The sequence below is a fragment of the Mycobacterium parmense genome (genome assembly GCF_010730575.1).
GTDB classification, from domain to species: Bacteria; Actinomycetota; Actinomycetes; order Mycobacteriales; family Mycobacteriaceae; genus Mycobacterium; species Mycobacterium parmense.
Map to the genome: position 1 here is coordinate 4165510 of NZ_AP022614.1, position 57671 is coordinate 4223180.

The window sequence follows — 57671 nt, forward strand, 5'->3', positions numbered from 1 at the left end:
ACGGGAGCGCTCGGCGGGACCGTCAACCTGCCTTTCACCGGCTGGCCGTTGGGCACGCCCGGTGCGGTCACGCGCTTCTCCCCCGGCTTGTCCTTGGCGCCGCCGTCAGCGCCGGCGCCCATCGCGCCCGGGGGCATCATCGGCATGCCGGTCATTCCCGTGGGTCCCGACATTGTCGGCGTGCCACCAGTCGGCGCCCCAAGCAGCCCCTTCGTCGGCGCTCCCGACGGAGTGGTCGGTGGCGACGAGGACGGCACGGGCGGCGGACCGAGCGAGCTGGCCGGTGTCGTGCCACCCAACCCGCCGCCGCCGAGACCACCGGCGCCCCCGCCGCCGGCCTCAGGGTCAGGGCCGAAGCCGTCGACCAGCGCCGGGCTACCCGCTTCGAGGGCGCCCGCCCCGTGAGACGCCCCCTGGACCGCGCTCATCAGCGGCTGAATAGCGCTCTGACCGGCCTGCATGGCCTGTTGCGGCAGCTGCGTCAGCGGCCCCATGATGCCGCCGACGGCGCCGCCGAGCGCGCCGGTGATGGTCGAGATCATCTGCTGCATCGTCTGGGCGGATTGCTGGGCGCCGGCTTGCGCGCCCACGCCTTGCATCTGCTGCGCCGAGTCGGCTTCATTGGAAGTGAACTTGGCCAGTGCGTCCGCCGCGTGCGCCTTGCGGTCCAGATCCCCCTGGGTGCTGGATGCCACATCTCCCGGCACGCCAGAATTGCTTGCAAGAACAGCCGCGCCCGCAGCAATACCCGCCGGTGCCTGAGAAGGGGGAGGCGGCGGCGTCGGCGTAATCGGCGGTGGTGGCGTGGCGCCTATCAGAATCGGCAAGGTGTCCGGCGTTACTTTGACCGTTGTGCCGGGTGGAAGGTTCGCGAGCCCGGGCGGAATCGGCGTTGCCGGCAGAAGCGACGGGATCGGGTTAGGCACTAGAGGTCCGGACGGTGTCGGACCATCTCCGCTCATAAGTTCACCTCATCCCCCGCTGTGCTCGCTTGCCGGCCCGGAGCGCCATTGCGTGCTGCACCGTCATTTTGTCACAGCTGTCATCGCGCGGTATTCATGTTGGATCCCGACCTCTTCAGCCCCGAACGCGGCCGGCACAAATCGCGAACAGCGGCCGAATCGTAGTCGGGCAGGCATTCAGCACACCGTCTTTACGTATCGACGATGCGTCGCCGCAAATGTCTACTTCGTTGTCCCGACGGCACGGGTTTCGAGGTTCGCGGTAGTCGCCGAAAGTTGTCGGACCTGGTTGCGATGATGGGGTTATGTCGTTGACCACTTCGTCTGCTGTGGCGCCGAGTCCTGTTGAGCGGGTTGATGGGTTGTTTGCGGAGTTGGCGGAGTTGGCCGGTCAGCGCAATGCCATCGATGGGCGCATCGTGGAAATTGTGGCCGAGTTGGATCGCGACGAGCTGTGCGGGGCCACCGGCGCGCGCTCGATCGCGGCGTTGGTGGCCTGGAAGCTGGGCGCGTCCTCGGCCCATGCCCACACGATCACCACCGTCGCGCGCCGGCTCGAGCAGTTCCCGCGCTGCGCCCAGGGCCTGCGGGAGGGCCGGCTGTCACTGGATCAGGTCGGGGTGATCGCCGCGCGCGCCGCCCACGGCTCTGATGAGCACTACGCCCAGCTGGCGTCGGTGGCCACGGTCACCCAGCTGCGCACCGCGGTCAACCTCGAACCACGCCCCGACCCCCCGGCGCGGCCCGAACCCGGCCCCTCGATCACCACGACCTCGAACCAGGAGTTCACCTGCTGGCGGATCAGGCTCGCGCACCCCGACTCCGCGAAACTCGACGCGGCGCTGGGCGCGCATCGCGAGGCGCTGATCGCCGAGTGGAAACACGACCGCGGCGACGCCACCCGTGTTTCGGAGAGCGCGCCGCCGTTCCCGGGCAACGTCGAGGCGTTGATGCGCCTGATCGAGACCGGCTGGGATGCCGAGGCCACCCGCCGCCCGCACAGCCAGCACACCACCGTGGTGGTGCACCTCGACGTCGAGCAGCCCGCCGCCGCCCTGCACCTGGGGCCGGCACTCACCGACGCCGAACGCCAGTACCTGACCTGCGATGCCACCTACGAGGTCTGGTTTCACCGCGACGGCCAGCCCCTGGGCGCCGCACGCAGCACCCGCACCATCAACCGGCGACTGCGCCGCGCCCTGCAACACCGCCACCCCCACTGCGCAGTCCCCGGCTGTGGCGCCACCCGCGGCCTACACGCCCACCACCTCCAACACTGGGAAAACGGCGGCCCCACCGAGCTGACCAACCTGGTCCTGATCTGCCCCCACCACCACCGCGCCCACCACCGCGGCGACATCACCCTCACCGGACCCGCCCACCAACTGCTCGTCACCGACAACACCGGCCGACCCCTGCAGCCCGGACCACTGGCACGCCCACCCACGACACCACCACCCGCCGTCCCCCCATACCCCGGGCCCACCGGCGAACGCGCCCAATGGTGGTGGTACCAACCGTTTGAACCACAACCACCGCCAACAAACAATTAATGGATTCCGTCTGGTATCACCGCGCGATCGGATTTTGAAGTCAGGGCCGGCTACCAGGCCCCGCCAAGCGGCCCACCCGGCCAAGTCGGGTCATAGCTGCCGCCGCGGTATCTATAGCGGAGCACGCCCGCTTAGACAGCACCGAGGCGGCTGATCGCAGCGAACCACGCTAGGTGGTAATTCGCCAGATATTCGTGATCATCAATCAAAGCCTCGATCGCGGCCAAAAGCATCCAGTCGCCTACAGCGGCCAAATCGTGGTCGGGGTACGCATTCAGAACGGCGTTTTGCGTATCGAGGATCCGGCCGCGCAACACTTCTGCTTCGTTATCGAGAACACCCGTTTTTCGCACTGCCGGCGCTGCGAGAGCTTGTGCTATCCGTGGGAGACCGTCGCGGCGGCGCACCGCATGCACGAGTGCTGGTCCGAGTTCATCGACTTGTGGTACGGCGGAGCGAGCCGGCCGGTCGCCGGTCATCGAAGGCTCGTCCGGGGCGGCTTCGGCGACACGGGAGTTGCTTTGGTGGGCAGCCGCGATGACGACGGCGCCCAATAGGTCGACCGCAGTCGCATTGCGTCGGCGCAGCGTTGGTTCCAGCAGCGTCACGTGGGCGGGAAGGCGGACATGGGGCGGGATCCACCCGCAGGCAAGATCAGTAACCACCAGAGTGGTAGTGCCGTCGTCACGCAGCCCAGCCGCCCAGGAGAGCCGGGGTTCCTGACGTGCTACCGCGTTTACCAGCCGCTGTAATCGCTGCTGCTCGGCCGACCTGGCAGACGCTGCGCCTGCTGTGGCGCCAGCGGTCGCGGACAGAGCCGACGCGCCGGCCGTTGTCGCAGAACCGGCGCCCGCCTGCCCCGGGCCCGCTCCGGGAGTTGCCCGCTCCACCGGGGAGACCACCGGACCGCCAGCCGACGGGGATGATCCGGGGGAGGGCGCGACAGGCGACCCAGAGACCGGCGCCGTCGGGATAGACGGCGTTGCCGGGGCCGCCACAATGGGTGGGCGTAGGTCGGACCCGTAAGCGGGCAGCGGTCCGGTAGGCACGCTCGCGCCGCTCACCACCGGCGCCGAGGGCGCCGACCAAGAGCCGCCAGTCATTACCGCAGGCGCCACCGCCGCCACGCCCCCTGTGGGGGTCGAAACGACGGGGTTGCTTGGAGTAGCCGGACCGATCTCAGAACCCGTCGCCGCGGCCTCCGCACCCCCGGACATTGGTGCCGAAATGACGGGCGCGGCTGCCATCGGGGCGGCCACTTGCGGTGGAGGAGCGGCCCCTTGCCCCACCGCATTCATCGCTCCCCCGGACAATGCTTGGGCACCCGCACCCGCCGGCTGCCCGTTCATCATTCCTGTGGCGAACGTCTGCCCAAGGGGGCCAGGTGACAGGCCTTGGCCAAGTGCTGCTGGGGACATGGCACCAGTTGGCGCTCCTGGCATGCTCGGGGCAGCAGTGGCGATCGGCGCGCCAGACAAGGGTGAATTACTGCCAGCCGACGGGAGGCCGCGCACTCCGCTGTTGCCTGTGGCTGGTAAGGCCCACGACCCCGGAGACGCCCCACCTGGCGGCGGCACACCCGCATCGCTACGCACGCCACTACCGCCAGATGCTGCTTGCGGTGACCCATAGGGCAGGCCGCCGCGACCATCAACACGGATCCCCTGGCCGTGCCCGGCCGCTTGCGGCGCGCTCAAATCGTCGTCGCTCATCACAGCAGGCGCCGAAGCATCGCCGACATCAAAGCCGTGATCTCGAGCCCACGTGCGTGCGTCACTTCCCGATTGTTCGCCGTCAAGGATTTTCTGTATGCCAATTATTATCTTGTCGACCGTCGTGCGGCTCGCGTTGGCAGCGTCTGCATTGCAACGCAATTGAACAGCTTGGATTTCTGCTAATTGCTGGGGCGACGGCTTATTCGAACGAAGTATTTGGTTTATCTCCTCGTTGCCTCGGTCTGCTATGTCTGTCAGCCGGCTTCTCAGAAAGTCGATCGCGTCGGCGCAGGAATCGAGGGCTCTCGCTTTTGCTTGGTACTTTTCGGCCAAATCGAGATGATGCTTTTGTCCCTGCTGGTATCGAGACACGAGGTCATCCGCTGTGCGTCCCTTATTGCCGTCCGTATATGCGGTCCACTGCTTCTGGAGGTTTTGCGCGTATTCTTGCTGCTCGGTGCATGCATGATTCCAGTGCGCGGCGCAGTTGCGGAGATCCGCCGACGGTTCCGGCCACCACGGTCCCACGAGCGGGACTGAATACAGCCCGGCTGGGATATCAGCTCCCATTGCACATGTTCTTCAGTACGGCGTCCTTCACATTTATGTCGTCCAGTGCGGCATGAAATTCAGCATCGGTAGCCACGCTTTTGCTGCCCATCGCTGTGGCGGTGCGGTATGCCGTCGCCAGCGCATGTGCAGCGTCGCGGTGGGCGGGGTCGAGGGCTGGATCGGCGGCCGCGCTATCGAGCATGGCCGCAGCGTTCGTAAGCGCAACACGGCCTAAACCCACGTCGGTGCCGTTCGTGTCCGTCTGTACCGCTCGTGCTGCCAACCTGTACGTATTACACAGCTGTTGCTGCGCAGCTGAGCTCTCGGCAACGGTATAGGTGGTCGTCGGAGTTGTAGGTGTAGCTGGCGCCCGCGTGGGGTGATCCAAGGTCAGAATCAGCGACAAAACGGCCACCACGGCGGCGCCCGCCGCGACTGTTAAAGCGAGCAATGCGATAGCGCGGGATGTGCGTTCGTGAGTCGCGGGATGAGCCTTCAACCTCTGCACGCGCGGGAGCCGAACACTCGACCCTTCCCCACTCTTCGAAGGCTGGTGCCCCGGCATCGTTCCTCCCCTTGCTTCGCTGGAACCCTTTCGAAACATGCACCGATTGGGCCCAGTCCTTGGCACATCGTCAACCATGGAAGCAATACCTTCTCAACTCATGGTGGAACACACAGGGGGATGGCGGCAAATCATTTCATCATCGGAGGCTGCCATCAACGCGGCGGCTGCTATTGGCTCCATAGCTCAACTCTTTGGGTATCTGCCACCACACCCGATACTGCGCGGCATAGCGTGCCTCACAACTTCGTGTCTGTATGAGTAGTTGATCGACCTAAACCGCCCCGCACAGCGGTCGATTCAGTCGCAATCCGCTGATCCAAGGTGGTAAACGTCTTGGCGGCGTGGTCGCCTTCTTGCTGACCGACGTCGGAGCCTTCCTCGTACGCCTGCAGGTTCTTCACATGCTGGGCATGCGCGGAGCTAAGGACCTCTTGGAAGCCCTCCGCGGCGACGAACTCACCGAACATGCCCGACCAGCTGCCCCGAGATCGGTGACCAGCCCGAGTTTCGCGTGCTAGCCAGCCCGGCGAGAGTCGTTGGCCCCCGAGCGCAGCATGTCCGGATCAACGAACATGGCGCCCCTCCCCGACTTCGATGCGAAAAACGGCGGATGAATCACCGTTTGGAGCAGGCACCGGCGGTCGCGCCCACTGATCAGCCGTTGGAAACCTTCGTCTCGGCGATCTGGTCGAAGCAGGCGTTGCGATCGACTTGTGTCGATACCTCGAAGGGAATTCTGGCTCGCCGCAACGGCAAACCAGTGCATGTCGGTCAACTGCGCGGCGTGGAATTACCCGACTCGCCTCGCACGGAACGCAATTCGGCCGCATTCCGCTGATCCATAGTGGTAAAGGTCGTGGCGGCGTAGTGCGCCTTCTTGCTGACCGACGTCAGCGCCTCCCGGTGGGCCTGCAGGTTCTTCACATGCTGGGCATGCGCGGAGCTGAGCGCATCGTGGAACTCCTCGGCGGCGGCGAACTCACCGAACATGCCCGATGCCAACGGTCCTCGGGAAAGATGACCGGCCCCCTCTTCGGCATGCCCGCCGGCCCGGCGAGAGTCGTCGGCCCCCGAGTGCAGCATGTCCGGATCAACGAACACCGCCACCCCTCCCCGGCTCCGACGCGACATTCAGCGCTGCCGGCCAGGCTAAGCACAGACCCGCGGGCGGTCAATTCACCCCACCGGCGTCGCGGTCCACGCCGCGCGCCGCGTGCGGCTAGAAGCCGTGCCGATTGGTCACCGAACCCGCCGGCCTGTCCCATTCCGGGTCGACGGTGATGGGTGCTCGAATCTCCAGGTGCGGCAGCGGAAGCGTCCCGAACGGCGTGTGCACCTGGCCTGGGGTGGTCACGCGCGCGTCGCCTCGGTAGGGCGCCGTCATGCCCTCGCGGGCCAGATCGTCGCCATGCCCCACGGCGATCTCGGTCATGTTGTGCAGCGCCTCACTACCGACGTCGAAGTAGTTCAGGTGGTCATCGAACCAGGGCACCACGTTGCGCGAACCGGCGACCTCTGCGCGGAAACGAACCGCCCCGAACCCCTCGTGTGCGGGGTCAGGTCCCAGCCCGACCCGCGGACCCAGCGGGCGCCCGAGAAGGTCGTTGACCGCATTCGGCGCACCGCTGCCGGTTTCACCGATCCAGCTGATCGCATCGGTGGAGGCCGCACCCACATACAGCTTCCCGCCACCAAGATGGAAGTCGGAGGCACCGCTTGCCAAATCCGTTCCCGGACAACCGATTAAAACCGCATCGTCAGCACGCATCCGACCACCGGCGAATGCATCCGCCACGGTCGTGGCTCCGTAGGAGTAGCCCACGACTGCGGTGTGCGAAGCAACGGCGGCATCGTGGGTGACCGTAAGGCCGTTGACATCACCGGCGAGCAGCGCGGCCCCTTCGCGGGCGATCCAGGGAGTGCCGACCTGCTGGAGCCTGGCGGGATCGGCTATAGCCAATTCCCAACGCCGGCCGTCGAACTCGGGAGCGTCGTAACCGATCCACGCCAGCACCGCCGCAGGGCGAACGGGGTCCGCCTTCGACGACTGGTCGTAGAGGTTGACCGCGTCGTTCTGTTCGTCGGCCAGCCAACCCCACTTCACGCCGCCGTTGGTGCCCGGCACGATCACCGTGGTGTTGCGCGCCTTGTCCGGATCGCCGATCGAGATCGCCGCCCTGCCCTTGCCTTTGAAAGCCAGCGGGTCGTATGCCCACAGCATCACAGGCCGCGGTGGAACCGCGCCGATCCCCTCGTCGTGTCGGAGGCCGTCGTTGGTCTTCACCGCATTCCGATACCTCGTGACGTCGTCGCCCGTAAGGCCGTACCGCTGCGGATTGGCGAACACGTCGTTGCCGATGTCGTTGGAGGCGTTGTCTCGCAACACTTCCGGCCGCAGACCGCGCCCTCGGGCCGCGTCCTCGACCCGGTTCAAGTCGTCGTTGAGCACCGACGCGTTGACTTGTCCCCGCACCTCGGCCGGAATTCCGTCGAGGTTGCCCAACTCGGTCGGGTGCTGGTCGACCAGCAGGCGCTTCTGCCCGTCGCTCAGGGCGTCCCACCAGTCCTTGACCTGCTGCGCAGACGTGTCCGCGGACGGGACCAGCAACGTATCCGCAACCTCGACGTCCGCCGGGGGCACCCCGTCGTCCCGCAGCCGCGACAGCGCGTCGTGCAGCGCCGTCGAATAGTCGGCGCGGATTTGCCGCACGCAGAGCAGGACGGCCCTGGTTTCCGCGACGGCATCGTCACACAGGTCGTCGACGTCGCCGCAGCCCGTCCCGATCTCTGCGTCGATGTCGGTCAGGTCATGCTCGAGCGCCGTGACATACCACGCCGCCTGGCGCTGCGATTCGGCGAGCATGGCGGCGATGCGCTCTAAATCGACTGAAACGCAACTCAATTGGGCAGCCTGCAGCCCCAGCGACACAGTTACGCGCCGGACTTCGGCCGAGTCGTTGACCGGGTTCGCGCCGCGGTCCCGATTCCACGACGCCTCGAAGCGCCGGCGCGCCTCGTCGAACGCGGCCTCGGATGCGGCCGTGGATTGCCCCGCGTCCCGAAACGCCCGCGCCAGGTGATCGATAAGCGCGGGACGGCCGGTTTGCAGACCCTCGTTGAGCTGCCACGGGTCGCCGCCGGCCTCGACGACCAGCATGGCGACGCTCAGGTACCGCAGCTGCATCGGGCGCGCGGATCGTTATAGGGCGCTGGCACCATCGGCCAGGCCGTCGCCGTCGGTGTCGGTCAGCCTGACGTTCCACTTCCCGTCCCCGTCGGTGTCGACGTACCCGGTCACGCCGGTCTCGTCGCGGCGCAGCACCCGGTCGGCCAGGCCATCGCCGTCGGTGTCGATCAGCCGGTCGTCGGCGCGGCCGGGACCATCGAAATCGACCAGCGGACCGCCGGTGTGCTCGACACCGTCAAGCCCGAACCACCGCAGTTGCCCACCCCGGTCGACCGCCACCCCCCAGGTCCCCGATCCGTCGTCGGTGAAGTACGCCTCCGGGGTGCCGTCGTTGTCCACATCGAGCACGGCGTGATCGGCGACGCCGTCGCCGTCCAAATCGACGAGGGCGTCGTCACGCAGGCCGTCACCGTCGAGGTCCAGCCCGACCGCGTCCAGACGCCCATCGCCGTCGAGGTCGAGGTCGGGTTGGGCGTGCGAGAGAGCCGCGCCGTCGTCGCCGGCAAGGCAGTAGTCCATGGATAGTCGGACGGCACAACACCATTACGGGTTCCCGCGACCATTACGGGTTCCCGCGACCATTACGGGTTCCCGCGCGATCGCCACCACGCCAGCAACTCGGCCGTCGCGTCCTCGTTGCTCAGCGGCCCGCGCTCCAGCCGCAGCTCCTTCAAGAAGCGCCACGCCTCACCGACCTGGGGGCCCGCCGGGATGTCCAGCAGCTGCATGATCTGGTTGCCGTCCAAGTCCGGACGCACCCGCGCCAGGTCCTCCTGCGCGGCCAGCTCGGCGATACGTTCCTCGAGCCGGTCGTAGCTGGCCTGCAGCCGCGCGGCACGACGCTTGTTGCGGGTCGTGCAGTCGGCGCGCACCAGCTTGTGCAGCCGGGGCAGCAACGGCCCGGCGTCGGTGACGTAGCGGCGCACCGCCGAATCGGTCCACTTGCCGTTGCCGTAACCGTGGAATCGCAGGTGCAGGTACACCAGTTGCGACACGTCCTCGACCAGCTGCTTGGAATGCTTCAGCGCACGCAGCCGCTTTCGCGCCATCTTCGCGCCGACCACCTCGTGGTGGTGAAAGCTCACGCCGCCGTCGGGCTCGAGCCGCCGGGTGGCCGGCTTGCCGATGTCGTGCAGCAGGGCCGCCCAGCGCAACACCAGGTCGGGACCACCCGCGGGAGGGGGGTCCTCCAGGGCGATCGCCTGCCGCAGCACCGTCAGCGAGTGTTGGTAGACATCTTTGTGTTGATGGTGTTCGTCAATGGCCATCTGCATGCCGCCGACCTCGGGCAACACCACCTCGCCCATCCCCGACTGCACCAGCAGGTCGATGCCGGCCACCGGATCCTGGCTCAGCAGCATCTTGTCCAGCTCGGCGGCCACCCGTTCGGCGCTGATCCGGGCCAGCTGCGGCGCCATCTCCTCGATCGCCGCCCGCACCCGCGGCGCGACGGTGAAACCGAGCTGCGAGACGAACCGCGCCGCGCGCAGCATCCGCAGCGGGTCGTCGCCGAAGGACACCGACGGCGCCGCCGGTGTGTCGAGAAGGCGGCCGCCCAGCGCCGCCAGGCCGCCCAACGGATCCAGAAACTCCCCCGGGCCCTCGGGCGTGATCCGCACGGCCATCGCGTTGACCGTGAAGTCTCGGCGCACCAGGTCGTCCTCGAGGCGGTCGCCGAACCGCACCTCGGGGTTGCGCGACACCTGGTCGTAGGTGTCCGCGCGGAACGTGGTGATCTCCAGGCGGTGCCCGTCCTTGCCGACCCCGACGGTGCCGAACTCGATACCGGTGTCCCACAACGCGTCAGCCCACCGCCGCAGGATGGTCTGGACCTGCTCGGGCCGGGCGTCGGTGGTGAAGTCCAGATCGGCGCTCAGCCTGCCCAGCAGGGCATCGCGCACCGAACCGCCGACCAGGTACAACTGATGTCCCGCAGCGTCGAACGCCGAGCCCAGCTCGCTCAGCAGGGGGGCGCGCCTGTTCAGGGCGACCGCGGCGGCGGTCAGCAGGTCGGCATCGGCGTCAGGCACGTTCGATCAGCCTAGTCGGACGGCGGCGTCCGGCTGGGATCGTGCCCGGCCTTCACGCGCGTCGATAGCGGCGAGTATGTCCAGGAGAGCGGGCCGTGCCAGCTACTATCGCTTGGGTGTCGGAGGGCGAACAAGCTAAACCACGTCGGCGCCGGGGACGGCGCCGTGGTCGTGGTGCCGCGGCTTCCTCCGAGGAGCAGGCCGCCGGCGACCCGACGGCGACCGCACCACGCCGATCCCGGACCGCGCGCCGCGGCGCGGAACGGCTACGCACCGTGCACGAGACCTCCGCCGGAGGATTGGTGATCGACGGGCTCGACGGTCCGCGCGAGTCGCAGGTGGCGGCATTGATCGGACGTGTCGACCGGCGCGGGCGGATGCTGTGGTCACTGCCCAAGGGCCACATCGAACTCGGTGAGACCGCCGAGCAGACGGCCATCCGAGAGGTCGCCGAGGAGACCGGAATTCGCGGCAGCGTGCTGGCCGCCCTGGGGCGGATCGACTACTGGTTCGTCACCGACGGCCGTCGCGTGCACAAGACGGTGCACCACTATTTGATGCGCTTCTCCGGTGGCGAGCTGTCCGACGAGGATCTCGAGGTCGCCGAGGTGGCGTGGGTGCCGATGCGGGACCTGCCGGCGCGGCTCGCCTACGCCGACGAGCGCCGACTGGCCCAGGTGGCCGACGAGCTGATCGACAAGCTCCAAAGTGACGGACCGGCCGCCCTGCCGCCGCTGCCGCCCACCTCGCCGCGCCGCCGCCCACAAACTCACTCGCGCACCCGGCATTCCGAGAAGCCGGCGGCCGGCCAGAAGAACGGCCGCGGGCCGGGCCCGTGACGGCGCCGCCTGTCCGCCGGAGCGGCTTGCTGCGCCTTGCCGCCGTGGTCGGCATGGTGGCCGGTATCGCTGTCCTTTACTGGCCGGCCCCGCGCGCCGCCGCGGGCGAGCCCGGGGTGACTCCGTTCGTCCGGGTCCGCATCGATCAGGTCACCCCGGACATGGTCACCACCACCAGTCAACCCACGCTCAGTGTCACCGGCACGGTGACCAACATCGGCGACCGACCGGTCCGCGACGTCATGGTCCGGCTCGAGCACGCCGCGGCGGTCACCGCCTCGGCGGGCCTGCGGACCTCGCTGGACGGCGACACCGACCAGTACCAGGCCGCCGCGGACTTCCTGACGGTGGCACCCGAGTTGCAGCGCGGGCAGGAGGCCGGCTTCACCTTGTCGGCCCCGCTGCGCTCGTCGGGCAAGCCGTCGCTGGGCATCGAGAAGCCCGGGATCTACCCCCTGCTGGTCAACGTCAACGGAACCCCCGACTACGGCGCCCCCGCCCGCCTCGACAACGCCCGGTTCCTGCTGCCGGTGGTGGGGGTGCCTCCCGACGACGCCGACGACCAGGACGCCGCCGTCGCACCCGATACCTCCAAACCCGTGTCCATCACCATGCTGTGGCCGCTGGCCGACCGGCCCCGGCTGTCACCCGGGGTGCCGGGCGGCACGATCCCGGTACGGCTCGTCGACGACGATCTCGCCACCTCGCTGGCCCCCGGCGGTCGACTCGACATCCTGCTGTCCGCGGCCGAATTCGCCACCAGCCGCGACGTCGACCCCGACGGCGCGGTCAACCGCGCGCTCTGTCTGGCCGTCGACCCCGACCTGCTGGTCACGGTCAACGCGATGACCGCCGGCTACGTGGTGTCCAACTCCCCCGACGGACCCGCCCAGCAGCCGGGGACCCCCACGCACCCCGGGACGGGTCAAACCGCCGCGTTGGATTGGCTGAACCGGCTGCGGACGCTGGCCCACCGGACCTGCGTGGCGCCGCTGCCCTACGCCCAGGCCGATCTGGACGCGTTGCAACGCGTCAACGATCCCGGCCTCACCACCACCGCCACCACCGGTGCCGGCAGCATCGTCGACCGGATCCTGGACGTGCCGTCGGTCCGCGGCGCCACCCTGCTGCCCGACGGCCCGCTGACGGGCCGTGCCGTCACCCTGCTCGACAGCACCGGAACCACCGTGGCCGTCGCGGCGGCCGACTTGTCCGACGAAGCGGGCGAGTCCGCCGGGTCCGAGTCCACAACCGTCGACACCGCACCCCGGCGGTTGTCGCCGCAGGTGGTGGTCGCGCCATTCGACCCGGCCGTCGGTGCCGGACTGGCCGCCGCGGGCGCCAGCCCGGCCATGCCGAGCTATCTGGACCCGAAGCTGACCATCCGGCTCGCTCACGACTCGGTGACCGCGCGGCGCCAGGACGCGCTGGGCTCGATCCTCTGGCAGGCCCTGCAGCGCGACGACGCGCCGCGCACCCAGGTCCTGGTTCCGCCGGCCACCTGGAACCTGCAGGCCGACGACGCGCACGTCATCCTGACGGCCCTGAGCACCGCCATCCGGTCGGGCCTCGCGGTGCCGCGGCCCCTGCCGGCCGTCATCGCCGACGCCGCGGCGAGCACCCAACCGCCCGACCCTCCCGGCGCCTACCCGGCCGCGCGCGGCCGGTTCAAAGACGAGGTCACCGCCGACATCGCCGGCGACGTCGGCCGCCTGTGGGCTCTGACGGCCGCCCTGAGCACCGACGAGCGCACCGGCCTGACCGGCGTCCAGTACACCGCTCCGCTGCGCGAGGACATGCTGCGCGCGCTCAGTCAGTCCGAGCCGCCCGACAGCCGCAACGGGATGGCCCAGCAACGCCTGGCGGTCGTCGGCAACACGGTCAACGACCTGTTCGGCGCGGTCACCATCGTCAACCCCGGCGGCTCCTACACCTTGGCCACCGAGCACAGCCCGCTGCCGCTGGCGCTGCACAACGCCCTCGCGGTGCCCATCCGGGTGCGGTTGCAGGTCGACGCCCCGCCCGGGATGACCGTCACCGACCTGGGCCAGATCGAGTTGCCGCCCGGCTACCTGCCGTTGCGGGTGCCGATCGAGGTGACCTTCACCCAGCGGGTCGCCATCGACGTGACGCTGCGGACGCCGGACGGGATGCGGCTCGGCGAGCCGGTGCGGTTGTCGGTCCACTGCAACGCCTACGGCAAGGTGCTCTTCGCCATCACGCTGACCGCCGCCGCCGTGTTGGTGGCGCTGGCCGGCCGGCGGCTGTGGCACCGGTTCCGCGGCCAACCCGACCCCGCCGACCTGGACCGCCCCGATCCGCCGCACCCCAGATCCGTCGACGTGCACGGCGACGTCGACCGCCAGGTCGAACACGAGCACCGGGTATGAATCCCGCGTACCGGCAGGCTCCCCCGCAACGGACGCGTCTGCCGCACAGGACACCGCCGCGCCCACGCGATCCGCAATCGCCGCCGACCGGGCCGCTGCCCCCCGTCCCTTCCGGGCTGGACCGCCGTCGGCCCGAGCTGTCCGACGCCGCGCTGGTCTCGCGGTCCTGGGCGATGGCCTTCGCGACGCTGGTCAGCCGCATCACCGGCTTCGCCCGGATCGTCCTGCTGGCCGCCATCCTGGGCGCCGCGCTGTCCAGCGCGTTCTCGGTGGCCAACCAGCTGCCGAACCTGGTCGCGGCGCTGGTGCTGGAGGCGACCTTCACGGCGATATTCGTGCCGGTGCTGGCCCGCGCCGAACAGAGCGACCCCGACGGCGGCGCCGCGTTCGTACGGCGGTTGGTCACGCTCACCACGGCGGTGCTGCTGGTGGCCACCGCGCTGTCGGTGCTGGCCGCGCCGCTTCTGGTGCGGCTCATGCTGGGACGTGTCCCCCAGGTCAACGAGCCCCTGACCACCGCGTTCGCCTACCTGCTGCTCCCCCAGGTGCTGGCGTACGGCCTGACGTCGGTGTTCATGGCGATCCTGAACACCCGCAACGTCTTCGGCCCGACGGCGTGGGCGCCGGTCGTCAACAATGTCGTCGCCCTGGCGACGCTGGTGGTGTACCTGGTCGTGCCCGGTCAGCTCTCGGTCGATCCCGTCCGGATGGGCAACGCGAAGCTCCTGGTGCTGGGCATCGGCACCACCGCCGGCGTGTTCGCCCAGACGGCGGTGCTGCTGGTGGCGCTGCGGCGCCGGCGCGTCGATCTGCGTCCGCTGTGGGGGATCGACCAGCGCGTCAAGCGATTCGGCACGATGGCCGGCGCGATGCTGCTCTACGTGCTGATCAGTCAGCTCGGCCTCGTGGTGGGCAACCAGATCGCCAGTACCGCAGCGGCTTCGGGCCCCGCGATCTACGCCTACACCTGGCTGGTCCTGATGCTGCCGTACGGCATGATCGGGGTCACGGTGCTGACCGTGGTGATGCCGCGGCTGAGCCGCAACGCCGCGGTCGCCGACACCAGGGCCGTCCTGGCGGACCTTTCGCTGGCCACCCGGCTGACCCTGATCACGCTGATCCCGATCGTGGCGTTCATGACGGTCGCCGGGCCGGCGATCGGCAGCGCGCTGTTCGCCTACGGTCACTTCGGCGGCGTCGACGCCGGTTATCTGGGCGCGGCGATCGCGCTGTCGGCCTTCACGCTGATCCCCTACGGCCTGGTCCTGTTGCAGCTGCGCGTGTTCTACGCGCGCGAGCAGCCCTGGACGCCGATCGTCATCATCCTCGTCATAACCGCCGTCAAGATCGTCTGTTCGGTGCTGGCGCCGCACGTCACCGGGGATCCGAAGCTGGTGGCCGCCTACCTGGGCTTGGCCAACGGGCTCGGGTTTCTGGCCGGCGCGGTCATCGGCTACCAGCTGCTACGGCGCACCCTGCTCCCCACCGGCGGCCACCTGGTCGGGGTCGGCGAAGTGCGGACCATCCTGGTCACGACCACCGCGTCGCTGCTGGCCGCGCTCGTGGCGCACGTCGCCGACCGGCTGCTGGGCATGTCCGAGCTGACCGCGCACTGGGGCGCGGGCGGCTCTTTGCTGCGGCTGGCGGTGCTGGGGGCCATCATGCTGCCGATCACGGCCGCGGTCATGCTGCGCGCGCAGGTCCCCGAGGCGCGCGCGGCGCTGGACATGGTCCGGCGCCGAGTCGGTGGGCGCGTCGCGACTTCGCCACGACGGAGCAAACCCCCCGCACGGAAGGGATCGTCGCACCGGCGCCCCGTCACGTACCCTGAGCAGAGGAATTCTTACCCGCCTGGGGCAAAAGCGGTCCAGGAGCCCGCCCGGCATCGATCCCTGGAAAGGCCTCCGGAGCGGCCGGCCCCGGCCCGGACAGCGAAAGGACCGGAGGTGACCGACCGCCCAGTGGATGGCGCCGCGTCCGGCGCCGGATTTGCCTCGGGGGCAGGCTCCGACCTGTCGCGGCCGCTCGCCGATGACTTCCAGCCCGACATCCCGGCCGAACGGGCGCCGCAACCGTCGGTGTCCCGCGCGTCCGACTCGCTGAACGGAGACGCCGCCGAGGACGTCCATCTGGTGCCCGGCGCCCGGATCGCCGGCGGCAGGTATCGGCTGCTGGTCTTCCACGGCGGCGCGCCGCCGTTGCAGTTCTGGCAGGCGCTGGATACCGCGCTCGACCGGCAGGTGGCGCTGACGTTCGTGGACCCGGACGGCGCGCTGCCCGACGACGTGCTGCAGGAGATCCTTTCCCGCACCCTGCGGCTGAGCCGGATCGACAAACCCGGCGTCGCCCGGGTTCTCGATGTGGTCCACACCGGGTCGGGCGGTCTGGTGGTGTCGGAGTGGGTCCGCGGCGGCTCACTGCAGGAAGTCGCCGACACCTCGCCGTCGCCGGTCGGCGCGGTCCGGGCCATGCAGTCGCTGGCCGCGGCGGCCGACGCGGCGCACCGGGCCGGCGTCGCCCTCTCTGTCGACCACCCCAACCGGGTGCGGGTCAGCATCGACGGCGATGTGGTGCTGGCCTACCCGGCCACCATGCCCGACGCTAACCCGCAGGACGACATCCGGGGAATCGGCGCCGCGCTGTACGCGCTGCTCGTCAATCGCTGGCCGCTCGCGGAGTCCGGCGTGCGCAGCGGCCTGGCGCCGGCCGAGCGGGACGCCGGCGGTAACCCCGTCGAGCCCATGGCGATCGACCGCGACATCCCCTTCCAGATCTCGGCGGTCGCGGTGCGCGCGGTTCAGGAGGACGGCGGTATACGCAGCGCCTCGACGCTGTTGAACCTGCTTCAGCAGGCGACGGCGGTGGCCGACCGCACGGAGATCCTCGGGCCGGTCGATGACGCACTGTCGCCGCCGACGTCGCGGATTTCCGCCGGCGGCGAGCACGACGTGTTCGCGCGGCGGCGCCGCAACGTCCTGATCGGCGTCGGCGCCGGTTTCGTGGTGATCGTCGCGGCCCTGCTGGTGCTGGCCTCCGTGGTCAGCAAGATCTTCGGCAATGTCGGCGGCCTGAACAAAGACCAGCTCGGACTCAACGGCCCGTCGTCGTCGACGTCCTCGTCGGCGTCCGCGTCGGCGCCCGCCGGCAGCATCGTCAGGCCGACGAAGGCCAGCGTCTACTCCCCCGACGGCGAGCCCGACAACGCCGGGCAGGCCGGGCTGGCCATCGACGGCGACCCCGCCACCTCTTGGGAGACCGACACCTACACCGACGCCGTCCCCTTCCCCAGCTTCAAGGCCGGCGAGGGGCTGATGCTGCAACTGCCCAGCCCCACCACGGTCGGCGCGGTCTCCATCGACATCTCCAGCACCGGAACCAAGGTGGAGCTGCGCGCGTCGTCCTCACCCGCGCCGGCGAAGCTGGACGACACCACCCTGTTGGCGCCGGCCGCCACCCTCAAGCCGGGGCACAACACCATCCCCGTCAAGAGCGCCGCGCCGACCTCGAACCTGCTGGTCTGGATCTCCACGCTGGGCAGCACCGACGGCAAGAGCAAGGCGGCCATCTCGGAGATCACGGTCCAGGCCGCGTCCTGATCGCTCACTCACACCACCTCGTCCGGGTGAAGTGCCGCGCGATACCCGACCGATTACTGTCCGGCCGTGGGCTTTCGGGGAAACATCGAGCGCGACCGCAGCGACGCCGAGCTGCTGGCAGCCCATGTCGCCGGGGACCGTCACGCCTTCGGCGAGTTGTTTCACCGCCACCGTCGCCAGCTGCACCGGCTTGCACGCCTGACGACCCGCAGCGCCGAGGACGCGGAGGACGCCCTGCAGGAGGCGATGCTGTCGGCGCACCGCGGCGCCGGGTCCTTCCGCCATGACGCGGCCGTCGGGAGTTGGTTGCACCGCATCGTCGTCAACGCCTGCCTGGACCGCCTGCGGCGCGCCAAATCGCACCCGACCGCGCCGCTGGAAGACATTTACCCCGTCGCCGACCGGACGGCGCAGGTCGAGACCGCGCTCGTGGTGCAGCGCGCCCTGATGCGGTTGCCGGTGGAGCAGCGGGCCGCGGTGGTCGCGGTCGACATGCAGGGGTATTCGGTGGCCGACACCGCGCGGCTGCTGGGCGTCCCCGAGGGCACGGTCAAGAGCCGTTGCTCCCGGGCCCGCGCGCGCCTCGCCGAGCTGCTCGGCTACCTCGACGTCCGCACCGCTCCTGACCGCGCGGCCGGTCCGCACTGACGGGAGTCGTGGCCCTCGGCCGCCCTATGACGGAGACTGGGGCGGATGAATGCAGTGGGCGACGACGCGGATGGGCATCACCCCGACCAGGGCGCGGCGGGAGCGGACCCAGCACTGACGGTTGAGCAGCTCGCCGACCTGCAGGCCGGGCTGCTCGACGACGACGCCGCCGCCCGCGTGCGCAGACGGGTCCGCGACGACCCGCACGCCCAAGGGGTGCTGGCTGCCTTGAACCAGGTGCGCCGTGACGTCGCCGCGCTCGGCGTCGATGCGGCGTCGGCGCCCGAGCCGCCAGCGCCGGTCGTCGAGGAGATCTCCGCGGCGCTGAGGTCGGCCGGCGCGCGCCCGCGTGGCGGCGCTGTCCACTCCGCCAGGCCGCACGTCCGGCCGGTCCGGCTCGTCGCGGCCGTGACGGGTTCCTGCGCGCTGCTCGCCGCGATCGGGTTCGGCACGGCCGCCCTGCTGCGCGCCCCCCAACCCGCGCCGAGCGCGCCGGTCACCGCCGAACACATCACGGTGTCGACCCCACCCATGGCGGTTCCGCTGTCGCCGGCCGAGATCGTCGCCCTGACCCGCCACGACCCCGACTACGGTCCCCTGCATGACCCGTCGCGTCGCGCTTCGTGCCTCAGCGGCCTCGGGTACCCCGCATCGGCCCAGGTGCTGGGCGCACGGCCGGTGGCCGTCAACGCCCGTCCCGGCGTCCTGCTGGTGCTGCCCGGCGACACGCCCCAGAATCTCGCGGTGTTCGTGGTGTCGCTGAACTGCAACGCGGCCGACACCGGGCTGCTGGCCAGCACGGGAATACCCCGCCCCTAGTGTGGAGCCATGTGTTGTGGGACGCACCCGGGAACACCCGCGCCTACCCTGGTGTTTGTAGGAATCCGGAGACAACTGTTTGAAAGGTTTCTATGACCACCGACACTGTCCACGATGTGATTGTTATTGGTTCGGGTCCTGCGGGCTATACCGCGGCGTTGTATGCCGCGCGGGCGCAGTTGGCGCCGGTGGTGTTTGAGGGGACCGCGTTTGGTGGGGCGTTGATGACGACCACTGAGGTGGAGAATTATCCGGGTTTTCGGGACGGGATCACCGGTCCGGAGTTGATGGATCAGATGCGTGAGCAGGCGCTGCGGTTTGGTGCCGATTTGCGGATGGAAGACGTCGAGGCGGTGTCGTTGCAGGGGCCGGTGAAGTCGGTGACGGCGGAGGGCCGCACGTATCGGGCGCGGTCGGTGATTTTGGCGATGGGCGCGGCGGCGCGGTATCTGGGGGTGCCCGGGGAGCAGGAGTTGCTGGGCCGGGGGGTGTCGTCGTGTGCGACCTGTGATGGGTTTTTCTTCCGGGATCACGACATCGCGGTGATCGGTGGGGGGGATTCGGCGATGGAGGAGGCCACGTTTTTGACCCGGTTTGCCCGCAGTGTGACGTTGGTGCACCGGCGTGCGGAGTTTCGGGCGTCGCGGATCATGCTGGAGCGGGCGCGTGCCAACGACAAGATCACGATCTTGACCAACAAGGAAGTGCTGGCGGTCGAGGGTAGCGAGACGGTGTCGGGTTTGCGGGTGCGCGACACCCTCACCGGGGCCGAGTCGGTGTTGGCGGTGACGGGGGTGTTCGTGGCGATCGGGCACGAGCCGCGCTCGGCGCTGGTGCGCGGGGTGGTCGACACCGACGCCGAGGGGTATGTGCTGGTGCAGGGCCGCACCACCGCGACCTCGGTCGAGGGGGTGTTCGCCGCCGGGGATCTGGTGGACCACACCTACCGCCAGGCCATCACCGCCGCGGGCAGCGGCTGCAGCGCCGCCATCGACGCAGAACGCTGGCTCGTCGACCACGCCGAATCCAGCACACCGGCACACAGTAAAGCGACTGAATTTCCTGGCAGTACCGACACATTGATAGGAGCGCCGCAATGACCAACGCCGAAAAATCCGGTGGCACAATTGAAGTGACCGACGCGTCCTTCTCGTCTGACGTGTTGTCCAGCGATACGCCTGTGCTGGTGGACTTTTGGGCCACGTGGTGCGGGCCCTGCAAGATGGTCGCACCGGTTCTCGAGGAGATCGCGAGCGAACGGTCCGGTCAGCTCACCGTCGCCAAGCTCGACGTCGACGCCAACCCGGAGACGGCCCGTGACTTCCAGGTGGTGTCGATCCCGACGATGATCCTGTTCAAGGAGGGCCAGCCGGTCAAGCGAATCGTCGGCGCCAAGGGCAAAGCGGCCCTGCTGCGGGAACTGTCCGACGCGGTCCCCAACCTCACCTGAGTCAACCGCGCCGCCGCACCACGCCCCGCGCAATAGCCTGGGGTTTTCAGGAATCCGAGCAGGATCTGAGACAATGGCGATTAGCTGTCGCGCATAGTGCGTCCGTCAGTCTGTGTCCCGGAGGGCCCTTGGTATGTCGAGTCCGCGCCGTGAAGACGGCGACGCGTTGCGTTGCGGTGACCGCAGCGCAGCTGTGACCGAAATACGGGGAACCCTGGCCACTTTGGGGTTGCTGGACAGTCCGGAAGACGATTTCAGCACCGGCCGGCAGGTGGCCCCCGACCTCTTCGACGCCGAACTCGACCAAGCGGTCCGCGCATTTCAACAGCAGCGCGGGCTTCTTGTCGACGGCATCGTCGGCGAGGCCACCTACCGCGCCTTGAAGGAGGCGTCGTACCGGCTCGGTGCGCGCACCCTGTACCACCAGTTCGGTGCGCCCCTCTTCGGGGACGACGTCGCCACCCTGCAGGCGCGGTTGCAGGACCTGGGTTTCTACACCGGCCTGGTGGACGGTCACTTCGGCCTGCAGACCCACAACGCGTTGATGTCGTACCAGCGCGAGTACGGGATGGCGGCCGACGGCATCTGCGGCCCGGAAACGCTGCGGTCCTTGTATTTTCTGAGTTCGCGAGTCACCGGCGGTTCGCCGCACGCGATCCGCGAGGAGGAGCTGGTCCGCCGGTCGGGACCCAAGCTGTCGGGCAAGCGGATCATCATCGACCCGGGCCGCGGCGGCGCCGACCACGGCTTCATCGCGCAGGGCTCGGCAGGCCCCATCAGCGAGGCCGACATCCTGTGGGATCTGGCGAGCCGGCTCGAGGGCCGCATGACCGCCATCGGCATGGAGACCTTCCTCTCCCGCCCGGCCGCCGCCAGCCCGTCGGACGCCGAACGCGCCGCGACGGCCAACAATGTCGGCGCGGACCTGATGATCAGCCTGCGCTGCGAAAACCAGGCGAGCCCGGCGGCGAATGGCGTGGCCTCCTTTCACTTTGGCAACGCGCACGGTTCGGTGTCCACCATCGGCCGCAATCTTGCCGACTTCATTCAGCGAGAAGTTGTGGCACGCACCGGTTTACGCGATTGCCGCACGCATGGCCGCACGTGGGACCTGTTGCGCCTCACCCGGATGCCGACTGTCCAGGTGGACGTTGGCTACATCACCAGCCCCGGTGACCGTTCGATGCTGCTGTCGACGCAGACCCGTGACGCGATCGCCGAAGGCATCCTGGCGGCGGTCAAGCGCCTGTATCTGCTCGGCAAGAACGACCGGCCTACCGGCACATTCACTTTCGCCGAGCTGCTGGCTCACGAACTCTCGGTGGAACGAGCGAGCCGGCTCGGCGGCACCTGATCGGTCTGGGTGCTCTTCATCGTGTTGCCGGCGGTCAGTCCGGCGCCGACGGGCAGTTCCAATTGCGCGTTCTCCAGTAGGCGTTCGAGCGCGGCCTCAACTTCGGCCTTCCACCCGAGGCCCTTGTCGAGCTCGAGCCGCAGCCGCGGAAAATACGTATGTGGCGCTACGACAACGAATCCCGCGTCCTTCAAGAACTCCGCGTCGATGACGCAGTGCTCGACCGAACAGTCACCGAGCGATTCGAGCACCGGCCGCAGGTCCGGTGTCACCACTCGTGGATCCTGCAACTCCGAGGCCGCCGGGGTGCGGCCGAAGGCTTCGAGCGCGCGAACCCCGCGGCGCACCAGCTCGTCGATCACGCTGGCGATGAGCCCGTGCGGTAGGTCGTCGGCGAATTGCCCCGGCTCGATGCCCATCGACGTCAACAGGACGGCGTCGGCCGACACCGGTGCGGTGGGAAAACGCTGCGCGCGCGGCACCGCCCGCGGCGGCGCGTAGAGGACGTACCCCACGCACGGCGGCTCGGCGGGGCTCCGCTCGTCGGGCACCACCGTCGCGACCTGGCCGCACGAGCCCCACTCGAGCATGACCATCGACAGCCACGCCTCTTTCTCGAACTCCGGGTCGGCCAGATGGTCCTGAGGACCCAGGGTCGCCGGATCAACCTCCCAGAACACGCAGCGTCGAGCGTGCTTGGGAAGCTGCTCGAACGCCTCGAGCCGCAACGGCGTGATTCGAGCGGACACTAATCTCCTGGCCTCCGTGCGGGACTGCAGCCATCTGCACCGGCAACGCCTCCAGGATAGGAGAGTTTGTCGTTGAGCGGCCAGCTTTCGCGGCCCGGCTTGCGGCCGTGCCGAAGAAATGCGCGATCGTGGGGCCACAGTGCACCGATTGGCGAAAGGTGTTGATGCACTTGGCCTTTTGCGCGCGGACAGTCGCGGCGCGGAGTCAGTGTCACAGTGACGTAATTACAGCGTGTGGCCGGTCACGCCTTCGGCGGCGACATCATGTCGATGATTCGCTGCAAGTCGTCGACGGACCCGAACTCCACGACGATCTTCCCCTTGCGCCTGCCCAGGCTGACCGTCACGCGGGTGTCGAAGGCGTTCGACAGGCGCTCGGCGACGTCTTGCAGGCCCGGCATCTGAATCGGCTTGCGGCGCGGCGACGCGGGCGTGCCCGGCCCGCCGCGGTTGGCCAGAGTGACCGCCTCCTCGGTGGCTCGCACCGACAACCCCTCCGCCACGATCCGGCCGGCCAGCTCCTCCTGCGCCTCGGGCCCGGCTTCCAGCGACAGCAGCGCGCGGGCGTGCCCCGCCGAGAGCACGCCGGCCGCCACCCGGCGCTGCACGGCGATCGGCAGCTTGAGCAATCGGATCATGTTGGTGATCAACGGGCGCGACCGGCCGATGCGGGCGGCGAGTTCGTCGTGGGTGACCCCGAACTCATCGAGCAGCTGCTGGTAGGCCGCCGCCTCTTCCAACGGGTTCAGCTGCACCCGATGGATATTTTCCAGCAGGGCATCGCGCAGCAGATTGTCGTCGCCGGTCTCGCGCACGATGGCCGGGATGGTGGCCAGGCCCGCCTCCTGGGCCGCCCGCCAGCGCCGCTCCCCCATCACGATCTGATAACGCGCTCCGCTCGATCCGGACACGGCCCGCACCACGATCGGCTGCAACAGACCGAACTCGCGGATGGAGTGCACCAGCTCCGACAGAGCTTCCTCGTCGAACACCTGCCGCGGCTGGCGCGGGTTGGCCTCGATATCACCCGGCGCGATCTCGCGGTACACCGCGCCCACCGCGGCGACGTCCGCGGCGGGACCGCCGATCAGAACGTCCGCGGCGGCGCTGCCCATCCGCGGGCCGAGGGTCGCCGGCTGGGAATCCCCCTCGGCGGGGCCGGTGGGGATCAGTGAAGCCAGGCCCCGGCCGAGGCCGCCCTTCTTGCGTAACGGCTGCGTCATGGTCGTCCCTTCGCGGAGTGTGGTCAGTCGCGTTCGGCGAGTTCGCGGCTCGCGTCGAGGTAGCTCATCGCCCCGCGGGAGCCGGGGTCGTAGTCGATGATGGTCATGCTGTAACCGGGCGCCTCGGAGACTTTGACGCTGCGCGGAATCACCGTCCGCAGCACCTTGGTTCCGAAGTACCGGCGCACCTCTTCGGCCACCTGGTCGGCGAGTTTGGTGCGGCCGTCGTACATGGTGAGGATGACGGTGGTCACCTCCAGCTCCGGGTTGAGGTGTGCCTTCACCATCTCGATGTTCCGCATGAGCTGCGAGACGCCCTCCAGGGCGTAGTACTCGCACTGGATCGGAATCATCACCTCGGGCGCGGCGACGAGCGCGTTGATGGTCAGCAACCCCAGCGACGGCGGGCAGTCGATGAATACGTAGTCGAAGTCGAGGTCGTCGAGGTCGGCCAGCGAGGTGCGCAGCCGGTTCTCGCGCGCCACCATGCTCACCAACTCGATCTCGGCGCCGGCCAGGTCGATGGTCGACGGCACGCAGAACAGTCGCTCGCTGTGCGGGCTGCGACGCAGCGCGTCCTTCAAGGAGACCTCACCGAGCAGCACTTCGTAGGAGGAGGCGCTGCCCGACTGCCGGTCGGTGATGCCGAGTGCCGTGCTCGCGTTGCCCTGTGGGTCGAGGTCGATGACAAGCGTCTTGAGTCCCTGCACCGCGAGAGCGGCCGCGAGGTTGACCGCGGTGGTCGTCTTGCCGACGCCGCCCTTCTGATTGGCGATGGTGAAGAGCCGGCGCTGGCCGGGTCGGCGCACCGGTTCGTAGGTGGTGTGCAGGACGCGCATCGCGCGCTCGGCCGCCGCGCCGATCGGGGTGTCCTCGTCCGACGTTTCACGTGAAACATTCGGCCGGTGCGCCGCCTCCTGCACGGGTGTCACGGCCGGCGGGTGCGTGTCTGCCGAGGTGTCTCCGAGAGAGCTCATCTCTTATCGGCCTTCCCTGTCCGTGCCGGCCGGGCCACTGAGGTTATCCGCGCCTCTCCACGTCGCGCTAATACTACGGTCGCGGGCGGACGCAACCACTGCGCGCCACACTCGACCACGCGGATATCAACGGCGCCCGACGCCGCCATCGCCCGTCGATGCTCTCGCACCTCGTCACGCCCCCGCTCCCCCTTGATCGCGAGCATCCGCCCGCCGGGCCGAAGCAGGGGCATACTCCATTTTGTCAGCTTGTCCAACGCTGCCACCGCTCGAGACACCGCCGCATCCCTCTCGCCGAATCGGTCGCGCACCGACGGATCCTCGGCACGCCCCCGCACCACTTCGACGGCCAACCCTAGTTCGCCGACGACCTCGATGAGAAATTCGCTCCTGCGCAGCAACGGTTCCAGAAGAACGACCTCGAGATCGGGCCGTGCGATCGCCAGCGGGATGCCGGGCAGGCCCGCCCCGCTGCCGATATCGATGATCCGCTCGCCGGGACCGAGAACCTCGGCGATGGCGGCGCTGTTCAATAGGTGGCGGTCCCAGATGCGGCCGACTTCGCGCGGGCCCAGGAGGCCGCGTTCGACCCCGGGCCCCGCGAGCAACTCGGCGTACCGGCGAGCAACAGCTAGCCGCGGTCCGAAGATCGCGTCGGCGGCACCCTCACCATCAGGCTGGCGCTGCGCCGGCCCCGTCGCGTTCCGATCCATGGGGCCGTCATGTTTCACGTGAAACATCCCCTTTGTCCCGGGCACCAGGGCCGACGCAACTTACACGGCTGTAACTCGATCAGTCGTGCAGCACGACGACACGGCGTGACGGCTCGACACCTTCGCTCTCGCTGTGGACACCGTCCACCGCCGCCACCGCGTCATGCACGATCTTGCGCTCGAACGGCGTCATCGGGGCGAGCTCCTCGCGCTTCCCGGATTCCAGGACCCGGCGCGCTACCTTGTCCCCCAGCGCGGCCAGTTCCTCCCGGCGCCGGCGCCGCCAACTCGCGATGTCCAGCATCAGCCGACTCCGAACCCCGGTTTTCTGGTGCACCGCGAGCCGGGTCAGCTCCTGCAACGCGTCGAGCACTTCGCCGCCGCGGCCGACCAACTTGTTCAAGTCGTCGCTGCCGTCGATGCTCACGACGGCGCGCTTGCCCTCTACGTCCAGGTCGATGTCGCCGTCGAAGTCCAACAAGTCCAACAACTCCTCGAGATAATCGCCGGCGATCTCCCCCTCGGCGACCAGGCGCTCCTCCAGGTCGTCCGAGTCGTCCTCGCCGGCTTCCGCGGCTGCTTCGTCCGATGTGGCGTCGTCGGCCGACAGCTCCGGCTCCAGCGCCGTGTCCAACTCGCGCTCGGTGGTTTCGGCGTCCGTCATGTCTTTACCTCTTCCTCGTCCACGGGTCCCTGCCCTTGTCGGGGCGCGCCGGTCAAGCGCGCCCGGTGAAGATCTCCCGCGCCTACCGTCTGCGTTTCTTCGGACGCGCCCCTGGCCGCGGGGTGCGGTTGGCCGGTCCGTTGTTACGTCCCGCTGCGCTGGACGTGTCGGCGCCGGTGCTGGCATCGCCGTCGGAGGCTTTCGCCGCCGGAGCGGTCTCCTCGGCGGCGTCGCTTGCCGAACCGTCGCCATCCGGACCGGCCGGCTTCGCGTTGCGCTTGGGCTTGGCTCCCGGCGCCGGCGCATTGGCCGCGCGTCGCTCGATCGCCTCCTGCTTCTTCGCCTCTTCCTCTTTCTCGATCATGCTGAACACGTAGTGCTGCTGAGCGAAGGTCCAGATGTTGTTCGCGAACCAGTACAGGATGATGGCGAGCGGAAGAAAAGGTCCTCCGACGACCACCCCGAGCGGAAACACGTAGAGAGCCAGCTTGTTCATCATCGCGGTCTGCGGGTTGGCCGCGGCCTCGGCACTCTGGCGCGCGACCGACGCGCGGCTGTTGAAGTAGGTCGCAATGCCGGCCATGATCATCACCGGCGTACCCACCGCGATCACCGCGGGCCGACTGAAGTGGGTGAAAGCATCCAACCCGGAGTGCTGCGTCATGAACGCCCCGATCGGCGCACCGAACAGGTTGGCGTCCAGGAAGTGGGCGACGTCGGTGGGGCTGAACATGTAGTTGCCGGTGAGGCGGTTCTGTGTCACCGAGAGGTGTGTCTGGCCGAAGCCGCCGGTCGTGCGGTTGAACGAGCGCAACACGTGGTAAAGCCCCAGGAACACCGGGATCTGCGCGAGCATCGGCAGACAGCCGAGGATCGGATTGAAGCCGTGCTCGCGCTGTAACTTCTGCATCTCGAGCGCCATGCGCTGGCGGTCCTTGCCGTACTTCTTCTGCAGCGCTTTGATCTGTGGCTGCAGCTCCTGCATTTGGCGGGTGGTCCGGATCTGGCGCACGAACGGCTTGTACAGGAGCGCGCGCAGCGAGAACACCAGGAACATGACGGAGAGCGCCCAGGCGAAGAAGTTCGAGGGCCCCAGTACCGAAGCGAACAGCTTGTACCAGGCCCACATGATCCACGACACCGGGTAGTACACGATGTCGAGGCTGAAGAAATCAAACAAAGGATCCACTCTCCCCTCGCGACCCCGGGGCGTCCGAGGTGTCGCTGACGTCTTTCATGTTGTGGCGCTCGGGTATGGGATCCCATCCCCCCGGGTGCCACGGCCCGCACTTGGCGAGCCTCACCGCGGCGAGCCAGCTTCCCCGTATCAAGCCGTACTCCGTCAGCGCATCCGCGGCATACTGGCTGCACGTCGGAACGAACCGGCATGTCGCCGGACGCAATGGCGACACCATATGCCGGTAGAGCTGGATCAGAAAAATCAGGCCCCGCGCGGCCCCGCGGCTCGCGGCGCGCATGGCCGCGTTCATTGTTTTGCCGCCGAATCGCATGCGCGCCGCAACCCGCGGCGCAGTTGTTGTTCCAGGCGCGCCGACGACACGTTGCGACTGCTCGGCAGGGCGCGGATGACCATCCGGTCGCAGGCCCCGAGATCACCCAGCATCGTCCGGGCCACGTGCCGCAACCGGCGGGCGACCCGGTGGCGTTCGACCGCGGAGCCGACCGGCTTCGCGATGATGAGCCCGACCTGGGGACCGTCCTCGCCGGTGTGATCGGGCGATCGCCGCACGTACACAACCAGGTCCGGCTGTGCCGCGCGCACACCGTGCCGCACGGTCACGTCAAACTCGGTTGACCGCCTCATGCGGTTGCGTGCGGAGAGCACCGCCGAGATACCCGACGCAGCGATCAGGCAGAGAGCGCGCGACGGCCCTTGCGGCGCCGGCCCGAAACGATGGCACGCCCGGCGCGTGTGCGCATCCGCAGCCGGAAACCGTGCACGCGGGCACGGCGCCGGTTATTCGGCTGGAAGGTCCGCTTGCCCTTGGCCACGACGTTCTCCTCGTTGTGTCTGGCATCCGGCCGCGCACGCGTTTCGAACTTGTCTGCGGGTCGGAAATGGTCTTGCAGCTGGCCGGCGCGGTCCCCGGAAGCACTAGGTCGCAGCCGTATCGCCGACTTTCGGGCGACTGTTAGAGGGTACTGACCAGCTCGCGCCGGGTCAAACCTGGCCTGGCTCAGGCGTACCCCCGCCGGGCGCCGGCGGAAGCGGGCACGACCCGGACCGGAGCGAGGGCCAGAGTGGTCCGGTTGACCCTAAACGGCAGATTTGATTGCAGCAGAACGGTTGGCAGCCGCCCGGAAAACTGTTAGCTTCTGCGCAAGTCGTTTTAGAGTGAAACGGCGCTCGACAACGAAGCGAGGATGGCGGATCGACTAGCTGCCTAGACGACCTGCTCGGGTTTTCTCTTCAGCTCGGAGATCGCGAGCCGTCGCAACCGGCTTGTGGCTCGCATACCATCATCCTGTCCACATCTGTGTATAACTATGTGGACAGTTGCTTTGTCGTCAGGCGTGGTGTTCTTCGACCCGGGACGTGCGAGAACCAGGGGGATGCGTCGTTGACCGATGACCCCGGTTCAGGTTTCACCTCGGTGTGGAACGCGGTCGTCTCCGAACTCAACGGCGAGTCCCCCGGAGACGGTGTGGCGGCCAACCGAACGACCCTCATCACCCCGTTGACGCCGCAGCAGCGGGCCTGGCTCAATCTCGTCCAGCCGCTGACGATTGTCGAGGGGTTTGCGCTGCTGTCGGTGCCGAGCAGCTTCGTGCAGAACGAGATCGAACGTCATCTGCGTGCGCCGATCACCGACGCCCTCAGCCGCCGGCTGGGTCAACAGATCCAGCTGGGTGTGCGCATCGCTCCCCCACCCGAGGACTCCGACGACGGGGGATTCGCCCAGGGCGACACCTTCCCCGGCGCCGACATGGCGTCGGGGATGGAGGACACCGCCTTCGACGACGAGAGTTACGAGAACGGGGAGATTCCGGCCGGCGCCGAGCGGAACTGGCCGAACTATTTCAGCGAACGGCCGCACACCGAACCGGCCCTGTCCGCCGGCACCAGCCTGAACCGCCGCTACACCTTCGACACGTTCGTCATCGGCGCCTCCAACCGGTTCGCCCACGCCGCCGCTCTGGCGATCGCCGAAGCGCCGGCGCGCGCATACAACCCGCTGTTCATCTGGGGTGAGTCCGGCCTGGGCAAGACCCATCTGCTGCATGCCGCCGGCAACTACGCGCAGCGGCTCTTCCCCGGGATGCGGGTCAAGTACGTGTCCACCGAGGAATTCACGAACGACTTCATCAACTCGCTGCGCGACGACCGCAAGGTCGCTTTCAAGCGCAGCTACCGCGACGTCGACGTGCTGCTGGTCGATGACATCCAGTTCATCGAGGGCAAGGAAGGCATCCAGGAAGAGTTCTTCCACACCTTCAACACGCTGCACAACGCGAACAAGCAGATCGTCATCTCCTCGGACCGGCCGCCCAAACAGCTGGCAACACTTGAAGATCGGCTGCGGACCCGATTCGAGTGGGGCCTGATCACCGACGTCCAGCCTCCCGAGCTCGAGACCCGCATCGCCATCCTGCGCAAGAAGGCCCAGATGGAACGGCTGGCGGTGCCCGACGACGTTCTCGAACTCATCGCGAGCAGCATCGAACGCAACATCCGCGAACTCGAAGGCGCCCTGATCCGGGTCACCGCGTTCGCCTCGTTGAACAAGACCGCGATCGACAAGGCGCTCGCCGAGATCGTGCTGCGCGATCTCATCGCCGACGCCAGCACGATGCAGATCAGTGCGGCGACCATCATGGCCGCCACCGCCGAGTACTTCGACACCACGGTCGAGGAACTGCGCGGTCCCGGCAAGACCCGGGCGCTGGCGCAGTCACGTCAGATAGCGATGTACCTCTGCCGCGAGCTCACCGATCTGTCACTTCCCAAGATCGGACAGGCGTTCGGCCGCGACCACACCACCGTGATGTACGCCGAACGCAAGGTTCGCGGCGAGATGGCCGAGCGGCGCGAGGTCTTCGACCACGTCAAGGAACTCACCACCCGGATCCGCCAGCGCTCCAAGCGCTGAATCCCAACGCCATCCCGGTCAGCTGCGCGTCGTTTCGAGCCGATCCCGGTGCCGTCTCCACCGTTCTGAGAAATTTTTTTCGAGAAACTTCTCGCCCGTCCGTCACACCCGCCACACCTCGAAGGTGTGCGCAGCGGTGTGGACAACCCGGCCAAACTCCAGTGCAGCGATGGACCGGGCGTCCACACCCGTCGCCGATCCCCAACCGCCCAACACGGCACCCACAGCCCCCAGCGCCGTCATCCACAACCCGAACGCGCCCCTAGCTGGGCGGAACTCCGGTTGTCCCCAGGATTCACAGGCCTTATTACTGGTACTGAGATCTCTTCATCGATTCTTCTTTGAAATACAGCTTTGGGGACGCACGGTGCACCGCGGGAGCCGGTCCTCCTCGTCAGCCGGTTTTGTCGGCCTCGGCGATTAGCTTTCAAGATGGCCCCGGAAGATCTACGGTTGTTCTTCGACTCCCGTTACGGTCGCCGCGAAACATCACTGTCAGCGGCTTTCATGGCGGGACCCCGGGCTGGCGGGGTGGGGCCGGCTATCGGAATGACAACGCTGGGTAGGTGAAGGGACGCTATGGACGCGGCGACGACAACGGCTGGCCTCAGCGACCTGAAGTTTCGTTTGGCGCGGGAGTCCTTCGCCGACGCGGTGTCGTGGGTGGCGAGGAATCTGCCGACCAGGCCGGCGGTGCCGGTGCTGTCCGGAGTGTTGTTGTCCGGCACGGACGACGGCCTGACCATCTCCGGCTTCGACTACGAGGTGTCCGCCGAAGCGCAGGTTGCGGCCGAAATCGCTTCGCAGGGAAGTGTTTTGGTGTCCGGCCGACTGTTGTCCGACATCACCCGCGCGTTACCCAACAAGCCCGTCGACTTCTACGTCGACGGCAATCGGGTGGCGCTGAACTGCGGCAGCGCCCGGTTCTCGTTGCCGACGATGGCGGTGGAGGACTACCCGACGCTGCCCGCGCTGCCGGAGGAAACCGGCACCCTGCCGTCGGACGTGTTCGCCGAGGCGATCGGCCAGGTCGCGATCGCGGCCGGCCGGGACGACACCCTGCCCATGCTGACCGGGATTAGGGTCGAGATTTCCGGCGAGACCGTCGTTTTGGCCGCCACCGACCGATTCCGGCTGGCGGTCCGCGAGCTCACCTGGTCGGTGTCGTCGCCCGACATCGAGGCTGCGGTGCTGGTCCCCGCCAAGACGTTGGCCGAGGCGGCCAAGACCGGCACGGACGGATCCGACGTTCGGTTGTCGTTGGGCGCCGGGTCCGGGGTCGGCAAGGACGGGCTGCTGGGCATCAGCGGTAATGGCAAGCGCAGCACCACTCGGCTCCTGGACGCGGAGTTCCCGAAGTTTCGTCAGCTGCTGCCGGCGGAGCACACGGCCGTGGCGACCATCAATGTCGCCGAGTTGACCGAGGCGATCAAGCTGGTTGCGTTGGTCGCCGATCGCGGGGCGCAGGTGCGCATGGAATTCGGCGACGGGATGCTGCGGCTCTCGGCGGGGGCCGACGACGTGGGTCGCGCCGAAGAAGACCTCGCGGTCGATTTCGTCGGCGAACCGTTGACGATCGCGTTCAACCCGGGCTACCTCACCGACGGCCTGTCGTCGGTCCACTCGGAGCGGGTGTCGTTCGGTTTCACGACCCCGGGTAAGCCCGCTTTGCTGCGTCCGGCGTCGGAGGGCGATGCTGCTCCGAGTGGCTCGGGACCGTTCTCCGCGTTGCCCACGGACTACGTGTACCTGTTGATGCCCGTCCGGCTGCCTGGATAGGTGTCCGAGTAGGTGTATGTCCGGCATTTGGGACTGCGCGACTTTCGGTCCTGGGAGTTCGCCGACCTCGAATTGCAGCCGGGCCGGACGGTCTTCGTAGGGCCGAACGGCTTCGGTAAAACGAATCTGATTGAGGCGCTGTGGTATTCGACCACGCTGGGCTCGCACCGGGTGGGTACCGACATCCCGCTGATCCGGACGGGTGCCTCCCGTGCGGTGGTGTCGACGATCGTGGTGAACGAGGGCAGGGAATGCGCGATCGACCTCGAGATCGCCGCCGGGCGGGCCAACAAGGCGCGGTTGAACCGGTCACCGGTGCGCGGCACCCGCGAGGTGGTCGGTGTGCTCCGCGCTGTGTTGTTTGCCCCCGAGGACCTGGCTCTGGTGCGTGGCGACCCGGCGGACCGGCGCCGGTACCTCGACGACCTGGCGACTATCCGGCGCCCGGCGATCGCCGGGGTGCGCGCGGACTACGAGAAAGTATTGCGGCAACGAACGGCGCTGCTGAAGTCGCTGTCCGGGATGCGGCACCGGGGTGACGGGGGCGCGCTGGACACCCTCGACGTGTGGGACAGCCGGTTGGCCGAGCACGGTGCGCAATTGATGGCCGCCCGAATCGATTTGGTGAACGAGTTGGCTCCGGAAGTCGAGAAGGCGTACCAACTGCTGGCTCCGGCGTCGCGCCCGGCGGCCATCGCTTACCGGACCAGCCTGGGTGCCGAGGCGGCGGGTGACGCCGCGCCCGGGGATCGCGATCACCTGGAGGCGTCGCTGCTGGCGGGGTTGGCGGCCCGGCGCGCGGCAGAGCTGGAACGCGGCATGTGCCTGGTGGGCCCACACCGCGACGACCTGGAGCTGCGGCTCGGCGATCAATTCGCCAAGGGCTTCGCCAGCCACGGGGAATCGTGGTCTTTTGCGGTGGCGCTGCGGTTGGCGTCCTACGAGTTGCTGCGCGCCGAGGGCAGCGAGCCGGTGCTGCTGCTCGACGACGTGTTCGCCGAACTCGATGCGGCGCGGCGGCGCGCCCTGGCTTCGGTGGCCGAATCCGCCGAGCAGGTACTGGTCACCGCGGCGGTGGCCGAGGACATCCCGCAGGACTGGGAGACCACCAGGGTGCGCATCGACCTGCGCGACGGGGACTCCGGGCGGGTGTCGGTGGCGCAACCATGACCGGCGACGACGACCGCGAGAAGGCCGAAAAGACAAGTCCAGCAGATGATTTGACTGGCATAGACTTGGTCAGGCGGACTTTGGAGGAGGCGCGCGCGGCGGCGCGGGCGCAGGGCAAGGACGCCGGCCGGGGTCAACGGGTGCCGCAGGCACCGCGCCGCGTCACCGGGCAGCGGCGCAGCTGGTCGGGGCCGGGGCCCGACGTCCGTGATCCACAGCCGCTTGGCCGGTTGGCGCGCGACATGGCGAAAAAGCGAGGCTGGTCGGCGCAGGTCGCCGAGGGCACGGTGCTCGGCGACTGGCCGTCGGTCGTGGGTCACCAGATCGCCGATCACGCGACACCCACGGCACTCAACGAGGGTGTGCTCAGCGTGACGGCGGAGTCGACGGCCTGGGCCACGCAGCTGCGGATGATCCAGGCGCAGCTACTGGCAAAGATCGCCGCGGCGGTCGGCAACGGCGTGGTCACCTCCCTGAAGATCACCGGGCCTACCGCGCCGTCCTGGCGGAAGGGGCCCCGGCACATCTCGGGACGCGGCCCGCGCGACACCTACGGGTAGCGCCGCCGCCCGCCCGTCCGGGGCGACACGCCGCCGTAAAGGGGTGGAGGAATCGCCGTCTGAAATCCGCCAGGACGAAGCGGACCAGGGTCGCGCACGTCAGGACGCGCCGATGATGAAGAAAACGTCCGCACGGCGCGGTCAGCTGGGCAGAAACGCGCCCGGAGAGTCGGTGCCGACAGCGGATCACGGTAGACTGGCCAAGTGCGACTGCTGCGGTGACCGGACCGCTTGCACGTAACCCCAAGGAGAGCATTCCGAACGTGGCTGCCAAAAACCAGTACGGCGCTGATTCGATCAAGGTCCTCGAGGGACTGGAGGCGGTTCGCAAACGCCCCGGTATGTACATCGGCTCTACCGGCGAGCGCGGCCTGCACCATCTCGTTTGGGAAGTGGTCGACAACTCGGTCGACGAGGCCATGGCCGGGTTCGCCAGCAAGGTGACGGTGCGCCTGCTCGACGACGGTGGCGTGGAGGTCACCGACGACGGCCGCGGCATCCCGGTCGAGATGCACGCCACCGGCGTGCCGACCGTCGACGTGGTGATGACCGTGCTGCACGCGGGCGGGAAGTTCGAAGAGGGCGCCTATCAGGTGTCCGGTGGGCTGCACGGTGTCGGCGTCTCGGTCGTCAACGCCTTGTCCTCGCGTCTGGAAGCCGACATCCGCCGCGACGGATACGAGTGGTCGCAGGTGTACACCAACTCGGTACCCGGCGTGCTCAAGCAGGGCGAGAAGACCAAGAAGACGGGCACCACGATCCGGTTCTGGGCCGATCCGAAGATCTTCGAGACCACCGATTACGACTTCGAGACGGTCGCCCGACGGCTGCAGGAGATGGCGTTTCTGAACAAGGGCCTGACCATCGAGCTCACCGATGAGCGGGTCACCAAGGAGGAGGTGGTCGACGAGGTCGTCAGCGACACCGCCGAGGCCCCGAAATCGGCCGAAGAAAAGGCCGCGGAATCGGTTTCGGCGCAGAAAGTCAAGCACCGCACCTTCCACTATCCCGGCGGCCTGGTGGACTTCGTCAAGCACATCAACCGCACCAAGAGCCCGATCCAGCAGAGCATCATCGGCTTCGACGGCAAAGGCGACGGCCACGAGGTCGAGGTGGCGATGCAATGGAACGGCGGCTACTCCGAGTCGGTACACACCTTCGCCAACACCATCAACACCCACGAGGGCGGAACCCACGAAGAAGGTTTCCGCAGCGCTCTGACCACCGTGGTCAACAAGTACGCCAAAGACAAGAAGCTGCTCAAGGACAAGGACCCCAACCTCACCGGCGACGACATCCGGGAAGGCTTGGCCGCAGTCATCTCCGTCAAGGTTTCCCAGCCCCAGTTCGAGGGTCAGACGAAGACCAAGCTGGGCAACACCGAAGTCAAGTCGTTCGTCCAGAAGGTGTGCAACGAGCAGCTGACCCACTGGTTCGAGGCCAACCCCGCGGATGCGAAAGTCGTGGTCAACAAGGCGGTTTCGTCGGCGCAGGCGCGTATCGCGGCGCGTAAAGCACGAGAGCTGGTGCGGCGCAAGAGCGCGACCGACCTCGGCGGATTGCCGGGCAAGCTCGCCGACTGCCGTTCGACCGACCCCCGCAAGTCGGAACTCTATGTGGTGGAGGGAGATTCAGCCGGCGGTTCGGCCAAGAGTGGCCGCGACTCGATGTTCCAGGCGATCCTCCCGCTGCGCGGCAAGATCATCAACGTGGAGAAGGCGCGCATCGACCGGGTACTGAAGAACACCGAAGTGCAGGCCATCATCACCGCTCTGGGCACCGGGATTCACGACGAATTCGACATCACCAAGCTGCGCTATCACAAGATCGTCCTGATGGCCGACGCCGACGTCGACGGCCAGCACATCTCGACACTGCTGCTGACGCTGCTGTTCCGATTCATGCGGCCGCTGATCGAGCACGGCCACGTGTTCCTGGCGCAACCTCCTCTGTACAAGCTGAAGTGGCAGCGCAGCGACCCGGAGTTCGCCTACTCCGACCGCGAGCGAGACGGCCTGCTCGATGCCGGCCTCAAGGCGGGCAAGAAGATCAACAAGGAAGACGGGATCCAGCGTTACAAGGGTCTGGGTGAAATGGACGCAAAGGAGTTGTGGGAGACCACGATGGACCCGTCGGTGCGGGTGCTGCGCCAAGTCACCCTGGACGACGCGGCGTCCGCCGACGAGCTCTTCTCGATCCTGATGGGCGAGGACGTCGATGCCCGCCGCAGCTTCATCACCCGCAATGCCAAGGACGTTCGCTTCCTGGACGTCTGAGTAATCAGATGCGCGTAGCCCCACGCAAACGAGGAATACATGACTGACACCACGCTGCCTCCGGGCGACGAAGCCGGCGACCGCATCGAACCGGTCGACATTCAGCAGGAGATGCAGCGCAGCTACATCGACTATGCGATGAGCGTGATCGTGGGCCGCGCGCTGCCGGAGGTGCGCGACGGCCTCAAGCCGGTGCACCGCCGCGTGCTGTATGCGATGTACGACTCGGGTTTCCGGCCCGACCGCAGCCACGCCAAGTCGGCGCGGTCGGTCGCCGAGACGATGGGCAACTACCATCCGCACGGCGACGCGTCGATCTACGACACCCTGGTGCGCATGGCGCAGCCCTGGTCGTTGCGCTACCCGCTGGTCGATGGGCAGGGCAACTTCGGATCGCCGGGCAACGACCCGCCGGCGGCGATGAGGTACACCGAGGCGCGGCTGACGCCGCTGGCCATGGAGATGCTTCGTGAGATCGACGAGGAGACAGTCGATTTCATCCCGAACTACGACGGCCGGGTGCAAGAACCCACCGTGCTGCCCAGCAGGTTCCCCAACCTGCTGGCCAACGGATCCGGTGGCATCGCCGTCGGGATGGCCACCAACATCCCGCCGCACAACCTGCGTGAGCTGGCCGAGGCCGTCTACTGGTGCCTGGACAATTACGAGGCCGACGAGGAGGCCACCCTCACCGCGGTCTGTGAGCGGGTCAAGGGCCCGGATTTCCCCACCCACGGGCTGATCGTCGGGTCCCAGGGCATCCACGATGCGTACACCACCGGTCGCGGTTCCATCCGGATGCGCGGAGTCGTTGAGGTGGAAGAGGATTCACGCGGCCGCACGTCGCTGGTCATCACCGAGCTGCCCTACCAGGTGAACCACGACAACTTCATCACGTCGATCGCCGAGCAGGTCCGCGACGGCAGGCTCGCCGGCATCTCCAACATCGAGGACCAGAGCAGCGACCGGGTCGGCCTGCGCATCGTCGTCGAGATCAAGCGCGACGCCGTGGCCAAGGTGGTGCTCAACAACCTCTACAAGCACACTCAGCTGCAGACGAGCTTCGGCGCGAACATGTTGTCGATCGTCGACGGGGTGCCCCGCACGCTGCGCCTCGACCAGATGATCCGCCACTACGTTGCCCACCAGCTCGACGTGATCATCCGGCGCACGACGTACCGGCTGCGCAAGGCCAACGAACGTGCCCACATTTTGCGCGGTCTGGTCAAAGCCCTTGACGCCCTTGACGAAGTGATCGCGCTCATCCGCGCGTCGGAGACCGTCGACATCGCCCGCACCGGCCTGATCGAGCTGCTCGACATCGACGAGATCCAGGCCCAGGCGATCCTCGACATGCAGCTGCGGCGCCTGGCCGCGCTGGAGCGCCAGCGCATCGTCGACGACCTGGCCAAGATCGAGGCCGAGATCGCGGACCTGGAAGACATTCTCGCCAAACCCGAACGGCAGCGCGGCATCGTGCGCGACGAGCTCTCCGAGATCGCCGACAAGCACGGCGACGACCGTCGCACCCGGATCATCGCCGCCGACGGAGACGTCAGCGACGAGGACCTGATCGCCCGCGAGGACGTCGTCGTCACCATCACCGAGACCGGCTACGCGAAGCGGACCAAGACCGACCTGTACCGCAGCCAGAAGCGCGGCGGCAAGGGCGTGCAGGGCGCCGGGCTCAAGCAGGACGACATCGTGCGGCACTTCTTCGTGTGCTCGACGCACGACTGGATCCTGTTCTTCACCACACAGGGCCGCGTCTACCGCGCGAAGGCTTACGAACTGCCCGAGGCGGCCCGCACCGCGCGCGGCCAGCACGTCGCCAACCTGCTGGCGTTCCAGCCCGAGGAGCGGATCGCCCAGGTCATCCAGATCCGCAGCTACGAAGACGCCCAGTATCTGGTGCTGGCGACCCGCAACGGTCTGGTCAAGAAGACGAAGCTGACGGACTTCGACTCCAACCGCTCAGGCGGGATCGTGGCCATCAACCTGCGCGACAGCGACGAACTGGTCGGCGCGGTGTTGTGCTCCTCCGAAGAAGACCTGCTGCTGGTCTCGGCCAATGGTCAGTCGATCCGGTTCTCGGCGACGGACGAGGCGCTGCGGCCGATGGGACGGGCGACCTCGGGCGTGCAGGGCATGCGGTTCAACACCGACGACTACCTGCTGTCGCTGAATGTGGTCCGCGAGGGCATGTACCTGTTGGTCGCCACGTCCGGTGGCTACGCCAAGCGCACGGCCATCGAGGAGTACCCGGTTCAGGGCCGCGGCGGCAAGGGAGTGCTGACCGTCATGTACGACCGCCGGCGCGGCAAGCTGGTGGGCGCGTTGATCGTCGACGACGACAGCGAGCTGTACGCGATCACCTCCGGCGGTGGCGTCATCCGCACCGCGGCGCGCCAGGTGCGCAAAGCGGGACGTCAGACCAAGGGCGTTCGGCTGATGAACCTGGGCGAGGGCGACACGCTGTTGGCCATTGCCCGCAACGCCGAGGCAAGCGCCGATGACGTCGTCGGCGAGGAGGACGGTGCCCCGGAGGGGGACGGCTAACCCTGCCACGATGAGGGCGACCGGCGGCCACCGGATGGCCGGACCATTAGACTCGGCCCGATCGGACACAATGCGACTGCCACCGCCTCGGCGGCCATCGTCAAAGAGCTAAGGAGTCGGGGTGACCTCACCGAACGAGCCGGGCGCCCCCAATAAGGGCGAGAGCCCCAACGGGGACGCTTCGGCCGACCGCGCCGGTGCGCACCGCGCGACGCCGGCGCCGGGTGGCCGGATCCAGGAGGCTGCGGATTCACCGCCGTGGCAGCGCGGCGCCGCCTGGGGCGCGCCGGCCGGACCTCGCCAGACCGATCCGCCGACCGAGGCGCGGCCGCCGGGCCCGTCGAGCGGGGTGGAGGCCCGCCTGAACCGGTTCATCGCCGGCTCCGGCGGCGCCGGGGGTGCTCCCGGTTCGGCCAAGAACCCGACGCACGACTTCGAGGCGCCGCCGGCGAGAGGCGAGGCGGCGGCGGAGGCCTACGCCAGCGAACTGCCCGACCTGTCCGGACCCCTTCCGCGCCCCGCGCCGCGCAAACCGGCCCCCGAGGCGCAGGGCTCGTCGGGACCGGGCCGTCCGGCGGTGACCGAGGGAAGAGAGCCGCGCGAGAACCGCGTCCAGGTGTCGCGGCGCACCCGCGGTCCCGTGCGCGCCAGCATGCAGATCCGCCGGATCGATCCGTGGAGCACTTTGAAGGTGTCGCTGATGCTGTCGGTGGCGCTGTTCTTCGTCTGGATGATCGCGGTGGCGTTCCTGTATCTGGTCCTGGGCGGCATGGGCGTGTGGGCGAAGCTGAACAGCAACGTGGGCGACCTGCTGAACAACACCAGCGGCAGCAGCGCCGAACTGGTGTCCAGCGGCACGATCTTCGGCGGGGCGGTCCTGATCGGGTTGGTCAACATCGTGCTGTTGACCGCGATGGCCACCGTCGCCGCCTTCGTCTACAACTTGACGACCGACCTGATCGGCGGCGTCGAGGTGACGCTCGCGGACCGCGACTAGCGTCATGCAGCGTTTTTGGGGATGAGGCGGCGATTGCGGTAATCTCGTCGCTCGGCCGTACGCGAGTACGGGCCTATAGCTCAGGCGGTTAGAGCGCTTCGCTGATAACGAAGAGGTCGGAGGTTCGAGTCCTCCTAGGCCCACAACCATGTGCCCGTCAAGACGTTGTGTGAGACTTGCATTGCCGCTGGCACTCGTCGCCGTGGTCGCGGCGGCGACGCGGTCGCGACGTGGAGTCGAGGTCTGGCACGTGGCGGTGGATGACACAGGCGGCCAGCCACCCAGTCACGATGAGGGGCCTTAGCTCAGTTGGTAGAGCACCGCCTTTGCAAGGCGGGTGTCAGGGGTTCGATTCCCCTAGGCTCCACAGATTTCCGGTGACCAGCGCCGGCCGGGCGTGCCCGCCGCTAGCGTGGACGAGTGCCCGACGAGCAGACACGTGGTCGTTCGGCGACTACCGCGGGGCGCCGAGCCGGCCGGGACGCTGACCGCCATGCGGGTCACCCCCGTCACCGCCAACCTGCGCACCGCCGACATCGAGTCGGCGAAGGGGTTCTATACCGACTACCTCGGCCTGCGCGACGAGGAATTCAACATGGGCTGGGTCGCGCGCTACAGCACCCCCAGGCACGAGGCGAGCGTCCAGCTCGTCACGCGTGACGCGTCCGCCCGCGAAGACCCGGTGATCTCCGTGCACACCGATGACGTCGAAGGCGCCTACGCGGAGGCACGGGAGCGAGGCTACGAGATCATGCATCCGCTCACGACCGAACCGTGGGGGGTACGGCGCTTCTTCGTCCGCGCGCCGGGCGGCCACGTGATCAACGTTGTCGGACATCAGGATTGAGCGGGACGTCCCCGGCCCTCGTCAGGGCCGCGGTTGCACGTCCACGCTGGGCGGCCGCGGGGACGGCTCCTGGCGGTCGGGGCGGGTCGAGCGCCGGACGACGCTGAACGCGGCGCCGCCTGCGGCGAGGACCACGAGGGCCGCTCCGGCGAGGACCCAGGGACGTGGGCGCTTACCCCGGCGCTGGGCCCGGCGCGCGTCCTGCAGCGCCTGAGGCAGATTGGAGACCACTTCCTGAGCGGCGGCGAGCTCCTGGGCGACCGTCTCCTGCGCGGCCGCGACCTCGCGAGCCAGGCGGCCTTGCCGGTATCGGCGCCGCAGCTGCGACCCGGCCGACTGCGCGGAGTTGGCTCCCAGGCCGATCAACCCCCAGGTGACGTCGACCGGCCCGGCCGCCGTGTGGGCCAGGCCCCGGGCCAGTCGCTCCCGCGGGCTCAGGCCGGATTTTGTCTTCGCGCTCATCTGCCACCTCTTTGTGCAATCGAACCTGTGCCATCGAACCTGTGGTCAAGCTAGTCCACGACGGCTGCGTCCTTCGAAGAGCCCGCCATCCGGTGGCGGCGACCGGTCGGCTCGGGTGACACCGGGTGCGGGCATGCCCACGCGGAGTGGCAGACTCTCATGCCGTGACCAACAGCCCCTTTCAGACTGCTACCGCCACGCTGCACACCAACCGAGGCGACATCAAGGTTGCCCTGTTCGGAAACCACGCGCCCAAGACCGTCGCCAACTTCGTCGGCCTCGCGCAGGGCACCAAGGAGTACTCGACCGGGAACGCGTCCGGCGGCTCCTCCGGCCCGTTCTACGACGGCGCGGTTTTCCACCGGGTGATCCGGGGCTTCATGATCCAGGGCGGCGACCCGACCGGAACCGGCCGCGGCGGCCCCGGCTACAAGTTCGCCGACGAGTTCCATCCCGAGTTGCAGTTCGACAAGCCGTACCTGCTGGCGATGGCCAACGCGGGCCCGGGCACCAATGGCTCCCAGTTCTTCATCACGGTGGGCCAGACCCCGCACCTGAACCGTCGGCACACCATCTTCGGCGAGGTGACCGACCCCGAGTCGCAGAAGGTCGTGGACGCGATCTCGACGACGCCCACCGACGGCAACGACCGTCCCACCGAGCCGGTCGTCATCGAGTCGATCACCATCTCCTGAGGTCGAGCCCGAGGCCGAGCGCGCGCCGCGGGCCGCTCAGCGCTTCTGGCGGCCCGCATAGCCGGCCGAGGTGAGCGCGTCGAGCACGTTGAGGGCGTCGGTGCCAAGATCCCACCGCGACAACAGGACCAGGCCGCCGTCGACGGTTTCGATCTCGAGCAGGCGAACCTTGCGCCCGTAGCGGCGGAACTCGGTGATCCGGATGATCTTGATGTCGGGTTTGTCTAATACGCGTGTGCCGAACCAGCCGCGCAGCGCCAGCCCCGCGGGGGTGATTGCCAGCTTCGGCCGTGCGCGCCACGACATGCCGGCAAACAAGATCAGACCCGCCGCGGCAACCCCGCCCATGGTGCGGCCCGGGGCATCTGTGACTACAGTCACAGCGGCGATAGCCATGATTACGCCTGCGACGGCGCAACCAGCGATTCCTACCGTAGGCGGCTGCCATCGAGTTTGCTGCATGCGTTGCTTAGCCCCTCCCACCACGGCCTATGCGGTTATCCACAAGCGCTATCAACAGTGGGGATAAATCACACGCGTGTGATTGTGGCCCGGAAAAGTTGCTGAGCCGGCGCCGGGAATGCCCCAAAATAAATTCAATACCCGCAGAATCTGGTCAGTGCCACCGCATTGTCAGCAACAATCCGGTGATCATGAAAGCGAACGCGATCGCGTAGTTCCACGGGCCCAATTGCGCCATCCAGTTGAGGGCCGTCGGGGCCTGGCTGCCGACCGCAGCCAACTGGAAGACCATGAGCCAGACGAGCCCGATCAGCATGAGACCGACGAATAGCGCAACGAACCACACACTCGACGGACCGACCTTGACCTTCACCGGTGTGCGGCTCACGGTGCCGACGGTGAAGTCGTTCTTCTTGCGGACCTTGGACTTGGGCATGATTACCTCGAGGTATCTCAACGACGGAGCGGGGCGGGGTGCAACGATGAAGACCGCAGTTGCACGCATAGCTTGGCTACGAGACTAACTCACCTGGCGGGACGACCAGGAAAGCGGAGAGCCGATGATCCAGACGCGCCCTTCGCCGTGGCGCTTCGGCGTCCCGGTGGTCTGCCTGCTGGCGGGCCTGCTGCTCGCGGCCACGCACGGGGTTTCCGGTGGCGCCGAGATCCGCCGCAGCGACGCGCCGCGGCTGGTGGACCTCGTCCGCGAGGCGCAGTCGTCGGTCGATCACCTCAACGCGCAGCGCGATCAGTTGACCAGCATGATCGACGCGGCCAAAGGCCGGTCACCGGACGCGGCTTTGGCGGCGCTGCTGCAGCACTCCGCCGAACTCTCCGGCGAGGCGGGCATGACGCCGTTGCACGGGCCGGGAATCGTGGTGACGCTCGAGGATGCCCAGCGAGATGCCAACGGGCGTTTCCCGCGCGACGCATCCCCGGACGACCTGGTGGTGCACCAGCAAGACATCCAGGCCGTGCTCAATGCCATGTGGAGCGCCGGCGCCGAGGCGATTCAGATGCAAGACCAGCGCCTCATAGCCACATCGGTGCCCCGCTGTGTCGGCAACACGCTGCTGCTCAACGGCCGCACCTACAGCCCGCCCTACGCGATCACGGCGATCGGCAACGCCGAGGCGATGCAAGCCGCCCTGGCCGCTGCTCCCCTGGTGACGCTGTACAAGCAGTACGTCGTCCGGTTCGGCCTCGGCTACAACGAAGAGGTCAGGCCCGACGTGCAGGTCGTCGGGCACTCCGAGCCGGACAGGATGCATTTCGCGCAGCCCCTCCCGGCGCCGGGGCCGCCGCGACCCGGTCGGTGAGCCAGGGCCCGGGCTGGCGGTAACCTGACACGATGCGGATCCTGGTTGTCGACAACTACGACAGCTTCGTGTTCAACCTGGTGCAGTACCTCGGCCAGCTCGGCGTCGAGGCCGAGGTGTGGCGCAACGACGACGCGCGGCTGAATGACCAGGCCGCCGTCGTCGCGGAATTCGCAGGTGTGCTGCTCAGTCCCGGCCCGGGCACCCCCGAGCGAGCCGGTGCGTCGATCGGCCTGGTGCTCGCGTGTGCCGCCCACCGCACCCCGCTGCTGGGCGTCTGCCTCGGGCACCAGGCCATCGGTGTCGCGTTCGGCGCCACGGTGGACCGCGCGCCCGAGCTGCTGCACGGCAAGACGAGCAGCGTGTTCCACATCAATACCGGTGTGCTGCAAGGACTTCCGGACCCCTTCACCGCAACCCGGTACCATTCGCTGACCATCCTGCCCGAGTCGTTGCCGCCGGAGCTCGAGGTCACCGCGCGCACCCGCAGCGGCGTGATCATGGCGGTGCGGCATACCGGGCTGCCGATCCATGGAGTGCAGTTTCACCCGGAGTCGATTTTGACCGAGGGCGGGCACCGGATGCTGGCGAATTGGCTGGCCGAGTGCGGCTGGGCGCGTGACGACACGTTGGTCCGCCGGCTCGAGAACGAGGTTCGTGCGGCCGTGCGGCCGTACCTGACCGACCCGGCGGCTACTGACCGAACTTCAGCGTGATGATGCCGTCCTTGTTGCAACCGGTCCCGGCGGGCGGGTTCTGGTACACCACCCGGTGAGACTGGGCACCGCCCGCGTCGACGTCGGGACCTTTGTCCAGCACCCCGGTCCAGCCCAGCGCCCGCAACCGCGGTTCGGCGTCGGTCCAGAACATCCCGGTCAAATCGGGCATGATGAACTGATTGCCCTTGGATACCTGTAACTCGATGACCGAGTCCACCGGCACCACCGTGTCCTTGGGTGGATTGGTGCCGATCACCTCGCCGGCCGGGCGCGGGCTGTCGACCGCCGCCTGGCTGAACTTGGTGAATCCGTAGACGGTCAGGTTCTTCTGTGCCAGGTCGACCGTCTGGCCTGCGACGTCCGGAATCTGCTTGGTCTCCGGGCCCGAGCCCACGATGACGGTGACGACGTTGGTGATCGCCGACGTCTGGTTCGCCGGCGGGTTGGTCCCGATCACCTTGCCCAACAGGTCCGGCGTGGACGGCGAGTTCGCCTGCTTGAACTTGCTGAATCCGGCCGCTTTGAGCTTGGTGACCGCGTCGCTGTAACTGAGCGACGACACGTCGGGCACCTCACGCTGTTCGGGCCCGGTGGAGACGTTGATGGTGATCTCGTCGCCCGCGCTCACCGAGGCGTTGGCTCCCGGGTCGGTGCTGATGACGTGGTCGGGGGGGATCGCCGAGTCGGGCTTCTGCAGCGTGCGGGTCTTGAAGCCGCGATTCTGCAGCGTGGCGATCGCGTCGGCGGACACCTGGCCGCGCATGTCGGGGACCTGAACGTCGCGGGTGGTGCCGCCGAATGTGTTGAAGGCGATGACGACCACGATCGTCAGGATCGCCAGCGCGGCCACCGCGACGATCCACCGGCCGACCGACCCGACGGTGCGGTCGCCGTCGGTGTCGTCGACGAGGTGGCGGGGCTGCGGGTCGGTGCGCGGACCCCCGAGCCCACCTCCCCCCGACGACATCAGCGACGACCGGTCGGCGTCGGTCAGGACCTTGGGCGCCTCCGGCGCCTCGCCGTTGTACACCCGGACCAGGTCGGCACGCATCTCGGCGGCGGTCTGATAGCGGTTGTCCGGATTCTTGGCCAGTGCCTTGAGCACCACGGCGTCGAGGTCGGCGGAGATGCCCTCGTGGCGCTGCGACGGAGGAACCGGGTCCTCCCGGACGTGCTGATAGGCCACCGAGACCGGCGAATCGCCGGTGAAGGGGGGCTCCCCCGTGAGCATTTCGTACAGCACGCAGCCCAGCGAGTAGACGTCCGACCGCGCGTCCACGCTGGCGCCGCGGGCCTGCTCGGGCGACAGGTACTGGGCCGTCCCGATCACGGCCGCGGTCTGGGTGACGCTGTTGCCGCTGTCGGCGATGGCGCGGGCGATGCCGAAGTCCATCACCTTGACCGCATTGGTGGTGCTGATCATGATGTTGGCCGGCTTGACGTCGCGGTGGATGATCCCGTTCTGGTGGCTGAAGTTCAGCGCCTGGCAGGCATCCGCGATGACCTCGATGGCCCGCCGGGGCGGCAGGGGGCCGTCGGAGTGGACGATGTCGCGCAGCGTGACCCCGTCGACGTACTCCATGACGATGTAGGGCAGCGGGCCCGACGGCGTCTCGGCCTCGCCGGTGTCGTAGACCGCGACGATCGACGGGTGGTTCAGGGCGGCGGCGTTTTGGGCCTCGCGGCGAAACCGTAGGTAGAAGCTCGGGTCGCGCGCTAAATCCGCGCGCAGAACTTTGACCGCGACGTCGCGGTGCAACCGGACGTCGCGGGCCAGGTGGACCTCGGACATGCCGCCGAAACCGAGTATTTCGCCCAGTTCGTAGCGGTCGGACAGGTGCTGGGGGGTCGTCATCATGGTGTCTTAGGTAGGGCCGGCATGGCGCCGGGTTTCGGTGGGGACACCCACCTCGGCCCGTCCGGCCCGCGTGAAAGTCCAGAATTGCTTATCGCCCCGGCATTCGTCCAATCAAGCCGCAGACGCGGAGCCGAGCCGCTGGGAGTTTTGCCGGGCGGGGGCGGCGCCGACGCCGGCGGGTTCCCGGTGTCGGTGACCGTGGGGGGCTGCTGTTGCTGGTCCCCGCGGGAGTTGATGACGATGAGCACCGCGATGATGATCGCCAGCGCGCCCAAGACGCCCGCCGCCCACAGCAGCGCCCGCTGCCCGGAGGAGAACGTGCGCCGCGCCGGCGGCGGACGGTGACCGCCGGTGGCCCTGCGATTCGGGGCGCTGCGGGGGGTCGACGTGACGGCGGCCCGGGTGGTCGTGCTCGACGGGATGGACGCCGGCGAAGCGCGCCCGGGCGGCGGCGACTGGCTGGGCCGGGGCGGGCGGCGACCGGCGCGCACCGCGGCGACGGCGTCCGCGAACGGTCCACCGCTGCGGTAGCGCATCGTGGGGTTCTTGACCAGGGTGATCTCGATGAGTTCGCGCACATTCGGCGGCAACTCGGCGGGCAGCGGCGGCGGCGGCTCCTTGATGTGCTTCATGGCCACCGTCAGCGCGCCGTCGCCGGTGAAGGGCCGCTTGCCCGAAACCACCTCGTAGCCAACGACTCCCAGCGAATAGACGTCGCTGGCCGGGGTGGCCTCGTGCCCCAGGGCCTGCTCGGGCGCGATGTACTGGGCGGTGCCCATCACCATCCCGGTCTGCGTCACCGGTGCCGCGTCGACCGCCTTGGCGATGCCGAAGTCGGTGATCTTCACCTGGCCGGTCGGGGTGATCAGGATGTTCCCCGGCTTGACGTCGCGGTGCACCAGGCCCGCGGAGTGCGCGACCTGCAGGGCCCGCCCGGTCTGTTCGAGCATGTCGAGCGCGTGCCGCAGCGACAACCGCCCGGTGCGCTTGAGCACCGAGTTCAGCGGCTCGCCGTTGACCAGCTCCATCACCAGGTACGCGGTGCGACCCTCGCCATCGAGCTGGCTCTCGCCGTAGTCGTGCACGGCCGCGATGCCCGGATGGTTGAGCATCGCGGTGGTCCGCGCCTCGGCGCGGAACCGTTCGATGAACTCGGGGTCCTGGGAGAACTCCTGCTTGAGCACCTTCACGGCGACGCGCCTACCGAGGCGGCTGTCGACCGCCTCCCAAACCTGCCCCATTCCGCCGGTGGCGATGAGGCGCTGCAGGCGATACCTGCCCGACAGCGTCACCCCAACTCGCGGGCTCATGGTCCCCCCTGTAGCGCGGCCTGGATCACGGCCCGTCCGATCGGCGCCGCGAGCGCGCCTCCGGTCGCGGACAGGCGGTCGCCGCCATTTTCCACCAGCACCGCCACGGCAACCTTCGGCGTCTGCGCGGGCGCAAAGGCGATGTACCACGCGTGCGGCGGGGTGTTGCGCGGATCGGTGCCATGTTCTGCGGTACCAGTTTTGGATGCGATCTGCACGCCGGGAATGGCCCCTTTCTGCTGCGCGACCTTCTCGGCGCCGACCATCAGCTCTGTCAGCTTAGCGGCGACCTGCGGTGACACCGCGCGGCGCTGCTGGTAGGGGGCGGTCGTGCTGATGTTCGCCAGGTCCGGCCCCTTGAGGCTGTCGATCAGGTAGGGCTGCATGGTCACCCCGCCGTTGGCGATGGTCGCGGCGATCTCGGCGTTCTCCAGCGGCGTCAGCGCCACGTCCTTCTGACCGATGGCCGACATGCCCAGCGCGGCGGCGTCCGGGATGATGCCGACGGTGGATTCCGCGACCTGCAGCGGGATGACGCCGGGTGTGCTGTCCAGGCCGAACGAGTGCGCCATGCTGCGCAGCGCCTCGGCTCCCGTCAGGAGGCCGAGCTGCACGAACGCGGTGTTGCAGGACAGGGCGAACGCCTCGCGCAGAGACACCGTCGGGTCGCTGCCGCAGGGCGCGCCGCCGTAGTTCTGCAGGCTGGCGGTGCTGTCGGGCAACGGAATCGACGCCGCCGCGGTCAGCTGCTCGGAGTCGCTGGCGCCGGCCTGCAACGCGGCCGCGGTGGTGATCACCTTGAACGTCGAGCCGGGCGGGTAGGTCTCCGCGATGGCGCGATTGGTCAGCGGGTTCTCGGGGTCGTCACGCAGCCGCTGCCACGCCTGCGCCTGCACTTCGGGATCGTGCGACGCCAGCAGGTTCGGGTCATAGGACGGTGACGAGACCATCGCCAGGATCTTGCCGGTGGAAGGCTCGAGGGCGACCACGGCGCCCTTGCACGGACCGCCGCAACCCTGCTGCATTGCGTCCCAGCCGGCCTGCTGGACGCGTGGCCTGACCGTGGTGTCGACATTGCCGCCGCGAGGGTCGCGGCCGGTGAAGAAGTCGGCCAGCCGGCGCCCGAACAGTCGTTCGTCCGAGCCGTTCAACAGCGGGTCCTCGGCGCGTTCCAGCCCGGAGCTCGAATAGCGCAGCGAGTAGAAGCCGGTGAGCGGCGCGTAGACGAACGGATTCGGGTAGACCCGCAGGAACCGAAACCGGTTGTCGGTGGCCACCGAGTAGGCCAGCAGCTGCCCGCCCGCGACGATCTGACCGCGTTGACGCGAGTACTCGTCGAGCAGGACGCGCTGGTTGCGCGGATCGGTTCGCAGCGCGTCGGCCGCGAACACCTGCGTCATCGTGGCGTTGAGCAGCAGCAGCACGATCAACGCCATCACGGTCACCGAGATCCGGCGGAGAGAGGCATTCATACCCGCTCGATAACCTCGGTGCTGGCCGCCGCGACCGACGACTTGTTGCGCGCCCGGGTGCGCAACGGCCGTCGGGCACCGTGCGAGATCCGCGCCAGGATGGCCAGCAGCACGTAGTTCGCCAGCAGCGACGACCCGCCATAGGACATCCACGGCGTGGTCAGCCCGGTCAGGGGAATGAGCCGGGTGACGCCGCCGACGACGATGAACAGCTGGATTGCCAGCGTGGAAGCCAGCCCGGCGGCCAGCAACTTGCCGAAGCTGTCGCGGGTCGCGATCGCGGTGCGCAGGCCGCGGACGATGACGATGGTGTACAGCATGAGGATGCTGGACAGCCCCACCAGGCCGAGCTCTTCACCGAAGGCGGCGATGATGAAGTCGGTCGAAGCGGCCGGAACGGTGTCGGGTTGCCCGTTGCCGAGCCCGGTGCCGAAGATACCGCCGGTGGCGAAGCTGAACATCGACTGCACGATCTGGTAGCCGGTGCCGTCGGGATCGGCGAAAGGATCCCACCACGTCTGCACCCGCACCCGCACGTGGTCGAAAATGAAATACGCCGCAACGCTTCCCAGCGCGAACAGTGCCAATCCGATGAGGACCCAGGTGAATCGCTGGGTAGCCAGGTAGACGACCACCAGGAACGACGCGTAGAGCAGCAGCGAGGTGCCGAGGTCCTTCTCGAACGCCATCACGCCGACCGCGATCACCCAGGCCGCCAGCAGCGGCGCCAGATCTCGGGGCCGGGGCAGGGTCATGCCCATGAAATGCTTGCCGACGCTGTTGAACAGGCGGCGCTTGGCGATCAGCACCGCCGAGAAGAAGATCAGCAGCAGGATCTTGGAGAACTCGGCGGGCTGAATCGAGAAGCCCGGCAGGCGAATCCAGATCTTGGCGCCGTTCTGCTCGGACAGCGACGCCGGCAGCAGCGCGGGGATCACCAGAAAGATCAGCCCGGCGACACCGCAGATGTAACCGTATCGCGCGATTTGTCGGTGGTCCTTGAGAAAGGTGACGACGAGCGCAAACGTCGCCACCCCGATCACGGTCCACAACATCTGCTGGGTGGCGCTGGGGTGGTGCCGGCCGCTCAGCTGGTTGTTGACGAGATCGAGCCGGTGGATCATGACCAGGCCAAGCCCGTTGAGCAGCGCCACGATTGGCAGCAGCAGCGGATCCGTGTACGGCGCGAACCGCCTGATTGCCAGGTGCGCGGAGCCGAACAGGAGCAGGAACGCCAGCCCATAGCTGGTGACGTTCCACCGCAGGGTGCGCTCCTGATTGGCTTCGACGATGAGCAACGCCGCGACGGTGATGACGGCCGCGAAGCACAGGAGCAGCAGTTCGGCGTTGCGCCGGGTTGGCAGCGGAGGGGTGACCGCGACCGGCGGCTGCAACTGTGTGGTCATGCCACCGCCCGGCAATCGATGCCCGGTTGAGGAGGAGGTGGCGGAAGGGCGGTCACGGTCTGCGACGAGGTGGTCGGCAGGGTGGGCCCGGGGGCGGCCGGCGGTGTGACGGCGGGGGCGGCTGACGGTGCTGCGCCGCCGGGCGCGATGACGGTAGGGGAAGCCGAGGGGGAGGGTCCGTAGCCGGGAAGCGCCGAAACGGGCGGGGCACCGGGCGGCGAGGTGGCCCGCGGTGGGCACGTCGGCAACAGATACTCCGCCAGCAGCTTGTGCAACTGGGCCTCGGCCTGATCCAGGCTGCCCCCGGGCAGGCCGGTTTGGATCTGGACCTGGCCGGGACGCCGCAGATCTTGCAACGTCATGAGCGTGCAGGTGGGATGGGCGGCGCCGGGCTGGCCGTAACTGATCAGGGAGAGGTCGTTGGTGGAGCTGAGGCAGCCCACCAGGTAGGGCTGCTGCAACGGCACACCGAGCAACGAACCCTGGATGCCGCGCACGATCGACACCTTGCCGTCGTACTCGGCGAGGTAGTAGTTGCGCTGGATCACCCAGTAGGCGACCGCCAGCCCGCCGAACACCAACAGCAGCGCCAGCGTGGCGACGATGGCCATGCGCTGCCGGGACCAACGCGGCCGATTGGGAACCTGCTCTTGCGGCGCAACGCGTTTGGCGGTCTCGTCGCGCGGCCGGATGGCCGAGGCGCGGCCCGCGGACGTGTTGGGCAGGGTGGTCAGCTGGTCGTCGTCGCCCGAGACGGCGCCGGCGAGGATCGGCTGGGTCTGGCCGTAGTCGTAGTCGACGACGTCGGCGACCACCACGGTCACGTTGTCGGGGCCGCCGCCGCGCAAGGCAAGCTCGATCAACCTGTAGGCGGCCTCGGCCACGTCGGGGATCTGCAGCGCCTCGAGGATGGTCTCGTCACTGACCGGGTCGGACAATCCATCCGAGCACAGCAGGTAGCGGTCACCGGCGCGGGCTTCCCGCATGGTCAGGGTGGGCTCCACCTCGTGCCCGGTCAGCGCGCGCATGATCAGCGACCGCTGCGGGTGGCTGTGCGCCTCCTCCCGGGTGATGCGCCCCTCGTCGACCAGGGTCTGGACGAACGTGTCGTCCTTGGTGATCTGCGTCAGTTCGCCGTCGCGCAGCAGGTAGCCGCGCGAATCGCCGATGTGCACCAAGCCGATCCGGTCGCCCGCGAACAGGATCGCCGTGAGCGTGGTGCCCATGCCCTCGAGCTCGGGCTCCGCCTCGACCTGCGCGGCGATGGCCGAGTTGCCGGAACGCACGGCGGCGTCGAGCTTGGCGAGCAGGTCACCGCCGGGTTCGTCGTCGTCGAGGTGCGCCAGGGCGGCGATCACCAGCTGGGAAGCCACCTCGCCGGCGGCGTGGCCGCCCATGCCGTCGGCCAGGGCGAGCAGCCGGGCGCCGGCGTACACGGAGTCTTCGTTGTTGGCGCGCACCAGGCCACGATCACTGCGGGCGGCATATCGAAGAACCAGGGTCACGGGCGCAACTCGATCGCTGTTTTGCCGATGCGAATCGGGGTTCCCATCGGAACTCGTACCGCCGTCGTCACCTTCGCCCTGTCGAGGTATGTACCGTTCGTCGATCCTAGATCCTCGACGTACCATTCCGAACCGCGCTGGGACAGCCGGGCGTGCCGCGTCGAGGCGTAGTCGTCGGTGAGCACCAGGGTCGAGTCGTCGGCGCGCCCGATCAGCACGGGCTGACCGCTGAGCGTGATCCGTGCGCCGGCCAGGGACCCCTCGGTCACGACCAGGTAGCGGGCGGCATGCCGGCGGTCACGCGACGGCAGCAGCGTGCTGCGCAGCGTCAGGCCGCGGCGCACCATCACGGCGCCGGTGGGCGCGTAGATGTCGGTCCGCAGGATCCGCAGCACGGACCAGATGAATACCCAGAGCAGCATCAAAAACCCGGCACGCGTCAGCTGCAGTACCAGTCCCTGCATCCGGCGGTCCTTTCCGTCCTGACGGCGTGCCCCGATCACCCGTGGAATCGAGCACATCGGCAACGTCACGATACTTGGACGGCCGTCGACACGGGGCGAAGCCGGGCAGCGTTGAGCCCAGTGGGTTTAGTGGATGCGGACGATGATCTCCGAGTGCCCGAGGCGGATCACGTCACCGTCGGCCAGCTGCCATTCCTGCACCGGCGCGTTGTTGACCGTGGTGCCGTTGGTCGAGTTGAGGTCGGAGAGCAGCGCGACCTGCCCGTCCCAGCGGATCTCCAGGTGACGCCGGGACACCCCGGTGTCCGGCAGCCGGAACTGGGCGTCCTGACCGCGGCCGATGATGTTCGAGCCGTCGCGCAGCTGGTAGGTGCGGCCGCTGCCGTCGTCGAGCTGCAGCGTCACGGACGTCCCGGCGCCGCCGTAGCCGCCCGGGCCGTAGCCGCCGTAGCCGCCGCCCGCCGGCTGACCGTAATCGGCGGGCTGACCGTATTCGGGTTGCTGGCCGTAGTCGGCGGGCTGACCGTATTCGGGCTGCTGGCCGTAGTCGTAGTCACGCCCGCCGGGCTCCGCGTAGCCGGCGCCCTGGCCGGGATATCCGCCGCCGGGGACGCTTTCGGCGTACTGGGTGTACTCGCCCTGCCCGTAGTCCTGCCGGCCGTATCCGCCGCCCTGCTGGTAGCCCTGCTCGTAGCCGCCCTGCTCGGGGTATGCGGGCCGTTGCTCCGGCGGTGCGTAGCCCGCCTCCTCGGGGCGGCCGGGGGCGCGTCCGTACTCGCCGTAGCCGCCCTCGTATCCGCCATAACCCTGCTGTCCGCCGGGCTGGCCGCCGGGAACGCCAGCCGGGGGGCCGCCGGGAGGGCCGCTGGGAGGGCCGCTGGGAGGGCTGTAGCCGCCGCCTTGGCGGTACCCCTGGTCGTAGCCCTGTCCGCTGTAGCCGGCCGGGGCCGCGGGCCGCTGGTCGTACGACGGCGGATAGGCGCCCTGTCCCTGTTCGGGGTAGCCGCGTTGATCCGGATATCCGCCCGCTTCCGGGTAACCGCGCTGGTCGGGGTAGCCGCGTTGGTCCTGAGGGTATCCGCCGCGCTGGTCGGGGTAGCCACCCTGCTCCGGGTAGCCACCCTGCTCCGGGTAGCCACCCTGCTCCGGGTAGCCGCCCTGGTCGGGGTGCCTGGGCGGCGGGTAACCCTGCTGCGGTGGGTAGCCAGCCTGTTCGGCGGGATAGCCCCCGTGTTCGGCGGGATAGCCGCCACGGGTACCGGGTCCGCCCTGCTGCTCGGGTCCGCCTCGCTGCTCCTCTTGCGGACGCGCGTAGCGCTCGTCGTAGTACTCGTCACCGGGGCGGCCCGGCCCCTGAGCCCCGCTGTAGCTCGAATTGTCAGTCATTGGTGCTACTCCTCGTTCTGCGCCGAACGCATTATTTGATTGTGGCCGGACGCGATCGTCGACCGTCGGGCGGGGCTGGACATCGGGGTTGACAGCACCGCGGGCGCGGTACTGGCCGGTATGCAGGTCCGTCGACTGCTCGAACCGGACGACCACCTCACCATACGTTTGCCACCCCTGTTCATGGATGTAGTCGGCCAAGTACCTGGCGAATGCGCTCGAGGTGAGATCCGGGTCGGCCCCCACCTTCTCGAAGTCGTGCCTACCGAGGGTAATGATGTATTCGTTGGGGGCCAAAAGGCGATTTCCGTGCAGCGCGTGCACACCGTCGTCGGCTTCGCGGCGCAGGAGCGCCTCTACCTCTTGCGGAACGATCGATCCGCCGAAAACCCGGGCGAACGCGTTGTCGACGGTCGCCTCGAGCCGGCGTTCGATCCTCGCCGCCAGCCCCCGATGGCTACTCATGTTCAGCCGTCGCCCGCACGTGCCCCGGCATCTCGGCGACTCCCGGCAAACAACTCCCCCACGTTTTGTGTCACCCCAGCATGGTATCGGCAGACCACGAATCCGTGGCAGCCCGTGAGCGGTGAGCACTTCGTGTCCGCGCAGATCAGCATCGGTCGGGCGCGCTGGTGTGCGGCGGCGGGCGCTTATGCCGCCCACGGGCCCGTTGGGGGATGCGGCTATTAGAGTGATATGGTCCATCGGTCGTTTTCCCGGGCGAGTGGCGGAATGGCAGACGCGCTGGCTTCAGGTGCCAGTGTCCTTCGGGACGTGGGGGTTCAAGTCCCCCTTCGCCCACGTCGAGCGGTTCCACGAACCGCAGGCATTGAGGTCACGGACTCGCAAGAGGCCGTGGCCTCCGTGGTTTGGTGGCCATTCCCATGCCCGATCGGCGCGCTGGGACAGGAACCTGTCACGCGAAATCCCTTGTCGGCCAAGGCGGCACAATACCGACAGACGAGACCACCGAGTGCTTGCCACGGACGTCCAGCGTGGCGTGCGCCCGGTCGGCCGGCCACCCAGGCTCGCAGAGCCGACCGCCCAGCGTCGTGGAACCGACGCGGACTTCGAACGCGGGGTTGCGGCAATTCGTCGGGCAGGTCGCCGCGGAGTAACAGTTTGGCCTCCTGTCGCGCCGCGCACACAATGTCTGGATGGCGACCGCGTCCACCGGGCAGGCCGAACCCCACGAGCTGCTGACCCGGCTGATGGACCCGGCCAACCGGGCCGACCCCTACCCCCTTCTTGCGCAGTTTCGCGACCGACCGCCGCTGTTGCTGCCCGACATGAATGTCGCGGTCTTCTCCACATACCGTGATTGCGACGAGGTCCTGCGTCATCCCGCGTCGAGCAGCGACCGAACCAAGTCGACAATGGGCCAGCGCCTGCTGAAGGGCGTGCGCAACCCGGACTCGTTTCGGCCGCCGGGGTTTCTGTTCATGGACCCGCCCGACCACACCCGGCTGCGCCAGCTGGTCGGCAAGGCCTTCGCGCCGAAGGTGGTGAGCGGATTGCAGGCCGAAATCGGCGCGCTGGTCGACGGCCTGCTCGACCGGATCGCCGAAAAGGGCCGGTTCAACGCCGTCGAGGACTTCTCCTACCCGCTGCAGGTGTCGGTGATCTGCCGGCTGCTGGGCGTACCGATCGAGGACGAGCCGCAGTTCAGCGACGCGACGGCTCAACTGGCCCAGTCGATGGACCCCTTCGTCGTGTTCACCGGCTCGCTGCCCAGCGGATTCGAGGAGCAGCCGTCGCTGCGCAGGCTGGCCTCCTTCTTGCGGGCCAGCCGGTGGAGCCGCGAATACTTCCACGACCTGATCGAGGAACGCCGGTCTCAGGCCCGGGAGGACTTCATCTCCGGCCTGATAGCGGTGGAGGAGTCCGGCGACCAGCTGACCGAGGACGAGATCATCGCCACCTGCATGATGCTGCTCATCGCGGGTCACGAGACCACGGTCAACCTCATCGCGAACGCTATCTTGGTGATGCTGCGCGAACCGGTCCACTGGAAGGTTTTGAGCGCCGACCCCGGCCGGGCGGCGGCGATCGTCGAGGAGACCATGCGCTACGACCCGCCCGTGCAGGTGGTCGGCCGAACCGCCGCCGCCGACATGACGATCGGGGGCGTCGAGATACCCGCGGGCGACGCGATGATGCTGCTGCTGGCGGCGGCTCAGCGCGACCCGGCCGAGTTCGACCGGCCCGACACTTTCGAGCCCGATCGAAAGGCGTTGCGGCACTTGGGATTCAGCCGCGGCATTCACTACTGCCTGGGTGCGCCGCTGGCGCGGCTGGTGGCCGGAATGGCGCTCTCGGCCGTGACGGCGCGTTTCCCGGCCGCCCGGTTGGACGGCGAGCCGCAGTACAAAGCGAACCTCGCGCTGCGCGGCATGTCGGATCTCCCGGTCACGACGTAGCCGGCCGCCCCGGCTAACGGGTCCGCAACCACCTGTGCACGTCGGGCGTGACGGGGTCGGTGATGTCATCGAATTCCGGGTGCTTCTTGAGTACCGTGCCGATCATCGAACACACCGGGACAATCCGCTTGCCTTCCGCGCGGGACTCGTTGAGCGCCTCCTCGACCAGGATGGTCGCCAGCCCCCGGCCGCCGAAGCTCGAATCGATCTCGGTGTGGTAGAACACGCGCTGGCCGTCCCGGTCGGCGAAGTCGGCGAGGCCGACGGTCTGCCCCTCGACGGCGATTACGTAGCGGCCTTCCTCCGCGGTGACGGTCGCTTCGGCACCGGTCTTGTCGGCGGTCATGTCGTTTCCTCTCTTCTCGGTCTTCGCGTGGCTGTCGCGATGCAGCACTCCCCCGCCGGCTAGTTGCCGGGCGGTCGCAGGACCTTCATCGCCAACCGCATGACGGGCTCGGGAACCCGATCCTTGGCGGACAGCGCCGCGTCGGCGGCGCGGGAGCGCAGCGGCGTGCCCCGGCCGAAGTAGCGGTTCAGCGGGCCCCCGGAGGGCTCGAGCATGACATGCAGCGGCGGGGTGTCCACGCTGGCGCCCAGCGCGTTGGCGATGACCATCCGCTGAATCTCGCTGGTGCCTTCGAAGATGGTGTACAGCTTGGCATCCCGATACCACTTCTCCACCGGGTGATCGGTGATGTAACCCCAGCCGCCCATGGTCTGGATCGCTCGTTCGGTGGCTTTGACGGCCACCTCGCTGGCCGCCATCTTCGACATGGAGCCCTCTCCCCGCTCGAACGGGATGTTGTTGGCCGCCATCCACGACGCGCGATAGGTCAGCAGGCGCGCGGCGTCGATCTGGGTGGCAAGCTCAGCCAGCGGGAACGCGATTCCTTGGTTGTTGATGATCGGAGCGCCGAACGCCTCGCGCTCGGTGGCGTAGGCCGTCGCGTACTCCAAAGCGGCGCGGGCAATCCCGATCGCCTGGGCCGCCACCATCGGGCGGGTCTGTTCGAAGGTGCCCAGCGTCGCCGATCCGGACCGGTGCCCACCCGCGACGAGCTCGCGGGCCTTCGCCAGCTTGTGTTCCAACTTCTCCTCGCCGCCGAGCAGATTCTCGCCCGGGATCCGGACTCCCTCGAACAGCAACTCGGCGGTGTGCGAGGCGCGGCAGCCCAGCTTGTCGAGCTTCCGCAGCGTCTTGAGGCCGGCTGTCCCCCCGGGCACCACGAACAGCGCCTGCCCGCGGTGGCCGAGCTCCTCGTCGACCACCGCGTTGACCACGTGCACGTTGGCGATGCCGCCGTTGCCGATCCACATCTTGTGACCGTCGAGGATCCAGTCGTCACCGTCGCGGCGCGCGCGGGTCCGCAGATTGCGCACGTCGCTGCCGCCCTCGGGTTCCGAGATCGCCAGCGCGGCCAGCTTGAGATCGCCCGGCGTCCCGAAACATTCGGGCGCCCACTGCAGCATCTGCTCGGGCGACGCGGCCTGACCGATCGCCGACAGGGCCAGCGCCGGCATGACGATCGCCAGGCCGATGCCGGCACAACCCCAGAACAGCTCCTCCATGAACATCGGCAGGGACATCCCGGTCGGATCGCCGATCAGATCGCGGTAGAACAGCGGGCTGTAGAAACCCTGCCGGGCGGCTTCCTCGAGCACCGGCCAGGGAAACTCCTGGCGTTGGTCGTAGTCGAGAGCCACCGGGCGGACGACGGACTCGGCGAACTCGTGCGTGCGACGGGCCAGGTCGTGCTGTGCCGCCGTGGGTGTCAGGTCGAACGTCATGGCAGCGCCCTCTGCGTCTCGTTACGCGGCTTGTTCTCACGCCGCCGCGCGGCCTGAATCGTCGCCGCTGGGTCGACAGACTCGGTCCTTGCCGAGCCGGACTACCCCGTTGACGG

General features: G+C 68.3%; 49 protein-coding genes, 3 tRNA genes and 1 pseudogene (1 of these 53 running past the window's edge). 24 read left to right on the forward strand and 29 right to left on the reverse strand.

Annotated elements, in window-relative coordinates:
* Positions 1-887: the 5' portion of a hypothetical protein gene (locus G6N48_RS19205; protein WP_372511207.1), read on the reverse strand. Its footprint begins 94 nt before the window's first position; 887 of the gene's 981 nt are visible here — the first part of the coding sequence; its start codon is at positions 885-887; its stop codon lies off the left edge, out of view.
* Between the two features lie 380 nt (positions 888-1267).
* On the opposite strand from G6N48_RS19205, the gene G6N48_RS19210 reads away from it, so the two are divergent.
* Positions 1268-2515, forward strand: coding sequence for an HNH endonuclease signature motif containing protein (locus G6N48_RS19210; protein ID WP_163670877.1), 1248 nt, complete (start codon positions 1268-1270; stop codon positions 2513-2515).
* A 131-nt stretch (positions 2516-2646) separates the two neighbouring features.
* Here G6N48_RS19210 and G6N48_RS28815 read toward each other — a convergent pair whose 3' ends face one another.
* The 7 genes and pseudogenes from G6N48_RS28815 to G6N48_RS19245 form a co-directional block, all read right to left on the reverse strand.
* The gene (locus G6N48_RS28815) at positions 2647-4800 is read right to left on the reverse strand and encodes a DUF5631 domain-containing protein (RefSeq protein WP_139825677.1); all 2154 of its coding nucleotides are present in this window, start codon (positions 4798-4800) and stop codon (positions 2647-2649) included.
* Complete coding sequence (locus G6N48_RS28340) at positions 4790-4984, reverse strand: hypothetical protein (RefSeq protein WP_232066662.1); 195 nt, start codon at positions 4982-4984, stop codon at positions 4790-4792. The genes G6N48_RS28815 and G6N48_RS28340 overlap by 11 nt, the downstream gene beginning before the upstream one ends.
* 602 nt (positions 4985-5586) lie before the next feature.
* Positions 5587-5829, reverse strand: a pseudogene (locus G6N48_RS19225) (DUF2563 family protein); the annotation flags it as partial.
* A gap of 292 nt (positions 5830-6121) precedes the next feature.
* On the reverse strand, positions 6122-6451 hold the full coding sequence (locus tag G6N48_RS19230; protein ID WP_085268202.1) for a DUF2563 family protein: 330 nt from the start codon (positions 6449-6451) through the stop codon (positions 6122-6124).
* Between the two features lie 118 nt (positions 6452-6569).
* Positions 6570-8534 (reverse strand): putative alpha/beta hydrolase, encoded by a 1965-nt coding sequence (locus tag G6N48_RS19235; protein WP_085268199.1) that lies wholly within the window; start codon positions 8532-8534, stop codon positions 6570-6572.
* Between the two features lie 15 nt (positions 8535-8549).
* Complete coding sequence (locus G6N48_RS19240) at positions 8550-9056, reverse strand: pullulanase (RefSeq protein ID WP_085268198.1); 507 nt, start codon at positions 9054-9056, stop codon at positions 8550-8552.
* A 62-nt stretch (positions 9057-9118) separates the two neighbouring features.
* On the reverse strand, positions 9119-10567 hold the full coding sequence (locus G6N48_RS19245) for a CCA tRNA nucleotidyltransferase (protein ID WP_085268197.1): 1449 nt from the start codon (positions 10565-10567) through the stop codon (positions 9119-9121).
* Positions 10568-10683: 116 nt separating this feature from the next.
* Between G6N48_RS19245 and G6N48_RS19250 the strand changes: the two genes are divergently transcribed.
* The 8 genes from G6N48_RS19250 to G6N48_RS19285 all read left to right on the forward strand — a co-directional run bounded on the left by G6N48_RS19250 (position 10684) and on the right by G6N48_RS19285 (position 21663).
* The gene (locus G6N48_RS19250; RefSeq protein WP_085268196.1) at positions 10684-11406 is read left to right on the forward strand and encodes an NUDIX hydrolase; all 723 of its coding nucleotides are present in this window, start codon (positions 10684-10686) and stop codon (positions 11404-11406) included.
* A complete protein-coding gene (locus tag G6N48_RS19255; protein ID WP_085268195.1) occupies positions 11403-13796 on the forward strand; it encodes a hypothetical protein in 2394 nt (797 codons plus the stop codon). The genes G6N48_RS19250 and G6N48_RS19255 overlap by 4 nt, the downstream gene beginning before the upstream one ends.
* Positions 13793-17392, forward strand: a complete 3600-nt coding sequence (locus tag G6N48_RS19260; protein ID WP_085268194.1) for a murein biosynthesis integral membrane protein MurJ — start codon at positions 13793-13795, stop codon at positions 17390-17392. Before G6N48_RS19255 ends, G6N48_RS19260 begins: the two co-directional genes overlap by 4 nt.
* 66 nt (positions 17393-17458) lie before the next feature.
* Positions 17459-18040, forward strand: coding sequence for an RNA polymerase sigma factor SigM (gene sigM / locus G6N48_RS19265; RefSeq protein WP_085268193.1), 582 nt, complete (start codon positions 17459-17461; stop codon positions 18038-18040).
* 45 nt (positions 18041-18085) lie between these two features.
* Entirely contained in the window at positions 18086-18859 is a 774-nt protein-coding gene (locus tag G6N48_RS19270) for a hypothetical protein (RefSeq protein WP_085268192.1), read from the forward strand.
* Between the two features lie 92 nt (positions 18860-18951).
* Entirely contained in the window at positions 18952-19959 is a 1008-nt protein-coding gene (gene trxB, locus G6N48_RS19275; RefSeq protein WP_163670879.1) for a thioredoxin-disulfide reductase, read from the forward strand.
* Positions 19956-20309 carry a thioredoxin gene (trxA, locus tag G6N48_RS19280; protein ID WP_085270390.1) on the forward strand — a complete coding sequence of 118 codons (354 nt, stop codon included), beginning with the start codon at positions 19956-19958 and terminating at the stop codon, positions 20307-20309. Before trxB ends, trxA begins: the two co-directional genes overlap by 4 nt.
* Before the next feature lie 133 nt (positions 20310-20442).
* Positions 20443-21663, forward strand: coding sequence for an N-acetylmuramoyl-L-alanine amidase (locus G6N48_RS19285; RefSeq protein WP_085270391.1), 1221 nt, complete (start codon positions 20443-20445; stop codon positions 21661-21663).
* Here the strand turns inward: G6N48_RS19285 and G6N48_RS19290 are convergent.
* From G6N48_RS19290 to rpmH, 9 genes are all read right to left on the reverse strand, one after another.
* Positions 21618-22412, reverse strand: a complete 795-nt coding sequence (locus tag G6N48_RS19290) for an acetyltransferase (protein WP_085270392.1) — start codon at positions 22410-22412, stop codon at positions 21618-21620. The genes G6N48_RS19285 and G6N48_RS19290 overlap by 46 nt on opposite strands.
* A 242-nt stretch (positions 22413-22654) precedes the next feature.
* A complete protein-coding gene (locus tag G6N48_RS19295) occupies positions 22655-23635 on the reverse strand; it encodes a ParB/RepB/Spo0J family partition protein (RefSeq protein WP_085270393.1) in 981 nt (326 codons plus the stop codon).
* Positions 23636-23658: 23 nt separating this feature from the next.
* Positions 23659-24612, reverse strand: coding sequence for a ParA family protein (locus G6N48_RS19300; protein ID WP_085270394.1), 954 nt, complete (start codon positions 24610-24612; stop codon positions 23659-23661).
* Positions 24609-25325 carry a 16S rRNA (guanine(527)-N(7))-methyltransferase RsmG gene (gene rsmG / locus G6N48_RS19305; RefSeq protein WP_232066663.1) on the reverse strand — a complete coding sequence of 239 codons (717 nt, stop codon included), beginning with the start codon at positions 25323-25325 and terminating at the stop codon, positions 24609-24611. Before rsmG ends, G6N48_RS19300 begins: the two co-directional genes overlap by 4 nt.
* A gap of 79 nt (positions 25326-25404) precedes the next feature.
* The gene (locus G6N48_RS19310) at positions 25405-25989 is read right to left on the reverse strand and encodes a Jag family protein (protein ID WP_085270395.1); all 585 of its coding nucleotides are present in this window, start codon (positions 25987-25989) and stop codon (positions 25405-25407) included.
* A gap of 82 nt (positions 25990-26071) precedes the next feature.
* Complete coding sequence (gene yidC, locus G6N48_RS19315) at positions 26072-27178, reverse strand: membrane protein insertase YidC (protein WP_085270396.1); 1107 nt, start codon at positions 27176-27178, stop codon at positions 26072-26074.
* The gene (gene yidD / locus G6N48_RS19320) at positions 27162-27500 is read right to left on the reverse strand and encodes a membrane protein insertion efficiency factor YidD (protein WP_085270397.1); all 339 of its coding nucleotides are present in this window, start codon (positions 27498-27500) and stop codon (positions 27162-27164) included. Before yidD ends, yidC begins: the two co-directional genes overlap by 17 nt.
* A complete protein-coding gene (gene rnpA / locus G6N48_RS19325; RefSeq protein WP_085270398.1) occupies positions 27476-27835 on the reverse strand; it encodes a ribonuclease P protein component in 360 nt (119 codons plus the stop codon). The genes yidD and rnpA overlap by 25 nt, the downstream gene beginning before the upstream one ends.
* A 23-nt stretch (positions 27836-27858) precedes the next feature.
* The gene (rpmH, locus tag G6N48_RS19330) at positions 27859-28002 is read right to left on the reverse strand and encodes a 50S ribosomal protein L34 (protein ID WP_003874369.1); all 144 of its coding nucleotides are present in this window, start codon (positions 28000-28002) and stop codon (positions 27859-27861) included.
* A 569-nt stretch (positions 28003-28571) separates the two neighbouring features.
* Here rpmH and dnaA point away from each other — a divergent pair.
* The 10 genes from dnaA to G6N48_RS19380 all read left to right on the forward strand — a co-directional run bounded on the left by dnaA (position 28572) and on the right by G6N48_RS19380 (position 40289).
* Complete coding sequence (dnaA, locus tag G6N48_RS19335; RefSeq protein WP_085270399.1) at positions 28572-30101, forward strand: chromosomal replication initiator protein DnaA; 1530 nt, start codon at positions 28572-28574, stop codon at positions 30099-30101.
* Between the two features lie 579 nt (positions 30102-30680).
* On the forward strand, positions 30681-31880 hold the full coding sequence (gene dnaN, locus G6N48_RS19340; RefSeq protein WP_085270400.1) for a DNA polymerase III subunit beta: 1200 nt from the start codon (positions 30681-30683) through the stop codon (positions 31878-31880).
* Between the two features lie 12 nt (positions 31881-31892).
* Positions 31893-33050: a DNA replication/repair protein RecF gene (gene recF / locus G6N48_RS19345; RefSeq protein WP_085270401.1), complete on the forward strand. Its 1158-nt coding sequence runs from the start codon at positions 31893-31895 to the stop codon at positions 33048-33050.
* Complete coding sequence (locus G6N48_RS19350; protein WP_085270402.1) at positions 33047-33610, forward strand: DUF721 family protein; 564 nt, start codon at positions 33047-33049, stop codon at positions 33608-33610. The genes recF and G6N48_RS19350 overlap by 4 nt, the downstream gene beginning before the upstream one ends.
* 254 nt (positions 33611-33864) lie before the next feature.
* On the forward strand, positions 33865-35886 hold the full coding sequence (gene gyrB, locus G6N48_RS19355) for a DNA topoisomerase (ATP-hydrolyzing) subunit B (RefSeq protein ID WP_372511364.1): 2022 nt from the start codon (positions 33865-33867) through the stop codon (positions 35884-35886).
* Positions 35887-35925: 39 nt separating this feature from the next.
* Positions 35926-38445 carry a DNA gyrase subunit A gene (gyrA, locus tag G6N48_RS19360; RefSeq protein WP_085270404.1) on the forward strand — a complete coding sequence of 840 codons (2520 nt, stop codon included), beginning with the start codon at positions 35926-35928 and terminating at the stop codon, positions 38443-38445.
* A gap of 121 nt (positions 38446-38566) precedes the next feature.
* Complete coding sequence (locus tag G6N48_RS19365) at positions 38567-39442, forward strand: DUF3566 domain-containing protein (RefSeq protein ID WP_085270405.1); 876 nt, start codon at positions 38567-38569, stop codon at positions 39440-39442.
* Between the two features lie 69 nt (positions 39443-39511).
* A tRNA-Ile gene (locus G6N48_RS19370) sits at positions 39512-39585 on the forward strand.
* Positions 39586-39736: 151 nt separating this feature from the next.
* Positions 39737-39809, forward strand: a tRNA-Ala gene (locus G6N48_RS19375).
* A 126-nt stretch (positions 39810-39935) separates the two neighbouring features.
* On the forward strand, positions 39936-40289 hold the full coding sequence (locus tag G6N48_RS19380; RefSeq protein ID WP_085270538.1) for a VOC family protein: 354 nt from the start codon (positions 39936-39938) through the stop codon (positions 40287-40289).
* Positions 40290-40310: 21 nt separating this feature from the next.
* Here the strand turns inward: G6N48_RS19380 and cwsA are convergent, their stop codons facing one another.
* A complete protein-coding gene (cwsA, locus tag G6N48_RS19385) occupies positions 40311-40751 on the reverse strand; it encodes a cell wall synthesis protein CwsA (RefSeq protein WP_085270406.1) in 441 nt (146 codons plus the stop codon).
* 146 nt (positions 40752-40897) lie between these two features.
* Between cwsA and G6N48_RS19390 the strand changes: the two genes are divergently transcribed.
* Positions 40898-41446 carry a peptidylprolyl isomerase gene (locus G6N48_RS19390; protein WP_085270407.1) on the forward strand — a complete coding sequence of 183 codons (549 nt, stop codon included), beginning with the start codon at positions 40898-40900 and terminating at the stop codon, positions 41444-41446.
* A 36-nt stretch (positions 41447-41482) separates the two neighbouring features.
* On the opposite strand, the gene G6N48_RS19395 is transcribed toward G6N48_RS19390, so the two are convergent.
* Both G6N48_RS19395 and crgA read right to left on the reverse strand, forming a co-directional pair.
* Entirely contained in the window at positions 41483-41908 is a 426-nt protein-coding gene (locus G6N48_RS19395; RefSeq protein ID WP_085270408.1) for a PH domain-containing protein, read from the reverse strand.
* 154 nt (positions 41909-42062) lie between these two features.
* Positions 42063-42344, reverse strand: coding sequence for a cell division protein CrgA (gene crgA, locus G6N48_RS19400; protein WP_085270409.1), 282 nt, complete (start codon positions 42342-42344; stop codon positions 42063-42065).
* A 124-nt stretch (positions 42345-42468) separates the two neighbouring features.
* Here crgA and G6N48_RS19405 point away from each other — a divergent pair, with 124 nt between their 5' ends.
* Together G6N48_RS19405 and G6N48_RS19410 are read left to right on the forward strand one after the other, a co-directional pair.
* A complete protein-coding gene (locus tag G6N48_RS19405; RefSeq protein ID WP_085270410.1) occupies positions 42469-43227 on the forward strand; it encodes a DUF881 domain-containing protein in 759 nt (252 codons plus the stop codon).
* Positions 43228-43259: 32 nt separating this feature from the next.
* Positions 43260-43943, forward strand: a complete 684-nt coding sequence (locus G6N48_RS19410) for an aminodeoxychorismate/anthranilate synthase component II (protein ID WP_085270411.1) — start codon at positions 43260-43262, stop codon at positions 43941-43943.
* Here G6N48_RS19410 and pknB read toward each other — a convergent pair.
* From pknB to G6N48_RS19445, 7 genes are all read right to left on the reverse strand, one after another.
* Positions 43921-45801, reverse strand: coding sequence for a Stk1 family PASTA domain-containing Ser/Thr kinase (gene pknB / locus G6N48_RS19415; RefSeq protein WP_085270539.1), 1881 nt, complete (start codon positions 45799-45801; stop codon positions 43921-43923). The genes G6N48_RS19410 and pknB overlap by 23 nt on opposite strands.
* Positions 45801-47114, reverse strand: a complete 1314-nt coding sequence (locus G6N48_RS19420; protein ID WP_085270412.1) for a serine/threonine-protein kinase — start codon at positions 47112-47114, stop codon at positions 45801-45803. Before G6N48_RS19420 ends, pknB begins: the two co-directional genes overlap by 1 nt.
* The gene (gene pbpA / locus G6N48_RS19425) at positions 47111-48586 is read right to left on the reverse strand and encodes a D,D-transpeptidase PbpA (protein WP_085270413.1); all 1476 of its coding nucleotides are present in this window, start codon (positions 48584-48586) and stop codon (positions 47111-47113) included. Before pbpA ends, G6N48_RS19420 begins: the two co-directional genes overlap by 4 nt.
* Positions 48583-49992 (reverse strand): FtsW/RodA/SpoVE family cell cycle protein, encoded by a 1410-nt coding sequence (locus tag G6N48_RS19430; protein WP_085270414.1) that lies wholly within the window; start codon positions 49990-49992, stop codon positions 48583-48585. Before G6N48_RS19430 ends, pbpA begins: the two co-directional genes overlap by 4 nt.
* Positions 49989-51497, reverse strand: a complete 1509-nt coding sequence (locus tag G6N48_RS19435; protein ID WP_085270415.1) for a PP2C family protein-serine/threonine phosphatase — start codon at positions 51495-51497, stop codon at positions 49989-49991. The genes G6N48_RS19430 and G6N48_RS19435 overlap by 4 nt, the downstream gene beginning before the upstream one ends.
* Positions 51494-51961: an FHA domain-containing protein FhaB/FipA gene (locus G6N48_RS19440; RefSeq protein WP_085270540.1), complete on the reverse strand. Its 468-nt coding sequence runs from the start codon at positions 51959-51961 to the stop codon at positions 51494-51496. The genes G6N48_RS19435 and G6N48_RS19440 overlap by 4 nt, the downstream gene beginning before the upstream one ends.
* Positions 51962-52087: 126 nt before the next feature.
* Positions 52088-53812 (reverse strand): FhaA domain-containing protein, encoded by a 1725-nt coding sequence (locus G6N48_RS19445; protein ID WP_085270416.1) that lies wholly within the window; start codon positions 53810-53812, stop codon positions 52088-52090.
* Between the two features lie 253 nt (positions 53813-54065).
* On the opposite strand from G6N48_RS19445, the gene G6N48_RS19450 reads away from it, so the two are divergent.
* Together G6N48_RS19450 and G6N48_RS19455 are read left to right on the forward strand one after the other, a co-directional pair.
* Positions 54066-54148 (forward strand) — tRNA-Leu (locus G6N48_RS19450).
* A gap of 356 nt (positions 54149-54504) precedes the next feature.
* Entirely contained in the window at positions 54505-55767 is a 1263-nt protein-coding gene (locus G6N48_RS19455; protein WP_085270417.1) for a cytochrome P450, read from the forward strand.
* 13 nt (positions 55768-55780) lie between these two features.
* Here G6N48_RS19455 and G6N48_RS19460 read toward each other — a convergent pair whose 3' ends face one another.
* Together G6N48_RS19460 and G6N48_RS19465 are read right to left on the reverse strand one after the other, a co-directional pair.
* Positions 55781-56113 (reverse strand): GNAT family N-acetyltransferase, encoded by a 333-nt coding sequence (locus G6N48_RS19460; RefSeq protein WP_085270541.1) that lies wholly within the window; start codon positions 56111-56113, stop codon positions 55781-55783.
* Between the two features lie 59 nt (positions 56114-56172).
* Positions 56173-57555: an acyl-CoA dehydrogenase family protein gene (locus tag G6N48_RS19465; RefSeq protein ID WP_085270418.1), complete on the reverse strand. Its 1383-nt coding sequence runs from the start codon at positions 57553-57555 to the stop codon at positions 56173-56175.
* Positions 57556-57671 lie beyond the last annotated feature (116 nt).

What these genes read in the sequence shown, in the direction of transcription:
- G6N48_RS19210 (WP_163670877.1), top strand. Translation starts at nt 1,268, where the DNA reads ATGTCGTTGACCACTTCGTCTGCTGTGGCGCCGAGTCCTGTTGAGCGG.
- G6N48_RS28815 (WP_139825677.1), bottom strand. Translation starts at nt 4,800, where the DNA reads ATGGGAGCTGATATCCCAGCCGGGCTGTATTCAGTCCCGCTCGTGGGA.
- G6N48_RS28340 (WP_232066662.1), bottom strand. Translation starts at nt 4,984, where the DNA reads ATGCTCGATAGCGCGGCCGCCGATCCAGCCCTCGACCCCGCCCACCGC.
- G6N48_RS19235 (WP_085268199.1), bottom strand. Translation starts at nt 8,534, where the DNA reads ATGCAGCTGCGGTACCTGAGCGTCGCCATGCTGGTCGTCGAGGCCGGC.
- G6N48_RS19240 (WP_085268198.1), bottom strand. Translation starts at nt 9,056, where the DNA reads ATGGACTACTGCCTTGCCGGCGACGACGGCGCGGCTCTCTCGCACGCC.
- G6N48_RS19260 (WP_085268194.1), top strand. Translation starts at nt 13,793, where the DNA reads ATGAATCCCGCGTACCGGCAGGCTCCCCCGCAACGGACGCGTCTGCCG.
- G6N48_RS19270 (WP_085268192.1), top strand. Translation starts at nt 18,086, where the DNA reads ATGAATGCAGTGGGCGACGACGCGGATGGGCATCACCCCGACCAGGGC.
- trxB (WP_163670879.1), top strand. Translation starts at nt 18,952, where the DNA reads ATGACCACCGACACTGTCCACGATGTGATTGTTATTGGTTCGGGTCCT.
- trxA (WP_085270390.1), top strand. Translation starts at nt 19,956, where the DNA reads ATGACCAACGCCGAAAAATCCGGTGGCACAATTGAAGTGACCGACGCG.
- G6N48_RS19285 (WP_085270391.1), top strand. Translation starts at nt 20,443, where the DNA reads ATGTCGAGTCCGCGCCGTGAAGACGGCGACGCGTTGCGTTGCGGTGAC.
- G6N48_RS19295 (WP_085270393.1), bottom strand. Translation starts at nt 23,635, where the DNA reads ATGACGCAGCCGTTACGCAAGAAGGGCGGCCTCGGCCGGGGCCTGGCT.
- G6N48_RS19300 (WP_085270394.1), bottom strand. Translation starts at nt 24,612, where the DNA reads ATGAGCTCTCTCGGAGACACCTCGGCAGACACGCACCCGCCGGCCGTG.
- rsmG (WP_232066663.1), bottom strand. Translation starts at nt 25,325, where the DNA reads ATGGATCGGAACGCGACGGGGCCGGCGCAGCGCCAGCCTGATGGTGAG.
- G6N48_RS19310 (WP_085270395.1), bottom strand. Translation starts at nt 25,989, where the DNA reads ATGACGGACGCCGAAACCACCGAGCGCGAGTTGGACACGGCGCTGGAG.
- yidD (WP_085270397.1), bottom strand. Translation starts at nt 27,500, where the DNA reads ATGCGATTCGGCGGCAAAACAATGAACGCGGCCATGCGCGCCGCGAGC.
- dnaN (WP_085270400.1), top strand. Translation starts at nt 30,681, where the DNA reads ATGGACGCGGCGACGACAACGGCTGGCCTCAGCGACCTGAAGTTTCGT.
- G6N48_RS19350 (WP_085270402.1), top strand. Translation starts at nt 33,047, where the DNA reads ATGACCGGCGACGACGACCGCGAGAAGGCCGAAAAGACAAGTCCAGCA.
- gyrA (WP_085270404.1), top strand. Translation starts at nt 35,926, where the DNA reads ATGACTGACACCACGCTGCCTCCGGGCGACGAAGCCGGCGACCGCATC.
- G6N48_RS19380 (WP_085270538.1), top strand. Translation starts at nt 39,936, where the DNA reads ATGCGGGTCACCCCCGTCACCGCCAACCTGCGCACCGCCGACATCGAG.
- cwsA (WP_085270406.1), bottom strand. Translation starts at nt 40,751, where the DNA reads ATGAGCGCGAAGACAAAATCCGGCCTGAGCCCGCGGGAGCGACTGGCC.
- G6N48_RS19395 (WP_085270408.1), bottom strand. Translation starts at nt 41,908, where the DNA reads ATGCAGCAAACTCGATGGCAGCCGCCTACGGTAGGAATCGCTGGTTGC.
- crgA (WP_085270409.1), bottom strand. Translation starts at nt 42,344, where the DNA reads ATGCCCAAGTCCAAGGTCCGCAAGAAGAACGACTTCACCGTCGGCACC.
- G6N48_RS19405 (WP_085270410.1), top strand. Translation starts at nt 42,469, where the DNA reads ATGATCCAGACGCGCCCTTCGCCGTGGCGCTTCGGCGTCCCGGTGGTC.
- G6N48_RS19410 (WP_085270411.1), top strand. Translation starts at nt 43,260, where the DNA reads ATGCGGATCCTGGTTGTCGACAACTACGACAGCTTCGTGTTCAACCTG.
- pknB (WP_085270539.1), bottom strand. Translation starts at nt 45,801, where the DNA reads ATGACGACCCCCCAGCACCTGTCCGACCGCTACGAACTGGGCGAAATA.
- G6N48_RS19420 (WP_085270412.1), bottom strand. Translation starts at nt 47,114, where the DNA reads ATGAGCCCGCGAGTTGGGGTGACGCTGTCGGGCAGGTATCGCCTGCAG.
- pbpA (WP_085270413.1), bottom strand. Translation starts at nt 48,586, where the DNA reads ATGAATGCCTCTCTCCGCCGGATCTCGGTGACCGTGATGGCGTTGATC.
- G6N48_RS19430 (WP_085270414.1), bottom strand. Translation starts at nt 49,992, where the DNA reads ATGACCACACAGTTGCAGCCGCCGGTCGCGGTCACCCCTCCGCTGCCA.
- G6N48_RS19440 (WP_085270540.1), bottom strand. Translation starts at nt 51,961, where the DNA reads ATGCAGGGACTGGTACTGCAGCTGACGCGTGCCGGGTTTTTGATGCTG.
- G6N48_RS19445 (WP_085270416.1), bottom strand. Translation starts at nt 53,812, where the DNA reads ATGAGTAGCCATCGGGGGCTGGCGGCGAGGATCGAACGCCGGCTCGAG.
- G6N48_RS19455 (WP_085270417.1), top strand. Translation starts at nt 54,505, where the DNA reads ATGGCGACCGCGTCCACCGGGCAGGCCGAACCCCACGAGCTGCTGACC.
- G6N48_RS19460 (WP_085270541.1), bottom strand. Translation starts at nt 56,113, where the DNA reads ATGACCGCCGACAAGACCGGTGCCGAAGCGACCGTCACCGCGGAGGAA.
- G6N48_RS19465 (WP_085270418.1), bottom strand. Translation starts at nt 57,555, where the DNA reads ATGACGTTCGACCTGACACCCACGGCGGCACAGCACGACCTGGCCCGT.